Genomic DNA, 43,901 nt, shown 5'->3' on the forward strand with positions numbered 1-43,901 from the left:
CTGACACTGGCGGCCTTCGTCGCGCCGGATGCCGAAGGTCGTGAGCAGGCCAAGGCGCTGATTGGCGCTGAACGCTTGATCACCGTCTACGTGCAGGCCTCACCGCAAGTCTGCGCCGAACGTGACCCGCAGGGCCTGTATGCGGCCGGCGGCGACAATATCCCGGGCGAGTCCTTCCCTTACGACGTGCCACTGAATGCCGATCTGGTGATCGACACGCAGGCGCTGTCGGTGGAGGAGAGTGTCAAACAGGTATTGGCACTGCTGCGCGAGCGTGGCGCGATTTAAATCCGCTGCGCAATAAAAAGCCCCGCCAAGTGCGGGGCTTTTTATTGTCGGCTAAAGAACCAGAGGCGGCGGCAAGAGCAGCGCTTACTTTTTCTTTAAGCCGTAGCTCTCATCCAGCATGCCTGGCACGTCGGCGCTTTTCGGTGCGTAGTCCTTGGGCATTTCGTGGTGGGCTGGAGCTTTCAGGCGCTCACGTTTTTCACCGCTGTCTTCAGCATGCAGGGTGGCCAGCAAGCGTTGGCGAGTCAGCTCGTCCAGGGCCAGGCGGTTAGCCCCTTCGGACAGATGTTGCTGCACATCGAGCTGGGTTTGGCTGAGCTTCTTCACCAAATTGGCGGTGGTGTTGAAGTGGGTAACCACCTCGCTCTGATAGGTGTCGAAGCGTTCTTGAATTTCGTCAAGTTGGCGTTGGGTGCGGCTGGGGGCCGCATTGGGTGCCAGGCGCGCAATCAGGAAGCCAATGGCAATGCCAGCTACCAGGGTAATGGCGGGTAGCAACCAGGCGGTAAGCGTCTGTTCCACGAGTCCTTCCTCTCTAAACGGCTTTGCTTTACGTTAACGGCTCGAACCTGCGCTGTATAGCCGAATGATGTGCGGCGCAGGCTGTAGCTAGACGAGTCGACCCACTGCGAGGTCACGGAGTTCCCTGTTGCTCACCCGCGAAACCCCCATGATGATTGCCGGCCCCTGCGGCCAACTCGAAGCCCTGTGGCTGGACACCCCTGATGCCCGTGGTGTGGCGTTGATCTGTCACCCTAATCCAGTGCAAGGCGGCACCATGCTCAATAAGGTGGTTTCCACCTTGCAGCGCACCGCCCGTGACAGTGGCCTAGCCACCTTACGTTTTAATTACCGCGGCGTCGGTGCCAGCGCTGGCAGCCACGATATGGCCAGCGGCGAGGTGGATGATGCCGAGGCTGTGGCCCTGTGGCTGCGCCAGCAATATCCTGACTTGCCGCTGACCTTGCTCGGTTTCTCCTTTGGCGGCTTTGTCGCCGCCGCCTTGGGCGCGCGTTTGGAAGCTCAAGGCCTGACGGTTAATAAGCTCTTTATGGTCGCCCCAGCGGTGCACCGGCTGACCGCGGAGCATCCTCCGGCGAGCAACTGTCCACTGATCCTGATCCAGCCAGAAGACGATGAAGTGATCGACCCGCAGGTGGTTTACGCCTGGTCGGCGGCACTCGGGCGTGCCCATGAGCTGCTGAAAGTGGCAGAATGCGGGCACTTTTTTCACGGCAAGCTGACGGATCTGAAGGATCTCTTACTGCCGCGTCTCTGACCCTACAGGCCGTCTGCGCCTGAGTTGATAAGCGAACGTTATGACCACTCGTATCCTTACCGGCATCACCACCACCGGCACCCCGCATTTGGGTAACTATGCGGGGGCGATTCGTCCTGCGATCGTCGCTAGCCGCGCCGCCGATGCCGATTCGTTCTATTTTCTGGCCGACTACCATGCGCTGATCAAGTGCGACGACCCCGCGCGTATTCAGCGTTCACGCCTGGAAATCGCCGCCACCTGGCTGGCGCTGGGGCTGGATGTCGACAAGGCGACCTTCTACCGCCAGTCAGATATTCCCGAGATTCCTGAGCTGTGCTGGCTGCTCACCTGCGTGGCCGGCAAAGGGCTGCTGAATCGCGCCCACGCCTACAAAGCCTCGGTGGACAAGAACGTCGAGCAGGGCGAAGACCCGGATGCGGGCATCACCATGGGCCTGTTCAGCTACCCGGTGCTGATGGCGGCGGACATTCTGATGTTCAACGCGCACAAAGTACCGGTCGGCCGCGACCAGATTCAGCACGTGGAAATGGCCCGTGATATCGCTCAGCGCTTCAATCACCTGTTCGGTCAAGGCAAAGAGCTGTTCACCCTGCCTGAAGCGGTGATCGAAGAAGACGTGGCCACCTTGCCCGGCCTTGACGGGCGCAAAATGAGCAAAAGCTACGACAACACCATCCCGTTGTTCGGCAGCGCCAAGCAGCTCAAGGATGCCGTGGCGCGTATCGTCACCGACTCCAAACTGCCGGGCGAGGCCAAAGACCCCGACAACTCGCACCTGTTCACCCTCTACCAAGCCTTTGCCGCCCCGACTCAGCAGGCGGACTTCCGTGCTGCGCTGGAAGGCGGTATGGCCTGGGGTGAAGCCAAGCAGGCGCTGTGTAACCTGCTGGAAACCGAGTTGGGCGAAGCCCGCGAGCGTTATCACGCGCTGATCAGCAAGCCTGCCGATCTGGAAGACATCCTCCTAGCTGGTGCCGCCAAGGCGCGTAAGACCGCTACGCCGTTCCTCGGCGAGCTGCGTGAGGCCGTGGGCCTACGTTCTTTCCGCAGCCAGGCGACCAGCGGCGCCAGCGAGAAGAAAAAGGCCGGTAAAACTGCGCGCTTTGTCAGCTTCCGTGACGACGACGGCAGCTTCCGCTTCCGCCTGCTGGATGCCGCCGGCGAGCAGTTGCTGCTGTCCAAGTCCTTTGCCGACGGCAAGGCTGCCGGCATGGCTAATAAGCGCCTCCAGTCAGGCGAGGCATTGGATGTGCGCGAGCAGGACGGTGGTTTCGGTGTCTGGTTGGACGACGAGTGCGTGGCGCAGAGCCCGGCGTTTGCCGATAGCAGCGCCAGTCAGGCGGCTATCCAGCGTCTGCGTGAGGCGTTGGCGCCTCAGGATTAACGCAGAGATGGCTTTGTGGGAGGGGCTTTAGCCGCGACAGCTTTTCGGTATTGCTGTGCCGCGGCTAAAGCGGAGTGCGGCCCAGCCCTTTCTACTGGTCGCTACGCCGCCTATAAGCTGGTTGCCAAGTAACGGGGGCGTCGCTAAAGTGACGCCCCCGTTTTACTTGCCCGGCTAACGAATTTATGACGCCCTTAGAACGCTACCAGGCTGACCTCAAACGCCCCGATTTTTTCCATGATGCCGCCCAGGAAACAGCGGTGCGTCATCTGCAGCGCCTGTATGACGACCTGGTCGCCAGCGAAAGCGTATCGACAGGTTTGTTTGGCAAGCTGTTTGGCAAAAAGCCTCCGGTGCCTGTTAAGGGGCTGTATTTCTGGGGTGGCGTAGGGCGCGGCAAGACCTACCTGGTGGATACCTTCTTCGACGCGCTGCCGTTCGAGCGCAAGGTGCGCACCCACTTCCACCGCTTTATGAAGCGCGTGCACGAAGAAATGCGCACCCTTAAGGGCGAGAAGAACCCGCTGACCATCATTGGCAAGCGTTTCGCTGATGAGGCGCGGGTGATTTGCTTCGACGAGTTCTTCGTCTCCGACATTACCGATGCGATGATTCTGGCGACCCTGATGGAAGAGTTGTTCAAGAACGGCGTAAGCCTGGTGGCGACCTCCAACATCGTGCCTGACGGTCTGTACAGAGATGGCCTGCAGCGCGCGCGCTTCCTACCCGCAATTGCCCTGTTGAAGCAGCACACCGATATCGTCAACGTCGACAGCGGTATTGATTACCGCCTGCGCGCGTTGGAGCAAGCTGAGCTGTTCCACTGGCCGCTGGGTACGGCCGCTGAAGAAAGCCTGCAGAAGAGCTTTACCAGCCTGTTGCCCGAGCATTGCGTGGTGCAGGAAAACGAGCCGTTGATGATCGAGAGCCGGGCCATTACCGCGCGCAAGGTCGGTGACGACGTGGCCTGGTTTGAGTTCCGCGAACTGTGCGACGGCCCGCGTAGCCAGAATGACTACATCGAGTTAGGCAAGATCTTCCATGCGGTGATCCTGGCCAATGTCGAGCAGATGAGCGTGGCCAAGGAAGACATGGCGCGGCGTTTTATCAACTTGGTGGACGAGTTTTACGACCGCAACGTCAAGCTGATTATCTCCGCCGAGGTAGAACTGAAAGACCTCTACACCGGCGGTCGGCTGACCTTCGAATTCCAGCGCACCCTCAGCCGTCTGCTGGAAATGCAGTCGCATGAGTTTCTCGCGCGCCCGCACAAGCCCTGATCCAGCGCTCTTACGTTTGCCTACAAAGCCCGGATTAATCCGGGCTTTGTACTTGCTGGCCCGCTGAAGACAAACGGGTCGCCAGTGCCCAGGCAGGATAAACTCTGCACCATCGCCTTTTAGCTCTTTGTGGTAACCCTATGACCTTTGCCTCCCTCGGCCTGATCGAGCCTTTGCTGCGCACCCTCGACAGCCTTGATTACAAAACGCCCACTGCCGTCCAGGCGCAGGCCATTGTGCCTGTCCTGCAGGGCCGCGATCTGATGGCCGCTGCGCAGACCGGCACCGGCAAGACCGCCGGCTTTGCCTTGCCGGTGCTGCAGCGGCTGATGATGGAAGGGCCGCAGGTGGCGAGCAACTCGGTGCGCGCGCTGGTGCTGGTGCCAACGCGTGAGCTGGCCGAGCAGGTGCTGCAGAGCTTTATCACCTACGGGCAGCACCTGCCGTTGCGCAGTTATGCGGTGTATGGCGGGGTCAGTATCAACCCGCAGATGATGAAGCTGCGTAAAGGCCTCGACGTGCTGGTGGCCACTCCAGGCCGCTTGCTCGACCTCTATCGGCAGAATGCGGTGAAGTTCAACCAGGTGCAGACCCTGGTGCTGGACGAAGCCGACCGTATGCTCGACCTGGGTTTTGCCAACGAGCTGGAGAGTGTGTTCCGCGCATTGCCGAAAAAGCGCCAGACCCTGCTGTTTTCCGCGACCTTCTCCGAAGCCATCCGCAGCATGGCCGGCGAGATGCTCAATGACCCGCTGAGCATCGAGGTCAGCCCGCGCAACGCCGCCGCCAAGTCGGTTAAACAGTGGCTGATTCCTGTGGACAAGAAGCGCAAGAGCGAGCTGTTTTTGCACCTCTACCAGACTAAGCGCTGGAGCCAGGCGCTGGTCTTTGTGAAAACCCGCAAGGGCGTCGATGAGCTGGAGGGCGAGCTGCAGCGCCACGGCATCAGCGCCGACTCGATCCATGGCGATAAGCCGCAGGCCACGCGCCAGCGCGCCCTACAGCGCTTCAAGGATGGCGAGGTCAAGGTGCTGGTGGCCACCGATGTGGCGGCCCGTGGGCTGGATATCGACACCATGCCGCTGGTGGTGAATTTCGACCTGCCGATTGTGGCCGAGGATTATGTGCACCGCATCGGTCGTACCGGACGTGCGGGCTCCACTGGGCAGGCGGTGTCGCTGGTCTGCGCCGATGAGGTGCAATTGCTGTCAGCCATCGAAACCCTGACCCAGCAGGTGTTGCAGCGCATCGACGAGCCCGACTTTATCCCCGATCACCGCGTGCCGCAGACGCTGCCCGGTGGCCAGGTGGTGAAAAAGCCGAAGAAAGCCAAGAAGCCGAAAGTAGTCGGCGGCGGCAAGGGCGGTAGCCTGGGCCGCTGGATGGAAGCTGACGAACCGGTCGCGCCGGACGTTAAGGCGGTGCGCAAAGTGCCGAGCTTTGGCGGTAAAGCAGGCAAACCGGCCAAGCCCGGTAAATTCGTTAAGTAATCTCAGGCGCGGCTGGCGGCTTGGGCTGCTGCTAGCTGCTTCTTGTGGGTGGCGGCGGCGGTCATGTCGTAGATCACCACGCAGATGTGTTCGACCTCACCTGTGGCGCCTGCCAGCGGCAGCAGGGTGACATTCTGGTACATAAAGTCTTCCTGGCCGGTGATCGGCTGGTAGTTCTTGAAGTGCATCAGGTAGGGGTGTTGCTCCCACAAACTGAAGGCACGAGTGCCCAGCTGCACCACGGTGTCGACCTTACGTTTTAGCCAGGCCTCGTCGATCTCCTGAAACAGGCTAAACAGCGTTTTGCCGTGAACTTCATCTGGGCCCAGGCCCGAGTGGTTTTCCATAAAGCTGTTCCACACCTCGACCTGATACTGGCGGTCGAGGACGATGACGCCAACATCAATGCACTGCACGATGTCGAGCAGCCAGTGCACCTCTTTAATATCTATTTGTGCGGGCATTGGCGTACCGCCTAGTTCATCAGGTAGTTGATTTTGTTGGTCAGGCGCTTGATCGAGTCTTCGGTAAACAGCAGCAGGAGGTCGAAGTGGATGTTATGCGCCTCCAGGCTGTAGCTGACTTCCACTGCCAGGGTTTTCTTCCAGCGGCGCTGATTGAGCTGAATCAGTTGCTCGATGGAGGCGTGCTGGCCAAGCAGCTGCGGGTGGCCCTGGGAAAACCGTACATCGATCTGCTCGGCGATGCCTGAAAGGCAGGCGCCGATGATGATGCTGGACAGGTCCAGCAGCATCTCCGAGGTTTCCAAATCGTCTTTTGGCTGCCAGTTGAGTAGGCGCGCCATATCGGCGACTTCCGAATCATGGAACAGCAGCAGTGCTTCACCGGCAATGCCGTCACCGATAAAGCCCTGGCACACCGCGCTCATGCGCTCACCGTGCATGGCGTCGGTGAGGGTCATGTGAAGTTCGCTGACTTCGAAAATATTCACTTGCGGTACGGGCAGCCGTACGAATACCCCGAGTGCCTTGGCCAGTAACGCCGCGGCGCGGCCCATGGCGACGTTGGTGACCTCGCGCAAGGCGTCGCGGAAATTGACCTTCAGCTCATCAAGCACTGCCGCCTGGGCGATGGCGCTAGGCGTCGCCTTGGGGTCGAACAGGCCGAGTTCGAGCAAGGTGGCACGCAGTATTTCGGGTTCTGCAGGTTTCTTGATAAAAGCCAGGGCGCCGAGCGCTTTAACGCGGCGCAGCGCTTCTTCCTGCACGTCGCCGGAAACCACCAGCACCTTGCAAGCCAGGCCCTCGGCGCGAATGGCGGCGAGGGTTTCGTAGCCGTCCATAACCGGCATGGTCAGGTCCAGCAGTATGACCTGAGCCAAGCCCTGGCGCACTGCGGCAAGGGCTTCCTGGCCGTTAGTTGCTTGGCTGATGGTCACCGGCCATTCGGGCGGTAGGGCGCGGATCAATTGCTTGCGCGCCATGTTCGAGTCGTCGCAGACCACTAGTGGAATCACGTCTGGAGAGTCCCTGTGCGCGTGGAAGAACACCGCTCATGGGCGGCTGTGTGCAAGCATAGCCGCTGGCGATTGCCTGCGGCGTTGTTATTCGACAGCGGGTTGCAGCCAGTTGAGCATGCCCAGGGCGGCGCGGCGACCGCTGGCAAAGCAGGCGGTGAGTAGATAACCGCCGGTTGGCGCTTCCCAATCGAGCATTTCGCCGGCGCAGAAGGTCCCTGGTAGTTGCTTGAGCATCAGGTTTGGGTCGAGCTGTTCGAAGGGCACACCGCCGGCGCTGCTGATCGCCTCATCCAGCGGGCGTGGGTGGATCAGGGTGATGGGCAGGGCTTTGATCGCCTGGGCCAGTTGCAGTGGATCATTGAAGCATTCGGCGCTCGCCAGTTCGCGCAGCAGGGCCGCCTTAACGCCGTCGATGCCGGCCTGGCGATGCAGGTGTTTGGCCATCGAATGTGCGCCGCGCGGTTTGCTCAATGCAATCTGCAGCTTGTTGAGGGGCGTCTGTGGCAGCAAGTCGAGGTGAACGATGGCGCTGCCATGTTGGTTGATGGTTTCGCGAATATCAGCCGACAGGGCATACACCAGGCTGCCTTCGATGCCGCCGGCGGTGAGCACGAACTCGCCCAGGCGCGGTGCTGCGCCGGCTAAGCACAGGCTGACATTCTTCAGCGGCGCGCCGGCAAACTTGTCGCGCAGAAACGGGCTCCAGGCGCTGACATCGAAGCCGCAGTTACTCGCTTGCAAGGGCGCGATCTGCACGCCGCGCGCCTGCAGCAGTGGCACCCAGGCACCGTCCGAGCCCAAACGCGCCCAGCTGCCGCCACCCAAGGCCAGCAGGGTGGCGTCAGCGCTCACCGCCTGCTCACCCGCCGGCGAGCTGATACGCAGTGCGCCCTGTGCATCCCAGCCCAACCAGCGATGGCGAGTGTGGATCTGCACGCCCAACTCACGCAGGCGCTTGAGCCAGGCGCGCAGCAGCGGCGCGGCCTTCATATCGGTGGGGAAGACCCGGCCTGAGGTGCCGACAAAGGTGTCGATGCCCAGGCCGTTAATCCAGGTGCGCAGGGTGTCGGCGTCGAAGTCCTGCAGCAGGTCAGCCACTTCAGCCTGACGTTGGCCGTAGCGGCTGATAAACGCCGGCTTGGCTTCGGCGTGGGTGATGTTCATGCCGCCGACCCCGGCCAGCAAAAACTTGCGCCCCACCGAGGGCATGGCGTCATACAGCGTCACCTGCACACCGCCTTGCGCCAGCACTTCGGCGGCCATCAGCCCGGCAGGGCCGCCGCCAATAATGGTGACAGTGCAGGCGTTGTTGAGGGGCGTCTGGGTCATGGCGGTGCGGTCTGGCGAGGGTGGTCGGCATTCTAACCGAGGCGGCTGTGACCTTGTCATTTTGCCGCGCTTCGGGCACGGTCGTGGGTACGCCTTTTCTGACTGGAGCGCCTTATGTCTGACCTTTATCCCAGCATCGACCCCGACGGCCTGATCGAGTATTCGGTGGTCTACACCGATCGCTCCCTCAACCATATGTCGCAGTCGTTCCAAGGCGTGATGAAGGACATCTCCAGCACCCTGAAACAGGTTTATAACGCCCACGCCATGGCCATCGTGCCGGGTAGCGGTACTTACGGCATGGAAGCAGTGGCGCGCCAGTTGGCCACTGGGCAGAAGTGCTTGGTGATCCGCAATGGCTGGTTCAGCTACCGCTGGACGCAGATTTTCGAGATGGGCCAGATACCGTCTGAGTCGATTGTGCTTAAGGCCCGTCCGGTTACTGAGGGCCACCAGGCGGCATTCAGCCCGCCGCCGCTGACCGATGTGCTGGCGACCATCGCGGCAGAAAAGCCGCAGGTGGTGTTTGCCCCGCACGTGGAAACCTCTTCCGGAATGATTCTGCCAGACGGCTACTTGCGCGCCGTGGCGGATGCCGTGCATGCCGTGGGCGGCCTGTTTGTACTCGACTGCATCGCCTCCGGCACTCTCTGGGTGGACATGCAGGCCTGCGGCATCGATGTGCTGATCAGCGCCCCGCAAAAAGGCTGGAGCGCTTCGCCGTGCTGCGCCCTGGTGATGCTCAGCGAGGCGGCTCAAGCCCGAGTTGAAGCGACGCAAAGCACCAGCTTTGCCTGCGACCTGAAGAAATGGCTGCAGATCATGCAGGCCTATGAGCAGGGCGGTCACGCCTACCACGCGACCATGCCCAGCGATGCCCTGGCGCGCTTTCGTGATGCCATGCGCGAGGCCGAGGCCATTGGCTTTAGCACCGTGCACAACCAGCAGCAGGAACTGGGCGATCGGGTGCGCGCCCTGCTGACCCGCAAGGGCTTTAAGAGCGTTGCCGCGCCTGGCTTCGAAGCCCCAGGGGTGGTGGTGTGCTACACCGACGATGGGCAGATCAAGAACGGCAGCAAATTCGCGGCTCAGGGCCTACAGATTGCTGCCGGCGTGCCGCTGCAGTGCGATGAGCCAGCGGATTTTCAGACCTTCCGTCTTGGCCTGTTCGGGCTGGACAAACTGGGCAATATCGAACGCAGTGTGGCGACCCTGGAGCAGGCGCTGGATAAGGTGCTGGCCGGCTAGCGCCGCTGCGTGTTTAAACGCGCCGGTGCTTGGCGCTAAGCACCAAGGCAATGCCGCCGAGCACCGCCGTGGCACTGAGCAGCAGGCGCAGGCTCAGTGCTTCATCCAGCAGTAGGCTACCGGCCAGCGCGGCGATGATCGGTACGCTGAGTTGCACACAGGCGGCCTGAAAGGCTTGCAGGCCACGCAGGGCGCTGTACCAGATGGCGTAGCCGACGCCGGAGGTCAACGCGCCAGACAGCAGTGCATAAAACACCCCAGCGCTATCCCAGCGGACCTGGCCAATCAGCAGGGCGCTGAGCAGCAGCGTCAGGGGCACCGTTCGCATAAAGTTGCCGGCGGTCGCCGCCAGCGGATCATTCACGCCGCGCCCTAATAGTGAGTAAATCCCCCAGGCTATGCCCGCTACGAGCATCAGCAGCGCGGCGGCCGTTGGCGGTTTGCTGGCACCCGGCAACAGCAGAATGAGCAACCCGGCGAACGCCACAAGCAGGCCAATGGTGCCCTTTAAATTCAACCGTTCGCCGCGATACAGGCCCCAGGCGAGCATGCTCAGTTGTACGGCGCCGAACAGAATCAGGGCGCCCGCACCGGCATCCAGGTTGATATAGGCAAAGGAGAACGCCGCGGCGTAAACAAACAATGCCGCCGCCGCAGGCCAGCTGCCGACGCTCGGCGTGTTGGCGCTACGCAGGCGCAGCAGTAGCCACAATGTCAGCGCGCCCGCGAGCAGGCGCAGGCTGGTGAAGCTGGCGGCGTCGATTTCAGTCTCGCGCAGCGCCAGCCGGCACAGCAACGAGTTACCGGCAAAAGCCAGCATGGCCAGGGCGGTCAGCAGTAAGGTTCGCATGCTCATGGTGTGTACACGGGCTCGGGGCTGATTATCTAAGCACAGCCGCGTCACTGCTGCTGATCGCGGATATGGTCGCTCGGTATGCTGTGTGTCGTTTCTGACGTGGGTGGGTGTGGCTAACCCAGCCCGCGTGCCTGCCAGACCTTGCTGGCGCTGTGATGCAGAATGCCGTGGCGTTTGGCCAGGGCCATACGATCTTTGTCGTAGCCGCCACCGATTACCCCGACCACCGGGATGTCACGGCCCAGGCAGTGATTGAGCACGGCGTCGTCGCGAGCGGCGATGCCAGCATCGGTGAGGTTGAGGTAGCCGAGGGCGTCGTGCTGGTGCACATCGACGCCGGCGTCGTAGAGCACGATGTCCGGCTGGTACAGCGGCAGCAGGTAGTTGAGGGTGTCGTTGACCACCTTGAGGTAGTCGTCATCGCCCATGCCGTTGGGCAGGGGAATGTCCCAGTCGCTGGCAGCCTTGCGTGCGGGGTAGTTCTTCTCGCAGTGCAGCGACACGGTGATCGCCTCCGGGGTGTTCTCCAGCAGGCGCGCGGTGCCGTCGCCCTGGTGCACGTCGCAGTCGAATATCAGCACGCGTTGGGCTTTACCGCTTTGCAGCAGGTACTGACTGATTACCGCCAGGTCATTGAAGATGCAGAAGCCGGCCGGGTGATCGTAGTGCGCGTGGTGAGTGCCGCCGGCCAGGTGGCAGGCCAGGCCGTTCTGCAGGGCCTGCTCGGCGGCCAGCAGCGAGCCGCCTACGGCGCGAATGGTGCGCTGCGCCAGGGCGGCGCTCCAGGGCAAGCCGAGGCGGCGCTGTTCTTCATACGCCAGATCGCCGCCGGCAAAACGCTGGATATAAGCCGGGCAGTGGGCCAGGGCCAGAACCTCGGGAGCGCAGAGTTCCGGGCGCAGCAGTTCGGCATCTGTGCGCAGGCCGCTGTCTATCAAGTGGTCGCGCAGCAGGCGAAATTTTTCCATGGGGAAACGGTGCCCGGCCGGGAAGGGCGGGCTGTAGTCATCGTGGTAGATCAATGGCAGTGGCATGCAACAACTCGCGCAGGCACCGCCTGGGTGCCGGCGGTTGTGGCGTGGGACTAGTTCTTTACGGCAACGCTTAACCAGGCTTCCAGGTCGGCGGCGGACAGGGGGCGCGAGAACAGGTAACCCTGAGCCACGTGGTAACCCTGGTCCGAGAGAATACGTTGTTGGCCGGTGGATTCGATACCCTCGGCGACAACGGTCAGCTGCAGGCTTTCGCCCAGACGGATCACCGCCTCACTGAGGGCGCGGTTGGTGGCGTCGTTTTCCAGGTCATGGACGAAGCTGCGATCCAGCTTGAGCTCCTGGATGGGCAGGCGGCGCAGGTAGCTGAGGCTGGAGTAACCGGTGCCGAAGTCGTCCATGGACAGCCGAACCCCCTGAGCATGCACGTCGTCGAGGGTCTTCATGGTGAGGGGGTTGGTGTCCATCATCACGCCTTCGGTGATTTCCAGGGTCAGATCGGTGGGCTGCAGGTTGTGCTGCTGCAGGGTGTTGGCAATCATCCCGGGCAAGTCGAGGTTGTGAAAGTTGGTCGGCGAAAGATTCACCGAAATAGCCGGAATTTTCAGGCCCTGACGCCGCCAGGCCGCGAGCTGCCGACAGGCCTCGCGCACGGCCCAGAGCCCAAGTTGGTTGATCAGCCCGCACTCTTCGGCCAGCGGAATAAAGCGCGCTGGAGAGATATCGCCGAATTGCGGATGGTGCCAGCGCGCCAGGGCTTCGACGCCGTAGAGCAGGCCATCTTTCATGCGCACTTGCGGTTGGTAGTGCAGGTGCAGTTGTTGTGTTTCCAGCGCTTCGCGCAGGGCCGTTTCGAGGGTCAGGCGCTCCTGAGCGAGCTGGTTGAGCTCATGGCTGAAGAAGTTGAAGCGCCCGCGCCCCTGACTCTTGGCCTGATACATGGCCATGTCGGCGCGGTGAATCAGGGTGCCCATGTCGTGGCCGTCGCTGGGGAACAGGCTGATGCCGATACTGGCGGATGGGCAGATGGTGCTGCCAGCCAGTTGGCAAGGCTCGCTGAGGGTCTGGCGTAATTGTTCGACCACGTCGGCGACATGCGCGCTGTCGCAGTTCGGCAGCACCAGGACGAACTCATCGCCGGACAGGCGTCCGACAATATCCGAGCTACGACGGTTGGCGCTGAGTCGTTGCGCCACCACGCGCAGCAGTTCGTCACCGGCGGGGTGGCCGAGGGAATCGTTGACCTGCTTGAAGCGGTCGAGGTCGATAAACAACACGCTCAGCTGCGCTTGGCTACGCTCGGCCTCGGCCAGTGCCTGGTCGGCCCTGGCGTGCAGCAGGCTGCGGTTGGGCAGGTTGGTCAGGCTGTCGTAAAACGCCAGCTGACGGATCTTGCTGCGGCTTTCCTCGCGCTGCAAGGCCAGCGAGCACAGGTGCACGATGACGTCGATCAGGCGCCGGTGGAAGGCGCTCGGGCCGCGTGGCTCGCGGTAATAAAAGGCGAAGGTGCCGAGCACTCGGCCGGCGTTGTCCTTGATCGGTGTCGACCAGCAACTGCGCAGGCCGATGGGCAGTGCTAAGCCTTTGAAGTCGGCCCACAGCGGGTCGTTGGCAATGTCGGTGACCAGCACACTCTCGCCCAGGTACGCGGCGGTGCCACAGGAACCGACGCCAGGGCCGATGGCCACGCCTTCCAGCGCTTTGCTAAAGGCCTTGGGCAGGCTTGGGGCCGCCAGCGGGTGAAGCAGACCATTGGGGCTGACGGCGAGAATCGAGGTGGTGATTTCCGGGGCAATCCGCTCGACTTCGCGGCAGGCCTTTTCCATCAGGCTTTCCAGCGGGTCTTCGCGCACGATCGCCTCAAGCATGCGGTTGTGCAGCACCTCATGCATTTTGGTGTGCGTGATGTCGGTGAACATGGCGACGGTGTTGCTGAGTGTGCCCTGGGCATCAAAGATCGGGTTGATCGTTACGTGGCACCAGGTGCGCTGGCCATCGGCGCAGTAGAACAGGGTTTCGCTATTGTGCGGCTGCCCGCTCGCGAGCTGGGCACGGATGCTCGTGATGTCATCGGGCGGCATATAGGGCGCGAGCAGGGTCGCCGGCTTCTTGTTGATGGCCTGTTCGGCCGAGTAACCGAACAGGTAGGTGAAACCGCTGTTGGTGTAGATGATTTCGCCGCCAGCGTCGGTGATCAGGATGGCGTTGTCGGTGCGATCGACCACCAATGACAGCAGCTTTAGCTGCTCATTTTGCTGGTGTTGTGCGGTTATATCCTTGACGAAGGCGGTATAGAGCACCTCGTCATTGGTCTCGATCTTGGAGATGGACATCGACGCCCAGCGCTGCGTGCCATCGGCGCGTTCTATATGCAAGGTGCGTGAGCTGCCGACAATCTTATTGATGCCGGTGCGGCGGTTAGCCTCGACATAACCATCATGGTGCGCACGCATATCCTGCGGCACCAGCAGCTTGACGTTCTGGCCGATCACGTCGCGGCGATCCAGCCCCCAGAGTTGCTCAGCGGCGCGGTTGAACAGCAGCACATTATTGCTGCTGTCGATGACCACCACGCTGTCGGCCGCCTGTTCTAAGGTTTGGATGAAGATGTCCGAGAGGTTGCGCGCAGAAGGCATGCTGATTCGCCATTACAAAAGAGTGGGGTCGAGTCAGGGCGGTCTGGGACTGTCCTCTCGGTATGCGAAGTACGCAAAAAAATCGGCAAGGTATCGTGGCTGAACGCCACCATCAAGGGGTAGTCGGCCTAAATGCAGGTTGTCGTGATCTGGATCAACGGGGCGGGCGGCTGCCCCGGTGCGGCGCTGGCGTCCTGCAATCGGGTACCATGTTTCGCCGTCGCGCGTGGTGATGCCCTGGGTTTAGAGGAGAGCGTTAAATGAGTCTGGTGTTGAATGAGTTGGTCGCCCTGCTGAGCCTGGAAACCATTGAAGAGAATTTATTTCGCGGCGTGAGCCAAGACCTCGGTTTTCGTCAGCTATTCGGTGGCCAGGTACTCGGCCAGTGCATCTCGGCGGCCAGCCAGACGGTCGAAGCCGAGCGCCATGTGCACTCTATGCACGGCTACTTTCTGCGCCCTGGCGATGCCACGTTGCCGGTGGTCTATCAGGTCGAGCGCGTGCGTGATGGCGGCAGTTTCAGTACGCGACGGGTGACGGCGATCCAGAAGGGCAAGCCGATCTTTACCTGCAGCGCCTCCTTTCAGTTCGATGAAGAAGGCTTTCATCACCAGGATTTGATGCCCGATGTGCCGGGGCCCGAAGGGCTTAAGTCGGAAACCGAGCTGGCGCTTCTGATCGCTGATGCCTTGCCCGAGCGTATGCGTGAGCGGGCGGTGAGCGACAAACCAATCGAGATCCGCCCGGTGACGGTGGGCAACCCTTTTGCGCCGAACCCCTGTGAGCCGGTCAAGCACGTGTGGTTCCGCGCCGCCGGTGAGCTGCCCGATGACCCGCAACTGCACAAATACTTGTTGGGGTATGCCAGCGATTTCAATTTGCTGACCACCTCAATGCTGCCGCATGGCGTGTCGGTGTGGCAGAAGTTTATGCAGGTGGCCAGCCTCGACCATTCGCTGTGGTTCCACGGCAACCTGCGCATGGATGACTGGCTGCTCTACAGCATGGACAGCCCGTGGGCCGGCAATGCCCGTGGTTTTGCGCGCGGCAGCATTTTTAATCGCCAGGGCCAGCTGGTTGCCTCGGTGGCGCAGGAAGGCTTGATTCGTCTGCGGGAGGACTGGAAGTGAGCCTCGCGAGCGCCCGTCACTGGGTCTTCGACATGGACGGCACCCTGACGTTGGCCGTGCATGATTTCGAGGCGATCAAGCGCGCTCTGGATATTCCGCTGGCCGAGGACATTCTCGGCCACTTGGCCAGCCTGCCTGAGGCGCTGGCCGCCGCTAAGCATGCCTGGTTGCTGGAGCATGAGCGCGAACTGGCGTTGGCCTCCGAGCCGGCACCGGGGGCGATTGCGCTGGTGCGTGAGCTGCGCGAGCGCGGTTGCCGCCTGGGTATCCTCACCCGCAATGCCCACGAGCTGGCGCTGCTGACCCTGCGTGCGATTGGCCTGGACGACTGTTTTGCCGTGCCGGACGTGATTGGCCGCGATGAAGCGCCGCCCAAGCCTGATCCGGGCGGCCTGCTGCATTTTGCCAAAACCTGGCAGGTGGCACCCCGCGAGCTGGTGATGGTGGGCGATTACCGCTTTGACCTGGAGTGTGCCCGCGCGGCGGGTGCGCGCAGCGTGCTGGTCAACCTGGCGGAAAACCCCTGGCCAGAGCTGGTCGATCATTTCGCGGTGGATTGTGCTGCATTGCACCGGGTGATTTAGCGGGGATGTCAGTCGTTACATCCGCCGCCATATCGTCTCAGCTGTCAGTGGTACTTGAACTGGCCCACTAGGTTTTGCAGATCAATGGCCAGTCGTGCCAGTTGGCTGCTGGCCTGCGCGGTTTGCCCAGCAGACTCGGTGACCCGGTCGGCGACGTCGTTGATGTTGACCACGTTCTGGTTGATTTCATCCGACACCGCACTCTGCTCTTCGGCAGCGCTGGCAATTTGTGCATTCATGTCATTGATGCTGGTCACCGAAAGGGTGATCTGCTCTAGAGCGACGCTGGCTTGCTGGGCCTGCGCGACACTGTCGTGAGCCCTTGCCTGGCTTTGCTGCATGGCGGCCGCGGCTTCGCTGGCGGCGCTTTGCAACTGTTCAATCACTGTTTGGATCTCACCGGTGGATTGCTGAGTGCGCGAGGCGAGGGTGCGTACCTCGTCGGCCACCACCGCAAAACCACGGCCTTGCTCGCCAGCGCGTGCAGCTTCAATGGCGGCATTAAGGGCCAACAGGTTGGTTTGCTCAGCCACCCCGCGGATCACCTCCAGCACACTGCTGATGCTTTTGCTGTCATCTTGCAGGCGGGCGATCACCTGGGTGGCGCGTTCAACATCGCTGGCGACTGCACCAATCGCACTCACGGTAAGGCCCACGACCGTCTGCCCCTGCACCGCTTGTTGGTCGGTGCTCTCGGCTGAGCGCGCGGCCTGTGAGGCATGGCGGGCAACTTCCTGCACGGTGGCCGTCATTTCGTTCATGGCCGTAGCCACTTGCTCGATTTCGCCACGCTGGTTGGCCAGATCGCGGTTTAGCTCTTCGGTAATCGCTGACATTTCTTCGGCTGCCGAGGCCACTTGGGTGGTGGAACCCGCGACGTTGGCGACCAGCATGCGCACTTTTTCCGCAAAGTTGTTGAAGGCCAGCGCCAAGTCAGCCACTTCATCACTGCCATTAATCGGCAAACGTCGGGTTAGATCGCCTTCGCCAGCCGCAATATCGCGCATGGCGGCTGCTGCGGCACTTATGGGCTGAACAATGCTGCGTGCGATCAGCGTGGCCAAAATCAGGCCAACCGCCAGTGCGATAGCCGCCACGATCAGGGCGCTAGTGCGCGCACCAGAGAGCGCATTGGCGTAGTAGCTGCGGTCCATGGCAATTTCCAGCAGGCCGAGAGGCTTGCCGGAGAAGTCTTTTACTGGCGCGGCAAAGACGGCGACCGAGCGGCCGTCAAGTTCGGTCTGAATGGCCACGTTCTGGCCGCTGAAGGCTGCTTCGCGCTGGGTGTTGGACAGCAACTGCGAATTGCTGAATGTACTGGCGAATGAGCTGTATTGGCCGGATGACTCCCGCAGCATCATGGCCACATCAACGTTGTAGCGTTGCTTGAATGATTCGAAGAACGGTTGCCCGAATGACAAACCGAATTCGACTGAGCCGACATGGCGGCCATTTGCCTGGATCGGTGCTAGACCGCGAATACCCAAGCCGGCGACACCGGCTTCAATGCCGTTCAACGGGCGGTGCTGGGTATTGACCTGAACCACCGTCTGGCGAATGGACGATAAATCGTCGCCAAATTTTGCAGGTTCGTGCACGCGCAAAAATGAGGTGGCTGGCGGCTGATGAAATTGGAACTGACGCAAGTCGTAATGTTCTTTCATGTTCGCATAGCCGGGTACGAACAAGTCTGCGAGGCGTGCGCGATCACCATTGGCCATGGCCTGTTGGACATCGGGAAGGCCGGCCACTAACGCTGACAGGCGTTCGGACATCACCGCTTCCGACGCGATTGCTGTGCTGATGTTATTGAACAAACCGCGCAGTTCGCGTTGCTCGGCCTCGGCGATTACATTGTTGAAGCGGCTTAAAAAGACGCTCACTAGAACGGCGACCGTGAGGGCAAGCAGCAGCACGAGGCTGATGGCGATGCGTTGGCCAATTTTTATATTGCTGAACATGGTTGATGCCCTAGGTGATGACACCAACCGGCGTCATGGCTTGTCGAATTGAAAGTGCCAGGCACTTAGGCGCAATAGGCAAGAGATACTCGTCGACCATAGAGAGGAAAACCTTTAGCAGCGAATGCGGATATCCGACAGGCGGTCTATGAGCGGTTTGAGTCACGCTCGCAGGTGCGCCCGGCCAGATCCCTGAGGATCGGGCACTCCGGGCGGTCGTCGCCTTGGCAGTTATCCATCAACTCTTTGAGCGTGTCGCGCAGGTCGCTGAGTTCGCTGATCTTGCGTTCCAGTTCATCAATATGCGTGGCAGCCAGGGCTTTGACGTCGGCGCTGGCGCGTTGGCGGTCCTGCCATAGGGCCAGCAACTGGCTGACTTCGGCGAGGGAGAAGCCCAGATCGCGCGAGCGCTTGATAAAGGCCAGGCGGTGCAGGTCCTGTGCGCTGTACTGGCGGTAGCCGCTGTCCGTACGGGCGGCAGCGGGCAGCAGGTCGATGCTTTCGTAGTAGCGAATCATCTTGGCGCTGAGGCCGGTTTTCGTTGCCGCTTGGCCAATGTTCATGTGGACTCCTAAGGTTGTTTAGGTGGTCGAGGACGTGCTCGCGCCACACGCCACAGATGGTGCGGACACGTCTGGGCTATACAGGACCATCACTCTTCGGCTTCCAGGTTTTCAACAGCAGGGCATTGCTCACCACGCTGACGCTGGACAAGGCCATTGCGGCGCCGGCCAGCATTGGGTTGAGCAAGCCAGCGGCCGCGAGCGGTATGCCGATCAGGTTATAGGCGAAGGCCCAGAACAGGTTTTGGCGGATTTTGTTGTAGGTGCGTTTGCTGATGTCCAGAGCGTCGGCGACCAGGCGCGGGTCGCCACGCATCAAGGTGATACCGGCGGCATGCATGGCCACATCGGTGCCGCTGCCCATGGCGATACCGACATCGGCGGCGGCCAGCGCCGGCGCATCATTAATGCCGTCGCCGACCATGGCCACGACGGCGTCTTTTTTCAGCTCAGTGATGATTGCAGCCTTATTGGCTGGCAGCACTTGAGCATGTGCGGCGGTAATGCCGAGGGCTTTTGCCACGGCATCGACGCTGCCTTTGTTGTCGCCACTGATCAAGTGGCTGGCGATACCTTGTGCAGTCAGCGCGCTGATGGCGTCTGCCGCGCCCTCCTTGAGTATGTCACCGAAGGCAAACAGGCCCAGCACCTGCGGTTGTGGCGCCAGCTCCACGAGCCAGGACAGGGTGCGCCCTTCGGCCTCCCAGGCCAGCGCTTCGGCGACTAGCGTTTGATTCTGCAGCCAGTGTTCTTCCAGCAGGCGCTTGTTGCCCAGAGCCAACTCGCGCTCGCCAATCCGCCCGGCAATACCGCGCCCGGCCAAGGCTTTGCTGTCGCTAACCTCGGCCAGTGTCAGCTGTTCTGCCGCACATTGGTCGAGTACCGCCTTGGCCAGTGGGTGTTCGCTACCGCGTTGCAGCGCGCCCGCCAGTTGCAGCAGTTGCTGGGTGTCGCCGTCGACGGCCTGCAGGTGGGTGATGCGTGGTGAGCCTGAGGTCAGGGTGCCGGTCTTGTCGAATGCCACCAGGCTGACTGAGTGGGCGACGTCTAAGGCTTCGGCATCTTTGATCAAAATGCCGTGACGCGCGGCCACCCCGGTGCCCGCCATGATGGCGGTAGGCGTGGCCAGGCCGAGGGCGCAGGGGCAGGCAATCACCAGCACCGCCACGGCGTTGAGCAAGGCCGTTTCAATGCCTGCGCCGAGCGCCAGCCAGACCACCAGTGTGGCCAGGGCAATCAGTAGTACGCTGGGCACGAAGATGCGGCTGACCTTATCCACCAGCTTCTGGATGGGCGCCTTGGCGGCTTGGGCGTCTTCGACCAGACGAATGATCCGCGACAGTACGGTTTCCGCACCGAGGGCGGTGGTTTCGATCAGCAAGCGTCCTTCGCCGTTGATCGCCCCGGCGGTCACCGTGTCTCCGGGCTGTTTGGGTTGCGGCAGGCTCTCACCGCTGATGAGTGCCTCGTCGGCGTGGCTGCGGCCTTCTACGACCTGCCCATCGACAGGGAAGCGCTCGCCCGGCTTAACGACAATGCGGTCGCCCAGCTGCAGTTCGTTGAGGGCCACCCACTGTTCGCTGCCATCGCGCAGGCGCAGGGCGCGCTCCGGGCGTAACGCTTGCAGGGCACGGATGGCGCTGCTGGTTTGGCGTTTGGCGCGGCTTTCCAGGTATTTGCCCAGCAGGATCAGGGTAATGATCACGGCCGAGGCTTCGAAATACAGATGCGGCATGCCGCCGGTCGGCGTCACGGCCCATTGATAGAGGCTCAAGCCATAAGCGGCACTGGTACCAATGGCGACCAGTTGGTCCATGTTGCCGGCCTTGGCGCGCAGTGCGTTCCAGGCGGCGCGATAGAAGCGTGCGCCGAAGATGAACTGCACCGGGGTGGCGAGGGCGAACTGCGCCCAGGCGGGTAACATCCAGTGCAGCCCGAAGGGCGCGACGAGCATGGGGATGACCAGCGGTAGGGTCAGCGCGATGGCTAAAAGCAGCATCCAGCGCTCGCGCTGCAGCGGTTTGCTGGTGCCGGCGGGTGCGTTTTGTGTGGCGCTGAGCTGGCTGGCTTGGTAGCCCGCTCGGCTGACGGCCTGCAGGAGTGCATCCAGATCAGTGCCGTGGAGTACCTGCAATTGCGCGTGTTCAGTGGCCAGGTTGACGCTGACTGACATCACGCCAGGCTGCTGCGCCAGTGCGCGCTCGATGCGGCCGGCACAGCTAGCGCAGGTCATGCCGCTGATGGCCAGTTCGAGGCGTTCGCTGGGCACCTCATAGCCGGCCGCAGTGACGGCTGCAACCAGTTGCTCCAGGCTTTCGGCTGGTGCTTCGAGGCGTGCCCGTTCGCTGGCCAAGTTGACGCTGACCCCTGTGACCTCGGGCACCTTGGCTAGTGCGCGCTCAACGCGGCCGGCGCAACTGGCGCAGGTCATGCCGCGGATCGGCAGATCGAAGGTGGTGAGAGTAGACATGCGACGGTCTCCGTTAGGTTTCGTAACATAATCAACCTTGCCACCTTGGTAGGGTCAAGCGCTGTTTTGTGGGGTGCCATACCTGGCGCGCCTAAGACCCTGCTGTGCAGGGTTAAAAATGTCCGGGGCATTTTTATGGCTTGACCTGACCCCGTTGGGAGGGAGGACACTGTGCCCCTTAACAGGTGAATTCAGGTGATTAGTGATGCAAGCAACACGCGTTCATACATTTCGGGTCGAAGGCATGACCTGTGATCACTGCATTAAAGCGGTAACCGAGGCCGTGCTGGCCCGTGATGCGACCGCAGATGTGCGGGTGAAGCTGCAAGGTGGCGAGGTGACGGTGGGTAGTAGCCTGCCAAGCGATCAGCTGATTATTGCGATTGCCGAAGCTGGCTACAGCGCCGGTCTAGCCTGATCAGTATTGGGAAGTTATTGGGCTGGCCAGTCACGGACCAGCCCACGAAAGCAGGCATTGATCATGGGCGCGGTGTCCTGCAGTGGGTCGAAGAGCCCGGGGTCACGCAGCCAATCGTGAAACAGGCCGACAATTAATGCATGTACCGACCGCGCTGCCAGGCGCGGACTGAGCCCCGGGTACAGGCGCAAGCGGACCGACGGGCTGCTGAACTGCTGCTCACAGAGTTCGATAAACAGGTTGATAAAGCTTTCGTGGCGCTCTTCGGCCTCGCGTAGCTCTTCGGTAAATTCACACCTGCGCAGCAAAATGGTGAAGATCCGGCGCCTTTGTTGATCACGCGCCAGGTTCGCGATGGCCTCGATGCACAGCTCGCGCAGGGTTATTAGCGGGTCGTGAGCAGGGCAGCCGCGCATTCGCTCGGTCAACTGCTCAGGCGGTAGGCGTACTTGGCCGAGCATGGCGTTGAACAGGTCGGCCTTGTTGGCAAAGTGCCAATACACCGCGCCGCGCGTCACCCCCGCATGCCGTGCTATGTGCTCCAGGCTGGTGTGCGCCACGCCTTTTTCTAGAAACAGCGTTTCGGCGGCTTCAAGCAGAGCCATTCGGGTCTTTTCGGCATCTTCTTTGGTTCTGCGCATGGCAGCAGGCGTATTTCTGGCTAGGCTGAGCACAAAGTGTAATGAAGTTAAGGGCAATGTTCTATTTACAAGCACTTGTGTATGTAACTAGCATTGCCGGCCCACATGCTGCGCCCTGCGTCCTTTCGGAGACATCCATGCTTTTTCCCCGTCATCTGCCGGCGCTTGCCGGTTCCTTGTTGCTGGCTGTTCTGGCATCCCCGCTGTATGCCGCTGACGCCCCGCCCGCGCCTGAAGTAGTGGTGGAAACCGTAAAGGTCGAAGCATTGCCGCTGGAGTTTGAATACTCCGCCCGCACGGCCGGCTTTCGTGAAGTTCAGGTGCGCGCTCAGGTCAGTGGGATTCTGCAGGAACGCACTTACCTAGAAGGTAGCGCGGTGAAGAAGGGCCAGGTGATGTTTCGCATCGACCCGCGTACTTACCAGGCCGCACTGAGTCGGGCCAAGGGTGCACTCGCGCAGGAGCAAGCGCGCTATCGGCAAACCGAGCGTGATCTCAAGCGTATCCGTGAGCTGCAGAAGAAGGGCTTTGCCAGCGAGAGCGAGCTGGACAATGCCATCTCCAATTTCGAGCAGAGCAAGGCGAATATCCAGGCCGCCGAGGCCGAGGTGCTGTCCAAGCAGATCGACCTCGACTACACCACGGTGAAGGCGCCCATTTCTGGTATTACCAGCAAAGAAACTGTTTCCGAAGGCAGTTTGATGGTCGCTGGCGATCCGAATGCCAGCCTGCTGAGCAATATCACCCAGCTGGATCCGATTTACGTCAACTTTGCGGCGCCCGACTCCGATGTGGCCAGTGTCCGCAATGGCCTGCAGAACGGCAGCCTGATGCTGCCTGAAGACGGCAAGATGAGTGTGAAAATTACCCTGGGCGACGGTAGTGTTTATCCGCTGGAGGGCAAGGTGGACTTTACCGATAGCCTGGTGGATCGCGGTACCGGTTCGGTCAGTGCGCGCGCCGTCGTACCTAACCCTGAGCAGAAGCTGCTACCCGGTCAGTTTGTCCGTGTACAGGTTAAAGGCCTAAGCCTGCCTAACGCTATGACCCTGCCTGAGCGCGCGGTTGCCCAAGGCCCTGCCGGCACCTTTGTTTATGTGGTCGACGACGCGGGTATTGCGCGCATGCGCCAGGTCACCACGGGCCATACGGCCAAGGGGCGTTGGGTGATTGTTTCCGGGATCAGTGAAGGTGATCGGGTGATCGTCGAAGGGTTGGCCAAAGTTCGCCCGGACAGCCCGGTCAGTATTGCTGCCCCCGCAGCCAGCCAGTCTTAAGGAGCGTCCCCAGGTGATCTCACGCTTCTTTATCGACCGCCCGGTATTTGCCGCGGTTATTTCCATCCTATTGGTGCTGGCCGGCCTCATGGCCATGCGTGCATTGCCTATCGCCCAGTACCCGCAAATTCTCCCGCCGCAAGTGTCGGTAAGCGCCAGCTATGCCGGTGCGAGCGCCCAAGTAATTGCCGAGACGGTCGCCGCACCGCTGGAGCAGTCGATCAACGGCGTTGAAGGGATGATTTACCAGCAGTCCAACTCCGGCGGCAACGCCATGAGTCTGTCGGTGTATTTCGAGGTTGGCACTGATCCAGACCAGGCCACCATCGACGTCAACAACCGGGTGCAGGCCGCCTTGGCAAAGTTGCCGGAAGAAGTGCGCCGTCAGGGCGTAAAAGTGCAGAAGAAGTCTTCGGACATCCTGCAGGTCGTGACCCTGTATTCGCCGGATGGCTCGCGTGATCCGGTGTATATCAGCAACTACGCATTGATTAACGTGATCGACGAACTCAAGCGCCTGCCGGGCGTGGGCGATGTCAGCCAGTTCGGCTCGAAAGACTACTCCATGCGCATCTGGCTGCGTCCGGACAAGTTAGCCCAGTTCAACCTGACACCGACCGATGTGGTTAATGCGATTCGTGAGCAAAACTCGCAGTTCGCCGCCGGCAGCTTCGGCCAGCAACCACTCAAGCAGGAGCAGGACTTCACCTACACGGTGACCACCCAGGGCCGCTTTACGGATCCGCAAGAATTTGAAAACGTCATCCTGCGTACCGATGAAACCGGTGCCAGCCTGTTGCTCAAGGATGTCGCGCGGATCGAACTGGGGGCGCAGGACTACTCGCTGATGACCTCGCTCAACGGTCAGCAAAACGCGGCGTTTGGTGTGTACCTGCAGCCGGGCGCAAATGCCCTGGATACGGCTGAGGCGGTCAGCACAACCTTGGCGCGCCTGTCGAAGACCTTCCCCAGTGGCATGACCTACAAGGTGCCGTACGACACCACCAAATTCGTCCGGGTGTCGATTGATGAGGTGATTTACACCTTCTTCGAAGCACTGGTCCTGGTGGTCTTGGTGGTGTTCCTCTTCCTGCAGAATTGGCGCGCTACGTTGATCCCGGTACTGGCGATTCCAGTCTCGTTGATCGGCACCTTTGCCGGTATGTACATGCTCGGCTTCTCGATCAACCTGCTGACCCTGTTCGGCATGGTACTGGCCATCGGTATCGTGGTGGACGACGCCATTGTGGTGATCGAGAACGTTGAGCGGGTAATGGCCACCGACAAGGTAGGGCCGCGTGAGGCCACCATCAAAGCCATGGAGGAGGTAACCGGCCCCATCATCGCCATTGTGCTGGTGCTCTGCGCGGTATTCGTGCCGGTGGGCTTCCTCGGCGGCCTGGCCGGGGAAATGTATAAACAGTTCGCCATCACCATTGCCGTGTCGGTGGTGATCTCCGGCATTGTTGCCCTGACGCTAAGCCCGGCACTCTGTGCCTTGCTGCTCAAGCCCGGGCATCACGAACCGGCGGCACCGTTCCGTGCCTTCAACCGCGTTTTTGACAAGCTGACCAATGGTTACACCGCGGGCGTACGTTTCTTCCTCAAGCGCACGGCGGTTGGTTTGCTGCTGTTTGGGGGGATGATTGCGCTGATGGTCGTGCTGTTTAACCGGGTGCCCAGCTCCCTGGTGCCCAGTGAAGACCAAGGTTATGTGATCAATGCCTACTTCCTGCCGCCTGCTGCTTCGTTGACCCGCACCGAGAAACTCACCAGCGAGGTGACCCAGCAGTTGATGGCGCATCCGGCGGTGGAGAACGTGGTGACCTTTGCCGGCTTCGACATTCTCTCCTCCGGTACCCGCAGCAGTTCGGGGGTGTCCTTTGTGCCGCTCAAAGACTGGAGCGAACGCACCACGCCGGAACTGGATGCGCGCAACTTAACGCGTGAGTTCATGGGCATGGCATCGTCGCAAAAAGACGGCGTGATGATGAGCTTCAACCCGCCGCCGATCACTGGTATGAGTACCACCGGCGGTTTTGAAGGCTATATCCAGGACCGCAGTGGTGGCACTACCGCTGATTTGGCGAGCAAGGTGCAGGCTTTCCTGGCCGCTGCCGCCAAACGCCCTGAGTTGGCAGGTGTACAAAGCACCTTTAGCGCCAACGTGCCGCAGTACTTTATTGATCTGGATCGCACTAAAGCGCGCGCGCTTGGGGTGACTGTGAGTGACGTGTTCACCGCCATGCAGGCCACATTCGGCAGCTACTACGTCAATGACTTCAGCCTGTATGGCCGCACGTTCCAGGTCAGTCTGCAGGCTGAGGCGGAATTCCGCAGCAAGCCCGAGGATCTGTCCCAGGTCTATGTGCGTGCGGCCAGTGGTGAGTTGGTATCGTTGGCCAGTTTGGTCAAGGTCGAACGTATTCTCGGCCCGGATACCTATGCACGCTTCAACGTCTACCCCGCCGCGAAGATCCTTGGCGGGCCGGCGCCTGGTTACAGCTCGGGCCAGGCGCTGAGCGTAATCCAGGAGGTTGCGAACGAAGTGCTGGGCAGCGATTACAGCATTGGTTGGACCGGTTCGGCTTACCAGGAAGTGGCGTCTCAGGGTTCTGGCAGCAGTGCCTTTATCTTCGGCCTGATCATGGTGTTCCTGATCCTCGCGGCGCAGTACGAGCGTTGGACCTTGCCACTGGCGGTGATCACTGCAGTGCCGTTTGCGGTATTCGGTGCGATTCTCGCGGTATGGCTGCGCGGTATCGAGAACGATCTGTACTTCCAGGTCGGCCTTCTTACGCTGATCGGCCTGGCGGCGAAGAACGCCATCCTGATCGTCGAGTTCGCTGTGCTCAACCGACACAATGGCATGGGTATCTTCGAGTCGGCGCTGGAGGCCGCGCGTTTGCGTTTCCGTCCGATCATCATGACGTCGCTGGCCTTTATTCTCGGTGTTGTGCCGCTGGCAATTAGTACGGGGGCGGGCTCTGCCAGCCGTCACTCGATTGGCACTGGCGTCATCGGCGGTATGCTGGCGGCAACCTTCCTGGCAATCTTCCTGATCCCGATGTTCTACATGCTGGTGGAGTCATTAGCGGAAAAAATCGGCAAAGGCCGGAAGAAAGCCGACTCAGCAGTTTGATCTCTGCGCCCTGTCACGGGGCTAGCAGGGCGTAGCCCGGATGCACTCCGGGAGCGCTCTGTGAGGCCGTAACCCGGTGTTTTTTCCGGGTTACGGTAGCGGATAGCCCCCTATTTAATCTGGATGTACATGCCCTTACGTCTTTTGTTGATCCTCGGCTCGCTAAGCGCCTTTGGGCCGCTGGCTATCGATTTTTACCTGCCGAGCTTCCCGGCTCTGGCGCAGGCCTTCGCCACCGATGTGGAGCACGTGCAGCTGTCGTTGGCTGCGTACTTTGCAGGTCTGGCTATTGGCCAACTGGTATACGGCCCTTTGGCGGACCGCTTTGGCCGGCGCAAGCCGTTGTTGTTCGGGGTGCTGTTGTTCAGCCTGGCTTCACTGGCCTGCGCATTGGCGCCGAGTCTGGAATGGCTAATTGCTGCACGCTTTGTTCAGGCGCTGGGCGGTTGTGCCGGGATGGTGGTGTCGCGCGCGGTGGTGCGTGACCTGTGTGACCCGATCAATTCGGCCAAGGTGTTTTCCCAGTTGATGCTGGTGATGGGTGTGGCGCCGATTCTTGCGCCACTGGCCGGCGGCCTGCTGCTCAGCGCGTTTGGGTGGCCATCAATCTTTATCTGCCTGACGCTGTTCAGCCTTATGTGCCTCCTCGCGCTGGCTAAGTGGTTGCCGGAAACCCTGGCCAAGGATGTACCGCCAGCCCCTCTGCGCGGTGCGATTGGTGAGTACAAGCGGCTGTTCGCCAACCTGCCGTTTCTGGGGTATGCACTGACGGGCGGTTTTGCCGTGGCCGGGATGTTTGCCTACATCGCGGGTTCGCCGTTTGTGTTTATCGAGCTGTATGGCGTCCCCGCCGAGCACTATGGCGTGTTGTTTGGCAGTAATGCCCTGGGGTTTATTCTGGTGGCCCAATTGAACGCTTGGCTGGTCGCGCGGCATGGGCCGGCTTACTGGCTAGGCAAAACCGTTTGGTTCTACTTGGCGTGCGGCCTGGCGTTATTGTTGGTTGCGCTGGCCAAGCCGCAGGCCTTATGGCCGTTGTTGATTCCGCTGTTCGGCTGCATTGCTTGTTTAGGCATTCTGCTGCCCAACGCCTCGGCCTGTGCCATGGCCGGGCAAGGCCGGCATGCTGGCAGTGCTTCGGCGTTGCTGGGCAGCCTGCAATTTGTCATCGCCGCCAGTGCCGCCACCATGGTCGGTGTGCTGCATGACGGCAGTGCCTGGTCAGTTGCGGTGGTGATTTTTGCTTGCGGGTTATTGGCCGTGGGGTTTTCCCTGTTTACCCGCTGGGCCGAGCGCGGTACGAACCACGTGCTGGGTTAACTGGCAACGCGCTGCTGCTCTGCGGGTAAGACATGCGGTGCGTTCAGGCGGGCTTGCAGGGTGCTGACAAACTCGCGGGCTTCGGGCTCGCTGCGGAAGGTGACCGTTTGCTTACCCAGGCGCACTTGCCAGCCGCGACCTGCGGCGGTGTTTACAGGTTGGATCATGACGTTCATGGACGTATCTCCTCTGCAAGAGCACGCAGTCTAGTTGCTAGATATGAACATTCATTGACTTGAAACAAATTCGACCACGACGAACGCACCGTTGGTCTGATCAGTTTATCGTGGTCACGCTTAACTGCACCGCCAGTCCCGCCAGGCGAGTGAACTCTGTCACCAGGGCGATATCCGCCGCGCTCGGCCGTGTGGGCTGCAAATAGTAGATGCCGAAAGTGCCCAGCACCTGACCGCCATCATCCTTGAAGGGCAGTGACCAGCAGGCGTGTAAGCCTGCAGCCACTGCGACGGCCCGGTAATCGCGCCAGTAGGGGTGCTGGCTGAGGTCTTCGGCAATGACCAGTTCGCCACTCACGGCGGCGTGTCCGCATGAGCCCACTTCCAGCCCCGCCTTAATCCCTTCGATGGCCTGGCAATACGCTTTCGGCAGGCTGGGGGCTGCGCCAACATGCAGTCGCTGTTGCTCATCGAGCAGCATGATCGACACACGCATTTGTGGTTGCAGGTTTTCCAGGCGCTGGGTGATGCCCGCGAGAATACTGTGCAATGGGTGCAACCCCAGCAGCTCATCGAGTACTGCATTGCGCGCCTGTTGCAGTTGCTGAGTCTGATGGCGCTCATGTACGTCACGCAGGCTTCCGTGCAGGTCTTGCTCCAACTCACTGAAATTGAACTGCAACTCAACCCGACGAGCCGGGCCGCTGCGGGTCAGTAGCTGACATTCCAAACGTAGATTATCCAGTTTGCCGCCGAGTAACTCATGCAGCCTATGGCTGAGCGGGGGCTGACCCAACTCGGGCATAAAGTGCTGCAACGGGCTGCCAAGGCTTTCGTGAATGGCGAAGCCGCTGATTTGCTCCCAAGCGGGGTTGAGAAAAGTCAGTTGAGCGGCGGCATCAGTGATGAAAATCGCATCGCCAAGGTGCTCGACCAGCGAGCGGTAGCGGTGGTCGCTGGCTTGCAGCTCGCTGTCGGTCTTCTTATGTTCAGTGAGGTCGATGTCAACGCAGTACAGCTCGAGTTGATCAAGGCTGTTGCGCAGCATTAAGTGGCTGGAATAGACCCATACCGGGCTGCCGTCTTTGCGTTGTAACTGCACCTCTGCCGCAGGAATCGGCGGGCCGCCGAGCTGCCATCGGTTAATCGCAGTGGCCACCTTACTACGCGCTGGTGGCGGCACGATCAGCTCTTCCAAACGACGGCCCATTACCTCATGTACGGCATAGCCGTAGAGCTGGCTACTAGCTTGGTTCCAGTAAATCACGCGGCGTTCACGGTCGTAGCCTTGCACCGCAATGCGAGGCGTTTGCTCGAACAATTGGCGAAAGCGTTGCTCGCTTTCTCGCAGGGCGCTTTCGTCGCGTTTCTGCAGGCTGATGTCCTGAAGGGTGCCCAAGATTCGGCTGTGTTCGTCGACCTCCCCGCGCAGCATCAGCCACGTGGTTTGCGACTGTTGTGGTTTTAACAGCCGGGCGCTGACGAGCATCGGGCTGTGGTCATCGATCAAGGCCTGCAAGGCGCGTTTTGCGTGAGTGCGTTCGGCTGGGTGCAGGCAGTTGAGTAGTTGTTCAAGGCTGCATGTGTGGCTGTCATGGTCACGACCGAGCAGGTTCCGCGCCTCTTCACTGAGCTTGAAGTCATGGCTGTATTCCCAGCTGCCGAGTGAGGCACTGCGTTGAGTCCGTTTTAGCAGATGGCTGCTCTGGGTGAGGGCATCAAGCAGAAGACGCTGCGCGCGCCGATCACGGTAGCTGACAAAAAAGATCAGGCTCGTGCTGAGCATGACAAACAACACGCTTTTAACAATGTTCAGGCTGCCCAATAGCTCGCTGCTGCTAATAAATTTTGGCAGCAGATAATTGCTGCCGAAAATCCACAGGGAGCTGAACAATAAATAAAGGCCGGCGAGGCGTAGGGGGCCTTTCAGATCGGGTCGCATCCTTACCGCCCACTCAGTTGGATTGGTCGAACGTCTAGCCGCTAGCCATACAGGCTGCAATGCCAGCGCGGCTGCTGAAGAAAGTTTAGTTGGCAGTGCTGAGCCTGCACGCTACAGCAGCGCTATTCACATACTGTTTGGGTTCGCCCTGCTAATTAGCGGCAGGGCGAGCGCGCCGAATTTAATTCGCCGGTACAGGCTCTGGTTGCAAGGCTTTCTCAGCGCCGCTATGCAGCGGTACCCCAAGGTCGAGCAAGGCGTTCTTGGGGGACAGCTGTGCGCCCTGGATACTGCCGTACTGCAACCATTGGTTGTCCTGGGAGAACAACAGGCGCACCAAGTTCTCCACTTCGCGCACGGTCAGTTGATCATCAGTAAGCAGCATGCTGCTTACTGCCAGCGTTGCTACTGGGTCTTTCTGCTGTGGGTAGGTGCCCTGGGGAAGGTTGAAAGCGAAGCTGCCAGGGTGCTGCTGTTGTAGTCTGCTGATTGCGGCTTCCGTCAGTGGTAGCAGGCGCAGGTCAACGGTTTCGCTGGCCGCGCGGATGCTGTCGGCTGGTGCGCCAATGACCTGAATCAGCGCATCCAGTTGGTTATCACGTAAGGCACTTAGGGCCTGCTGTAGGTCAAGCTCGGCGGCCGCCGCTAGATCCTTCGGTTGCAGCCCGTGGGCAGTTAGCACTGCCAACGCGGTGAGGCGCGAGGCCGAGCCAGGCTGGCCGATATTGACTCGTTTGCCGCGCAGATCGGCGATGTCTTGCAGCTCGCTCTTGGCATTGACCAGTACATGTACCGGCTCGGGGTAAAGGTTAGCAATGACGCGTAACCTGAGGTCTGGACCATCATTCTGGAACGGGCCGATGCCGTGGACGGCAGCATAGGCGGCATCGCTTTGCGACAAGGCCGCCACCACCTCACCACGGCGTAGCATGCGCAAGTTGTCCAGGCCGCCTTCGGTGTTCAGCGCGCGCACACTTACCCCCTGTTTTTTTAGCAGTTCAGTAAGCGCTTGCGCAAAACGTGCGTATTGTCCGGCTGGCGGCCCACCTGCCAGCGGATAACCGCTCTCCAAGCGGGAAAGGCGGCTGCGGATATTACTCAGGGCGCGCTCCAGTTCGTCGTCAATGGCTTTGCGCTCCTGTGGGCTGGTGCCGCCAGGGCCAAGATTCAACGCGGTGCTGATCGCGTTAACCAGCGTTTCCCGTTTGCTGTTACCGCCTTCCCCCGACTGAGCTGCGCGGGGTGCGGTAAAGCCTTGGGGCACGACTGCCTGCCAGCTGCCTTGCTGTTCGCGGTAGATCAGGCTGCCATGCACTTTGAGCAGATCACCCGCGCGATTGCCGCCGCTCTGGATCCCGGATAAGCCGCGTGGTCCAGCACCCAAGGCCGTGACCAGGCTGGCCACACCGGGTGAGTCCCAAGCACCGAAGTCTTGATCCTGTTCAACCTTGAGCGTGGCATCGAAGTAGACCACTAAGCGTTTTTCCCCGTCCGGCGCGTTGGCGTCATTGGCCGACCCGCGGCGCTGCAGTTGGTCAAGGCTTAGCAGGCTCGCTGGAAAGACCTGCTGCAGGCGTTGTTGCAGATCACTCTGCAAGGTTTCTGGCGTCGGCCCGCGTGAGCAGGCCGCGAGTAATGTGGCGCAGAGCAGCAAAATAAGCAGGCGCATGCTCAACCTCCAACCCAGGGCAGTGACAGGTAGCCGGTAAGAACCAGGGCGTTGAGCAAGTCGATGAGAAACGCACCGACCAGAGGCACCACCAAAAATGCCTGGGGAGCGGGGCCGTATTTCTGGGTAATCGCTTGCATGTTGGCAATAGCGGTGGCGGTGGCGCCCATCGCGAAGCCGCAGAAGGCGGCGGACATCACCGCACTTTCATAGTCACGCCCCACCGCGCGATAGACCAGCAGGCCGCCATAGATCAACACGACTAGCAGTTGCCCCAGCAGGATCAGTAGCAGTGGCCCGGCCAGGCTGGCAACACTGGCCAAGTTCAGCGCCATCATGGTGATTGCCAGAAACAGCGCCAGGGTCAGGCTGGAGAGCATATCGATGGCCGCATCGTTAAAGCGTAAACCGATCAGGTGGCCGCCATTACGGATCGCTACGCCCAGCAGCAGGCACCAAAGAAAGCTCGGCAGGGTAACTGGCCCGCCGCTGACCAGATTGGCCAGCCAGCTGCCGGCGAGTACCGCAATCAACACCGCCGCCAGTACGGGAATCAGGTTGCCTGCTTTAATGGGCGCAGCCTCGGTGGCGTCGCTGCTTATGTAGGTGGCGGCCGCTTGGCCATCGCTGCCCGCCAGTTGGTGACGCTTGATTAGCCACTGCGCCAGTGGCCCGCCGCAGATGCCGCCCAATACCAGGCCGAGGGTGGCTCCGGTCATCGCCAGTTCCATGATTGACTGGATGTTGTTTACCTCGGCGAAGCGTTCGGCATACGCCGCGCCCGTGCCGTGGCCGCCGACCAAGGTGATGCTGCCGCCGATCAACCCCATTAGCGGATGCATATCCAGCCCCCAGGCGATTAATAGCCCTGTGAGGTTTTGTAGAAGCAGGAAGGGGATCAGTACGAGTACGAACATCAGCAGGCGTTTGCCGCCTTGCTTGAGCAGGCTGAGATTGGCCGACAGGCCCACGGCAGCGAAAAACGCCAACAGCAACACCGGCTTGAGCGTGGAATCGAACTCGAGGCTGAAGCTACTGAGTTCGCCGCTGATCAGCATGCCGACGGCAAACAGCAGGCCGCCGGTGATGGGGTCGGGAATGTTGTAGTGCGACAACAGTGGTATTTGGCGGTTAACCCAGCGTCCGAGCAGCAGCACCAGGGTGGCGACTAGCAGGGTTTCCAGGGGGAGTAAGGTCACTGCGGAACTCCTTGCGATGGACGTCCGCAGTTGAAGCCGCCGTATCGTCGCGGCAGCGGGATTATGCGTGCGGTTAGTAGAGTTCTAGCTAAGGAATGCTGTGCTGTCGAATCGCCTGGCGGCGCTGTGCAACCTATGGGCCAAGGGCCGCGCTAGAGGCGCGGCGTTGGCTCGATTTGGCGCGTGGCCTAGAAGCCTTCGAGAACGATCTTGCCGCGTGCCGTGCCGCTTTCCAGCAGCGCATGGGCGCGGCGCAGATTGGCCGCGTTGATGCTGCCGAAGTGTTCGCCGAGCGTGGTTTTCAGGGTGCCGGCATCGACCAGTTCTGCAACCCGTTGCAGCAGGCGATGCTGCTCGATCATGTCGGCGGTCTCGAACAGCGAGCGGGTAAACATCAGCTCCCAGTGCAGCGACAGGCTTTTGCGCTTGAGTTGCATGATGTCCAGCGGCTGCTCCGGATCGTCAATCAGCGCCAGACGGCCTTGCGGCGCGAGGGCTTCGACCAGTTGCGCATAGTGCTGATCGGTCTGGTTCAGGCTGGCCACATGGGTGACCTGATTGATACCGATGCGTTTCAGCTCTTCACTCAACGGTTGGCGATGGTCGATCACATGGTGGGCGCCCAGCTGGCGAACCCAGGCTTGGGTCTCGGGGCGGGATGCGGTGCCGATCACCGTCAGGCCAGTGAGTTGACGTGCCAGCTGCACCAGGATGGAACCCACGCCGCCGGCTGCACCGACGATCAGCAGGCTCTGGCCCAGGTCTGCGCTGCCTTGGCTGACTTGCAGTCGCTCAAACAACAACTCCCAGGCGGTGATTGCGGTCAGCGGCAGGGCGGCAGCTTCGGCAAACGCCAGCTTTGCTGGCATACGCCCGACGATGCGCTCATCCACCACATGTAGCTCGCTGTTGGCCCCGGCGCGGTTGATCGCCCCGGCGTAATACACCCGGTCACCAGGCTGGAACAGGCTGACATCGCTGCCCACGGCCTTGACGATACCGCTGGCGTCCCAGCCCAGTACCTTGGCTGCGCCGTCTTCAGGGGCGACATTGCGACGGATCTTGGTGTCTACCGGGTTGACCGAAATGGCCTTGACCTCGACCAGCAGGTCGCGCGGGCCGGGCGTCGGCGCAGGCAGTTCGACATCCAGCAGGGCGTCGACGTGGTCGATGGGCAGAGACTGGTAATAGGCGACAGCTTTCATAGAGTGCTCCTTAGAGAATGCGTTGCATCAGTTGATGATCGACCTGTTCCAGCAGGCTGCCGCAGGTTTCGCCGAAGTGCAGAAAGTGTGTGGTCTGCTGGTGCGCGCGGAGTGCGGCGGCGTCCTGCCACTGCTCAACCATGATGAAGCGGTTGGGCAGCTCCTGATGGCGGTGCAGGTTGTATTGCAGGCAACCGGCTTCGGCTTGGCTGGGCGGCACCAATTGGCGCAAGCCTGCTTCAACAGCCTCGGCCTGGCCGGGGAGGGCAGTGATGGTGGCAATCAGGGTCAGTGGCGTGGTCATGGTGGACTCCGGTTAAGTGCTGGCAATGCTCGGTTATTTGATTGACGAGAAAAACAGTCTGCTACTAGAGTCTCTTTCAATATTTTTTTGATAATGAGCTGCCATGCTGCGTTTTGATGATCTGCAGTTGTTTGTCACCACCGCTGACCTGGGCAACCTCTCGGCGGCCGCGCGGCGCCTGGATATTTCCCCGGCGGTGGCCAGTGCCGCGCTCAAACGTCTGGAGCAGCAACTGGAGGCGCGCCTGTTCAGCCGCTCCACCCGCAGCCTGCGGCTGACACCCGAGGGTGAGTTGTTTCTCGGCCATGCACGGTTGGCCTTGCAGAGCCTGGATGACGGCCGTCAGCAGTTGGCTGGCAGCAAGGTCGGCATCAGTGGGCCGTTGCAGCTGTCTGCGCCATCAGACTTCGGCCGCAATACGCTGTTGCCCTGGCTGGATGAGTTTCAGCTGGCGCATCCTCAGGTGCTACTTCGCCTGCTGCTGGGGGATCGTGTGGCGGATCTGTTTCGCGAGCCGGTGGACATTGCCCTGCGCTACGGCGCCCCAGAGGATTCCAGCCTGGTCGCCTTACCCGTTGCCGCCGCGAACCGCCGTGTACTCTGTGCAGCACCGCAGTATCTGCAGCGGCATGGCGCGCCGCAATCGGTGGATGAACTGGCCGGGCACAACTGCCTGCTCTATATGCTCGGCGGGCGGCTACATGACCGCTGGCGCTTCAGTGATGGCAAGCGCGAGCAAGGCATTAGCGTAAGAGGCGACCGAGTCAGTGATGATGCCGATGTAGTGCGGCGTTGGGCGGTCAGTGGTGCCGGGCTGGTGTACAAATCCTGGCTGGATGTGGCCGGCGACGTGCGTGCCGGCCGGCTCCAGGTACTGCTGCCCGAACTGCGCGGCGAGCCGACACCGCTCAACCTGATCTGCGCGCACCGTGCGCAACTGAGCAAGCCGGTGCTCTTGCTGCGTGAGTTCGTGCAAGCGCGCTGCGCCGAGTTGTTGGCAGATGCGCCGTGGCCGAACTAAGATTGCCGCCAGTGCACTGCGGCAATCCATCGCAGTGCGGCTGTGTCACATGCGCCCCAGAGCAATGCTAGAGTCGCGCCCCATGAACATGACCCGTACTGACCGTCGCCTGCTGGCCTGGATGCTGTATTTCAGCGTTCTGTTCAGTGCGTTCGCCTGCAGTATTGGTCACGGGCAGATGGCCGGCCTGCAGCTCAGCGGATTGAGCAGCCAGTACTGCTCCTTTGAGGGCAACTTCGGTGCCGGTGCCGATCTGCAAGGCTCCGGTGTGGTGGCGCCCAATTCTGCCACCGGCTCCGGCTGCTCCCTGAGTTCCACCTTCAGTGCGATCATCCTGGCGGCGTTCTTCGGTTTGCTAGGTTTGCTGGCACCCAGCCGCGCACCCCTGCTGACGTTCTTCTTTACCCCGCGACCTGTTCGCTATCTTTGGCCTTCGGCCAACCCCCGCGCTTCTCCGTCAACTCTGTAGCGACCGGGCATCACGTCCCGGCTGTCGTCGTTGTGCTGCATGTTGTCTCGTGCAGCCACGCTACTGATGAGCTATCGGAGTTGATCCATGAGCCAACGTGCTCCCCGCGTTGATAACCGCTCTGGTGCTGGCACTTGTATGCCGAGCTGGCGGTTGTCGCGTTGCTGATCGTGCTCTTAGCTGATCACCAGCATCACCTGTTACTGGGTAATGGCAGCAGCATCGTCGCAGCACAGACCTGACGTCCCTGCGCTTAGATTTACCCTGCCAGCACCTATGCACCGCCCGTTCATAAATGGAGACACATCATGCGAGTGAAAAAGACCTTACTGATTGCTGCCCTGCTCAGCCCGAGCCTGTTTGCCAGTGCCCACGAATACACGGTCGGTGAGTTGCACATCGCCCACCCCTGGTCGCGGGAAATGCCGCCTGTAGCCCCTACGGCGGCAGCTTATTTTGTGGTGCACAACAAGGGCGCCGAGGCGGATCGTCTGCTCAGTGTTAGCACCCCGCACGCGGGTAAGGCTGAGTTACATGAGCACGTGCATGCCGACGGTGTGATGAAAATGCAGCAGGTGCAAAACGTAACCATCCCCGCCGGTGGCGAAGTGAAGTTCGAACCCATGGGCTACCACGTGATGATGTTCAACCTGCAGCAGCAGGCCAAGGACGGCGAGCGTTTCCCGCTGACCCTGACCTTCGAGAAGGCCGGCCAGTTAGACGTAGACGTGGCGGTGCACAAGGATGCTCCAGCCAGTGAGCAGGCCCCCGCTGAAGGGCACGCGCATTAAACGCCGCCACTTGCTGAGCGGCACGGCTGTGTGCATGCCACGGCGTTCCCAGTGCAGCGTTGCAGCCGTGCAGCAGGGCGGTTGTGTGCCGGCCTTGAGTGGTCGTGATGCCCGGTAGTCGCGCCCACTCAGGCCAATACCGCGCCGCGTGCCTGGCCTTGTTCGCCATGCTGTTGCTGAGTGTCGGGCCGTTGTGGTCACAGCTCAGTCAGCCTGCCGAACCAGCTTGGCTGACTGAGCTGGCCTGTGGCGAGCACAGCGGCAGCGCTGAGCACTCGCTGAGTCATGAGGCCGCGTGGGCCAAGTGCGGCTATTGCACCTTGCTGCTGCACAGTCCAGCCACCGGTTGCGTCAGTCCATCGCTGGCGTTGGTCGGAATCACCCCAGAGGCCTCATCTATTGCGCCGGTACGCAGCGGGATTGCCGGCTCGGCCATCTTCCCGGGCTCGCGCAGCCGCGCCCCGCCTATTAATTCCTGATCGTCATTGCCCTTGTTATGTCTGTCATCGCTGTTGAGCGGCGGTGAGCAAACCCTGGTTTTGTCTCGATTTTGGAATAAACATGTCGACTCGTTCGCTGTTGATCACTGCTGCACCGTTTCGTTTGGCGCCGCTGTGTGCCGGTTTACTGCTGGCCGCCCAGGCGCATGCCGCGCAAACCACCGAGCCATCATTGCTGCACTTGCCGCCGTTGGTGGTCACCGGTGTGGCCCAGCAGTCGCCGGTCACCGTGGTTACCGACCCCAAGCAACCGCGTCAGCCGGTGCCCGCTGCCGATGGTGCGGATTACCTGAAAACCATCCCCGGCTTCAACGCCATCCGCAGTGGCGGCGCCAATGGCGACCCGTTGTTTCGCGGCATGTTCGGCTCGCGCTTGAACATCCTCAGTGATGGCGGCGTGCTACTCGGTGCCTGTCCCAATCGCATGGATGCGCCAACCTCCTACCTGTCGCCGGAGAACTTCGACCGTCTGACGGTGATCAAGGGCCCACAATCGGTGCTCTGGGGCCCGGGTGCCTCGGCGGCGACGATTCTCTTTGAGCGTGACACGCCGCGCTTTGAAACCCTCGGCGGACGTGTGGATGGCAGCGTATTAGCTGGCTCCAATGGCCGTTTTGATCGTCGTCTGGATGCCACGGCGGGCGGCAGTCAGGGCTATGTCCGCGTGCTCGGCAACAGCGCCCAGGCCGATGATTATGAGGACGGTAATGGCGACACCGTGCCCTCGCGTTGGCAGAAATGGAACAGTGACGTGCTACTCGGCTGGACGCCAAATGACGACACCTTGATCGAACTCAGTGCCGGTCGTGGCGATGGTGAGGCGCGTTATGCCGGGCGTGGCATGGATGGCAGCCAGTTCTTGCGTGAGAGTCTCGGCCTGCGTGTGCGCCTGGAGAATCTCGGCGAGGTGTTCCAAGGCCTGGAAGGGCAGGTGTATTACAACTACGCCGACCACGTGATGGACAACTTCAGCCTGCGCAGCCCCAACCCGCAAGATGCCATGGCGATGATGCGCAACCCCATGGCCAGTAATGTTGACCGCCGCACCTTGGGCGGTCGCTTGGTGGGCACCTGGAACTGGCACACCGTCGAACTCAAGGCCGGCGTCGATGCTCAGCGCAACGAGCATCGCAAACGCGCCTCCAGCTTCAACATGATGACCCAGACGTACACCGACTACGACCAATTCAACTGGGATAAAGATGCCGAGTTCCACAACTACGGCTTGTTCGGTGAATTGACCTGGCAGGTCAGCGAGCGCGAGCGCTGGGTGACCGGCGCACGCCTGGACCGCGCCTCGGTCAAGGATTACCGGCAAACGCTCGGCAGCGGCATGACCTTGCGTGCTAACCCCACGGCCGATGAAACCCGCAGTGACACGCTGCCCAGTGGCTTTGTGCGTTACGAGCAGGACCTGCAACGCCTGCCGGCTACCTGGTATGCCGGCCTCGGTCACACCCAGCGCTTCCCCGACTACTGGGAGTTGTTCTCCGCCAGCCCCGGCCCCATTGGTTTTGTGCCACCGATGGAAAGCCTGGAGCCGGAGAAAACCACCCAGCTGGATATCGGCATCAACTACCGCGGTGCCAAACTCGAAGCCTGGGCGTCCGCCTACGCCGGTCAGGTGCGTGATTACATTCTGTTCAGCTACGGCCCAGGGATGATGCCGGGGCATGTGCGTTCGCAAGCCAGCAACATCGACGCGCGGATCATGGGTGGCGAGTTGGGCATGAGTTATCGCCTGAACAGCAACTGGAAAACCGATGCTAGCCTGGCCTATGCCTGGGGCAAGAACAGCTCCGATGATCGCCCGCTGGGGCAAACGCCGCCGCTGGAAGCACGTTTTGGTTTGGCTTATGAGCGCAGCGACTGGAGCGCAGGGGCGCTATGGCGTGTGGTCGCGGCGCAGAACCGGGTGGATGAGGGCAAGGGCAACGTGGTCGGCAAAGATTTCGATAAAAGCAGTGGTTTTGCCGTGTTTTCGCTCAATGCCGCTTACCGCCTGACGCCCGAGGCCAAGCTCAGCGCCGGCGTGGATAACCTGTTCGACAAGGCCTACAGCGAGCACCTGAACCTAGCCGGTAATGCCGGGTTCGGTTTTTCTGCGGACGACCCGCAAGCCTTCAACGAACCAGGCCGCACGCTGTGGACCAAGGTGGACTTCAGTTTCTGATCTTGATGTGCGCGCCGCCTGGCAACAGGCGGCGCCGCTCGTTGTGCGAACCGCACGGCCGTTCTGTCTTTTACAGCCCGGCCCGTGCGGTTTTTTCTGCGCCAGGGAAAAGATTTGCAGGGCTTAAGCAGGTTTTAAGCTTCGCCGAGCAGTGTATGCACGCAGACCTTAATCCACTCTCTCGAAAGGAACATCTCATGCGCAAATTACTCCTGCTGTCCCTGGTGCTTGCTAGCCCGCTGACCTTCGCTGCGACCCAGTGCACCACCGCTGATAAAGCGCAGTGGCAGGATCAGGACGCGTTCCAGGCAGACCTCAAAGGCCAGGGTTACGAGATCAAGAAATTCAAAGTGACCAGCGGCAATTGCTACGAAATCTACGGCTTTAACAAAGACGGCGAAAAGGTCGAAATCTACTTTGATCCGGTCACCGGCAAGGTCATCAAAGGTGGCGTTGAAGGCTGATGAACACACCGCCCCTACGCCTGTGGGATCCCGTGGTCAGGCTGTTTCATTGGTCCTTGGCGGGCGCTTTTCTGGCGAATTACTTCTTCACCGAAGAGGGCGAAAACTGGCACCGCTGGTTGGGTTATTACGCGGTAGCCTGGCTGGCGATTCGTTTGCTGTGGGGGTTTGTGGGCTCGCCGGCGGCGCGTTGGGCAGACTTTTGGCCGACCCGTGCACGGCTGGCTGAGCACATACGGGCACTCGTGAGTGGCCGTGATTACCACCGCATGGGGCATTCCCCGCTGGGCGGCTTGGTGATGATCGGCATGATGCTGTTGATGCTCGGCCTGGGCGTGACCGGCTTTCTGATGGAGGAGGTCGATTACTTCTGGGGTGCCGATCTACCGCTGCAAATTCATGAATTCTGTGCCAATGCGCTGATGGCCCTGGTGGGCCTGCACATCGCGGCGGCGCTGTTTGAAAGCTATCGACTGCAGGAAAACCTGCCGCTGTCGATGGTCACCGGCAAGCGGCGCAAGCTGGAAGAATACTGAGTTTTTATCTGTCGCGGCTAAAGCCCCTCCTACAGTTCATATGCTCTGTGGGAGGGGCTTTAGCCGCGATGATGTTGCTTAAACCAATCTTGCATCCAGGCTGTTCTGCGCCAGGCGCTTGGCCTGCTCCTGGGTCATGCCCAGGCTGTCGTGCAGGGCGGCAAAGTTCTCGGTGACATAGCCGCCGAAGTAGGCCGGGTCGTCCGAGTTCACTGTAACCTTCACCCCGCGCTCAAGCATTTGCAGGATGTTGTGCTTGCGCATGTCGTCGAACACGCAGAGCTTGGTATTGGACAGCGGGCAGACGGTCAGTGGGATCTGCTCATCAATGATGCGCTGCATCAGCCGCTCGTCTTCGATGGCGCGTACGCCGTGGTCGATGCGCTGAATTTTCAGCAGGTCCAGAGCCTCCCAGATGTACTCGGGCGGGCCTTCTTCGCCGGCGTGGGCCACGGTCAGGCACCCCTCGCTGCGCGCTTTGTCGAACACCCGCTGGAACTTACTCGGCGGATGGCCCATTTCCGAGCTGTCCAGGCCGACGGCGATAAAGGCATCGCGGAACGGCATGGCTTGTTCCAGGGTTTTGAAGGCTTCTTCTTCGGGCAGGTGACGCAGAAAGCTCAGGATCAAACCATGGCTGATGCCCAGTTGCTTCTCGCCATCCACCAGCGCCTGCTTGATCCCGCGCAGCACCACCTCGAAGGGAATACCCCGGTCGGTGTGGGTCTGCGGGTCGAAGAACGGCTCGGTGTGGATGACGTTTTGTTCCTTGCACTTGAGCAGGTAAGCCCAGGTCAGGTCGTAGAAGTCCTGCTCGTGACGCAATACGTTGGCGCCCGCGTAGTAAAGGTCGAGAAACTCCTGCAGGTTGTTGAAGGCGTACGCACTGCGCAGCGCTTCGACGTCATTCCACGGCAGGGCGATCTTGTTGCGCTCGGCCAGGGCAAACAGCAACTCGGGCTCCAGCGAGCCTTCGATGTGCAGGTGCAATTCGGCCTTGGGCAGGGCATTGAGCCAGTCGTACATGGTCGGATCTCGTTATCAGGCGTGGTTGCCGCCTAGTTTAACCGGTGGGACAGGATTTCGCCGAATCGGCCAGGCTGTGCGCTATTTGTGGGAGGGGCTTTAGCCGCGACGGCTCTGGCAATGTCGCGGCTAAAGCCCCTCCCACGGTAAGTCGTTGCTATCAACCCTGCTGTTCTTCCCGTCGATACGCATAGGTATCAGCAAAGCGCGACAGCAGGTATTCGGCGCTGGTCACGCTTGGGTACTTGGGCGGATTGGCGGCGTCTGAGCAGTTGGGCAGGCAGCTGATCTCGGTGTCCGGGTGCGGTTCGGCGAAGAACGGCATGGAGTAGCGATCCACCCCCAATGGGCTGACCACCCGGTGCGGCGTTGAGGTGTAACGGTCGTTGCTCCAGCGCGCGAGCATGTCGCCGATGTTGACCACAAAACTGCCGGCAATCGGCGGTGCGTCGATCCATTCGCCGTCGCGGGCACGCACTTGCAGGCCGCCTGCGTCGTCTTGGTAAAGCAGAGTGATGCAGCCGTAATCGGTGTGCGCGCCAGCGCCTTGTTGCTCGGCGCTACTGGCGGTCTGACGCGGCGGGTAGTGGATCATGCGCAGCACGCTGATCGGCTCATGAAAACGCGTATCGAAAAAGTCGCGGTCGATATCCAGGGCAATGGTCATTGCGCGCAGCAGGGTTTGCGCCAGTGCCTGCATATCGACGTAGTGCTGCTCCATCAGTGTGGCCCAGCCAGGTAGATCGGGATGGCGATTGGCGCCGCGCAGCGGTTTGCCAGCCAGCACTTCTGGGTGGTTGAGGTCCATATGGAAGCCCATGTCGAAGGTTTCCTTGAGGTCGCTCGGTTTGCTCGGGTCCAACTGCTCGGTGGCAATCGCGCCGTAACCACGGTGGTGGGCGGTCTGGGTGATGTCGATCTTGAGTTTTTCCTCGGCCGGCAGGGCGAAGAAGGTCTTGGCGGCGCTCAGCAGGTCGGCGATGCGCGCCGGGCTGATCGGGTGGCCGGTGATATAGAAAAAGCCCCACTCGCGGCAAGCGCGGTCAATCTGCTGGGCCACGTCCGGCCAGGAGGTTTGGTCGTCACTGTAGAGCGGGGCGATATCGATAATCGGTAGGGTGTGCATAGAGGCTCCGGGTGGGGCGGTGCTGCGAGTCTTCTCGTACCCAGGGCAGCGAAAAAGGACGCCTCGGTTATGGGGCGCCCTTGTGATGCGGTTCTGCTGTCGGCCAGCAGGGACGGCATCGGTGATGTTCCGTAGGAGGGGCTACAGCCGCGATTCTTTCAAACATTAAGAACAGTCGCGGCTAAAGCCCCTCCCACAGCCGAGGTTTACTTCGGCAGTTCAGCCTTTACGTTTTCCACGTAATAGTTCATCGAGGCCAGTTCGGCGTTGGTCGCCGCGACGCCGGCCGGGATTTTTTCTACGCCGCTCTGGTCCTTGATCGGGCCGGTGAACGGATGGAAAGCGCCGCTCTTGATGTCGGCGATGATCTGCTCGGCTTCGGCTTTGACATCGGCCGGCACCAGGTCGCTGATGGGCAGGCGGATGGTGTCTTCAGCCAGACCGCCCCAGAAATCCTGAGACTTCCAGGTGCCGTCGATCACCGCCTGGGTGGATTTGACGTAGTGCGGGCCCCAGTCGTTGACGATCGAGGTGAGCACGGCCTTAGGCCCGAAGTGCGCCATGTCCGAGGCATAGCCCACGGAGTAAACGCCACGACGTTCAGCGGTCTGGATCGGAGCCGGGCTGTCGGTGTGCTGGAATACTACGTCGACGCCTTGGTCGATCAGCGCGTTGGCGGCGTCGGATTCCTTGCCCGGATCGAACCAGGAGTTGACCCAAACCACTTTGATTTCGCTGCCGGGGTTGTACTTGTCCAGCGCCAGTTGGATGGCGTTGATATCGCGGATGACTTCCGGGATCGGGAAGGAGGCGACGTAGCCGATCTTCTTGGTCTTGGTCATTTTCGCCGCGAGGAAACCGCCGACATAACGGCCTTCATAGGAGCGCGACAGGTAGGTGCCGAGGTTCTTGTCCTGCTTGTAGCCTGTGGCGTGCTCGAAGGTGACCTTGGGGAATTGCTTGGCCACTTTCAGCGTCGGGTTCATATAGCCGAAGGAGGTGGTGAAGATCAGGTCATAGCCGCCCTTGGCCATGTTGCGGATCACCCGCTCGGCGTCGGCACCTTCCGGCACGTTTTCCACATAGCTGGTCTCAACCTTGTCGCCCAGCTCCTTGATCACCGCTTGGCGACCCTGCTCATGCTGGTAGGTCCAGCCATGGTCGCCAATCGGGCCAATGTAGACAAAGCCGACCTTCAACGGATCGGCGGCAACAGCACTGAGGGTGGCGCTAAAGCCAAGGGCGGCAACAAGGGCGCGCAGCAGGGGTTTTTTACTCTTCTCGAACATGGCTGATGGAACTCCGATGTGTGTGGGTACGTTGTTGTTAAGCAGCTATGAGTTGAATTGCAAAAAGCTGACCAACTGGACAATTAGCGCGTAATGCCGCGCTATTACGCAGAACCCCGCCGGAGCGGGGTTCTGAGGTGGTGCTGTGCTGGTGCGTAAGGTGCAGGTCGTGCTGCCTGCTGGTGCGGTGTTGCTTTGAGGGCGTCGCGGCTAAAGCCCCTCCCACAGGTATGTGTGATC

The 43,901-nt window shown here is 60.9% G+C and carries 39 protein-coding genes (1 of these 39 running past the window's edge); 19 read left to right on the forward strand and 20 right to left on the reverse strand.

Annotated elements, in window-relative coordinates; genetic code table 11:
• Nucleotides 1–288 carry the 3' end of a sulfate adenylyltransferase subunit CysN gene (gene cysN / locus SOP97_RS18810; RefSeq protein WP_322950452.1) on the forward strand. It extends 1,608 nt beyond the left edge of the window, so 288 of the gene's 1,896 nt are visible here — the last part of the coding sequence; its start codon lies beyond the left edge, outside the window; its stop codon occupies nucleotides 286–288.
• Nucleotides 289–372: 84 nt separating this feature from the next.
• Here the strand turns inward: cysN and SOP97_RS18815 are convergent, their stop codons facing one another.
• Nucleotides 373–810, reverse strand: coding sequence for a Z-ring associated ZapG family protein (locus SOP97_RS18815; RefSeq protein WP_274086363.1), 438 nt, complete (start codon nucleotides 808–810; stop codon nucleotides 373–375).
• 127 nt (nucleotides 811–937) lie between these two features.
• Between SOP97_RS18815 and SOP97_RS18820 the strand changes: the two genes are divergently transcribed.
• From SOP97_RS18820 to SOP97_RS18835, 4 genes are all read left to right on the forward strand, one after another.
• Nucleotides 938–1,567, forward strand: coding sequence for an alpha/beta hydrolase (locus tag SOP97_RS18820; RefSeq protein WP_322950453.1), 630 nt, complete (start codon nucleotides 938–940; stop codon nucleotides 1,565–1,567).
• 40 nt (nucleotides 1,568–1,607) lie between these two features.
• Entirely contained in the window at nucleotides 1,608–2,954 is a 1,347-nt protein-coding gene (locus SOP97_RS18825) for a tryptophan--tRNA ligase (RefSeq protein WP_322950454.1), read from the forward strand.
• Between the two features lie 185 nt (nucleotides 2,955–3,139).
• Nucleotides 3,140–4,234 (forward strand): cell division protein ZapE, encoded by a 1,095-nt coding sequence (zapE, locus tag SOP97_RS18830; protein WP_274086360.1) that lies wholly within the window; start codon nucleotides 3,140–3,142, stop codon nucleotides 4,232–4,234.
• Between the two features lie 140 nt (nucleotides 4,235–4,374).
• On the forward strand, nucleotides 4,375–5,724 hold the full coding sequence (locus SOP97_RS18835; protein ID WP_322950455.1) for a DEAD/DEAH box helicase: 1,350 nt from the start codon (nucleotides 4,375–4,377) through the stop codon (nucleotides 5,722–5,724).
• A 2-nt stretch (nucleotides 5,725–5,726) separates the two neighbouring features.
• Here SOP97_RS18835 and SOP97_RS18840 read toward each other — a convergent pair whose 3' ends face one another.
• The 3 genes from SOP97_RS18840 to SOP97_RS18850 all read right to left on the reverse strand — a co-directional run bounded on the left by SOP97_RS18840 (nucleotide 5,727) and on the right by SOP97_RS18850 (nucleotide 8,533).
• On the reverse strand, nucleotides 5,727–6,188 hold the full coding sequence (locus SOP97_RS18840; RefSeq protein WP_274086358.1) for a PAS domain-containing protein: 462 nt from the start codon (nucleotides 6,186–6,188) through the stop codon (nucleotides 5,727–5,729).
• 11 nt (nucleotides 6,189–6,199) lie between these two features.
• A complete protein-coding gene (locus SOP97_RS18845) occupies nucleotides 6,200–7,201 on the reverse strand; it encodes a response regulator (protein WP_322950456.1) in 1,002 nt (333 codons plus the stop codon).
• 87 nt (nucleotides 7,202–7,288) lie between these two features.
• Nucleotides 7,289–8,533 carry a TIGR03862 family flavoprotein gene (locus SOP97_RS18850; protein WP_322950457.1) on the reverse strand — a complete coding sequence of 415 codons (1,245 nt, stop codon included), beginning with the start codon at nucleotides 8,531–8,533 and terminating at the stop codon, nucleotides 7,289–7,291.
• A gap of 114 nt (nucleotides 8,534–8,647) precedes the next feature.
• On the opposite strand from SOP97_RS18850, the gene SOP97_RS18855 reads away from it, so the two are divergent.
• Nucleotides 8,648–9,781, forward strand: coding sequence for an aminotransferase class V-fold PLP-dependent enzyme (locus SOP97_RS18855; RefSeq protein ID WP_322950458.1), 1,134 nt, complete (start codon nucleotides 8,648–8,650; stop codon nucleotides 9,779–9,781).
• Between the two features lie 13 nt (nucleotides 9,782–9,794).
• On the opposite strand, the gene SOP97_RS18860 is transcribed toward SOP97_RS18855, so the two are convergent.
• The 3 genes from SOP97_RS18860 to SOP97_RS18870 all read right to left on the reverse strand — a co-directional run bounded on the left by SOP97_RS18860 (nucleotide 9,795) and on the right by SOP97_RS18870 (nucleotide 14,265).
• Entirely contained in the window at nucleotides 9,795–10,637 is an 843-nt protein-coding gene (locus tag SOP97_RS18860) for a DMT family transporter (protein ID WP_322950459.1), read from the reverse strand.
• A 113-nt stretch (nucleotides 10,638–10,750) separates the two neighbouring features.
• Complete coding sequence (locus SOP97_RS18865) at nucleotides 10,751–11,671, reverse strand: histone deacetylase family protein (protein ID WP_322950460.1); 921 nt, start codon at nucleotides 11,669–11,671, stop codon at nucleotides 10,751–10,753.
• A gap of 50 nt (nucleotides 11,672–11,721) precedes the next feature.
• Entirely contained in the window at nucleotides 11,722–14,265 is a 2,544-nt protein-coding gene (locus SOP97_RS18870; RefSeq protein WP_322950461.1) for an EAL domain-containing protein, read from the reverse strand.
• Between the two features lie 260 nt (nucleotides 14,266–14,525).
• Between SOP97_RS18870 and tesB the strand changes: the two genes are divergently transcribed.
• A complete protein-coding gene (gene tesB, locus SOP97_RS18875) occupies nucleotides 14,526–15,395 on the forward strand; it encodes an acyl-CoA thioesterase II (RefSeq protein ID WP_274086351.1) in 870 nt (289 codons plus the stop codon).
• Nucleotides 15,392–15,979: an HAD family hydrolase gene (locus SOP97_RS18880; protein ID WP_274086350.1), complete on the forward strand. Its 588-nt coding sequence runs from the start codon at nucleotides 15,392–15,394 to the stop codon at nucleotides 15,977–15,979. The genes tesB and SOP97_RS18880 overlap by 4 nt, the downstream gene beginning before the upstream one ends.
• 44 nt (nucleotides 15,980–16,023) lie before the next feature.
• Here SOP97_RS18880 and SOP97_RS18885 read toward each other — a convergent pair whose 3' ends face one another.
• The 3 genes from SOP97_RS18885 to SOP97_RS18895 form a co-directional block, all read right to left on the reverse strand.
• Nucleotides 16,024–17,940, reverse strand: coding sequence for a methyl-accepting chemotaxis protein (locus tag SOP97_RS18885; RefSeq protein WP_274086349.1), 1,917 nt, complete (start codon nucleotides 17,938–17,940; stop codon nucleotides 16,024–16,026).
• A 146-nt stretch (nucleotides 17,941–18,086) separates the two neighbouring features.
• Complete coding sequence (cueR, locus tag SOP97_RS18890) at nucleotides 18,087–18,503, reverse strand: Cu(I)-responsive transcriptional regulator (RefSeq protein WP_322950462.1); 417 nt, start codon at nucleotides 18,501–18,503, stop codon at nucleotides 18,087–18,089.
• Nucleotides 18,504–18,579: 76 nt separating this feature from the next.
• Entirely contained in the window at nucleotides 18,580–20,973 is a 2,394-nt protein-coding gene (locus SOP97_RS18895; protein ID WP_322950463.1) for a heavy metal translocating P-type ATPase, read from the reverse strand.
• 205 nt (nucleotides 20,974–21,178) lie between these two features.
• Here SOP97_RS18895 and SOP97_RS18900 point away from each other — a divergent pair, with 205 nt between their 5' ends.
• Entirely contained in the window at nucleotides 21,179–21,391 is a 213-nt protein-coding gene (locus SOP97_RS18900) for a heavy-metal-associated domain-containing protein (RefSeq protein ID WP_274086346.1), read from the forward strand.
• A gap of 14 nt (nucleotides 21,392–21,405) precedes the next feature.
• Here the strand turns inward: SOP97_RS18900 and SOP97_RS18905 are convergent, their stop codons facing one another.
• Nucleotides 21,406–22,032 (reverse strand): TetR family transcriptional regulator, encoded by a 627-nt coding sequence (locus SOP97_RS18905; RefSeq protein ID WP_274086345.1) that lies wholly within the window; start codon nucleotides 22,030–22,032, stop codon nucleotides 21,406–21,408.
• Between the two features lie 137 nt (nucleotides 22,033–22,169).
• On the opposite strand from SOP97_RS18905, the gene SOP97_RS18910 reads away from it, so the two are divergent.
• The 3 genes from SOP97_RS18910 to SOP97_RS18920 all read left to right on the forward strand — a co-directional run bounded on the left by SOP97_RS18910 (nucleotide 22,170) and on the right by SOP97_RS18920 (nucleotide 27,771).
• Nucleotides 22,170–23,309 (forward strand): efflux RND transporter periplasmic adaptor subunit, encoded by a 1,140-nt coding sequence (locus SOP97_RS18910; RefSeq protein ID WP_274086344.1) that lies wholly within the window; start codon nucleotides 22,170–22,172, stop codon nucleotides 23,307–23,309.
• Between the two features lie 13 nt (nucleotides 23,310–23,322).
• Complete coding sequence (locus SOP97_RS18915; RefSeq protein ID WP_322950464.1) at nucleotides 23,323–26,451, forward strand: efflux RND transporter permease subunit; 3,129 nt, start codon at nucleotides 23,323–23,325, stop codon at nucleotides 26,449–26,451.
• Between the two features lie 129 nt (nucleotides 26,452–26,580).
• Nucleotides 26,581–27,771, forward strand: coding sequence for a multidrug effflux MFS transporter (locus tag SOP97_RS18920; protein WP_274086342.1), 1,191 nt, complete (start codon nucleotides 26,581–26,583; stop codon nucleotides 27,769–27,771).
• Here the strand turns inward: SOP97_RS18920 and SOP97_RS18925 are convergent.
• From SOP97_RS18925 to SOP97_RS18950, 6 genes are all read right to left on the reverse strand, one after another.
• Nucleotides 27,768–27,947, reverse strand: a complete 180-nt coding sequence (locus SOP97_RS18925; RefSeq protein WP_322950465.1) for a hypothetical protein — start codon at nucleotides 27,945–27,947, stop codon at nucleotides 27,768–27,770. The two genes, SOP97_RS18920 and SOP97_RS18925, sit on opposite strands and share 4 nt — an antisense overlap.
• 100 nt (nucleotides 27,948–28,047) lie before the next feature.
• Nucleotides 28,048–29,889, reverse strand: coding sequence for a PAS domain S-box protein (locus SOP97_RS18930; RefSeq protein ID WP_322950466.1), 1,842 nt, complete (start codon nucleotides 29,887–29,889; stop codon nucleotides 28,048–28,050).
• Nucleotides 29,890–30,070: 181 nt separating this feature from the next.
• Nucleotides 30,071–31,558 carry a TAXI family TRAP transporter solute-binding subunit gene (locus tag SOP97_RS18935; RefSeq protein ID WP_322950467.1) on the reverse strand — a complete coding sequence of 496 codons (1,488 nt, stop codon included), beginning with the start codon at nucleotides 31,556–31,558 and terminating at the stop codon, nucleotides 30,071–30,073.
• 2 nt (nucleotides 31,559–31,560) lie between these two features.
• Entirely contained in the window at nucleotides 31,561–32,757 is a 1,197-nt protein-coding gene (gltS, locus tag SOP97_RS18940; RefSeq protein ID WP_322950468.1) for a sodium/glutamate symporter, read from the reverse strand.
• Nucleotides 32,758–32,945: 188 nt separating this feature from the next.
• Entirely contained in the window at nucleotides 32,946–33,962 is a 1,017-nt protein-coding gene (locus tag SOP97_RS18945) for a zinc-binding alcohol dehydrogenase family protein (RefSeq protein ID WP_322950469.1), read from the reverse strand.
• 10 nt (nucleotides 33,963–33,972) lie between these two features.
• On the reverse strand, nucleotides 33,973–34,266 hold the full coding sequence (locus SOP97_RS18950; RefSeq protein WP_322950470.1) for a putative quinol monooxygenase: 294 nt from the start codon (nucleotides 34,264–34,266) through the stop codon (nucleotides 33,973–33,975).
• A gap of 103 nt (nucleotides 34,267–34,369) precedes the next feature.
• Here SOP97_RS18950 and SOP97_RS18955 point away from each other — a divergent pair, with 103 nt between their 5' ends.
• The 7 genes from SOP97_RS18955 to SOP97_RS18985 all read left to right on the forward strand — a co-directional run bounded on the left by SOP97_RS18955 (nucleotide 34,370) and on the right by SOP97_RS18985 (nucleotide 40,220).
• Entirely contained in the window at nucleotides 34,370–35,287 is a 918-nt protein-coding gene (locus SOP97_RS18955) for a LysR family transcriptional regulator (RefSeq protein ID WP_322950471.1), read from the forward strand.
• A gap of 82 nt (nucleotides 35,288–35,369) precedes the next feature.
• Nucleotides 35,370–35,756, forward strand: a complete 387-nt coding sequence (locus SOP97_RS18960) for a DUF2946 domain-containing protein (protein WP_322950472.1) — start codon at nucleotides 35,370–35,372, stop codon at nucleotides 35,754–35,756.
• A 308-nt stretch (nucleotides 35,757–36,064) separates the two neighbouring features.
• Entirely contained in the window at nucleotides 36,065–36,547 is a 483-nt protein-coding gene (locus SOP97_RS18965) for a copper chaperone PCu(A)C (RefSeq protein WP_322950473.1), read from the forward strand.
• A 107-nt stretch (nucleotides 36,548–36,654) separates the two neighbouring features.
• On the forward strand, nucleotides 36,655–37,026 hold the full coding sequence (locus SOP97_RS18970) for a DUF2946 domain-containing protein (protein ID WP_322950474.1): 372 nt from the start codon (nucleotides 36,655–36,657) through the stop codon (nucleotides 37,024–37,026).
• 82 nt (nucleotides 37,027–37,108) lie between these two features.
• Nucleotides 37,109–39,220 carry a TonB-dependent copper receptor gene (locus SOP97_RS18975; protein ID WP_322950475.1) on the forward strand — a complete coding sequence of 704 codons (2,112 nt, stop codon included), beginning with the start codon at nucleotides 37,109–37,111 and terminating at the stop codon, nucleotides 39,218–39,220.
• A gap of 197 nt (nucleotides 39,221–39,417) precedes the next feature.
• On the forward strand, nucleotides 39,418–39,684 hold the full coding sequence (locus SOP97_RS18980; protein WP_274086329.1) for a PepSY domain-containing protein: 267 nt from the start codon (nucleotides 39,418–39,420) through the stop codon (nucleotides 39,682–39,684).
• Nucleotides 39,684–40,220, forward strand: a complete 537-nt coding sequence (locus SOP97_RS18985; protein WP_322950476.1) for a cytochrome b/b6 domain-containing protein — start codon at nucleotides 39,684–39,686, stop codon at nucleotides 40,218–40,220. Before SOP97_RS18980 ends, SOP97_RS18985 begins: the two co-directional genes overlap by 1 nt.
• A 78-nt stretch (nucleotides 40,221–40,298) precedes the next feature.
• Here SOP97_RS18985 and SOP97_RS18990 read toward each other — a convergent pair whose 3' ends face one another.
• The 3 genes from SOP97_RS18990 to SOP97_RS19000 all read right to left on the reverse strand — a co-directional run bounded on the left by SOP97_RS18990 (nucleotide 40,299) and on the right by SOP97_RS19000 (nucleotide 43,661).
• The gene (locus tag SOP97_RS18990; RefSeq protein ID WP_322950477.1) at nucleotides 40,299–41,246 is read right to left on the reverse strand and encodes an adenosine deaminase; all 948 of its coding nucleotides are present in this window, start codon (nucleotides 41,244–41,246) and stop codon (nucleotides 40,299–40,301) included.
• 160 nt (nucleotides 41,247–41,406) lie between these two features.
• Nucleotides 41,407–42,372 (reverse strand): 2-oxoglutarate and iron-dependent oxygenase domain-containing protein, encoded by a 966-nt coding sequence (locus tag SOP97_RS18995; RefSeq protein ID WP_322950478.1) that lies wholly within the window; start codon nucleotides 42,370–42,372, stop codon nucleotides 41,407–41,409.
• 206 nt (nucleotides 42,373–42,578) lie between these two features.
• Nucleotides 42,579–43,661: a BMP family ABC transporter substrate-binding protein gene (locus SOP97_RS19000; protein WP_322950479.1), complete on the reverse strand. Its 1,083-nt coding sequence runs from the start codon at nucleotides 43,659–43,661 to the stop codon at nucleotides 42,579–42,581.
• Between the last annotated feature and the right edge of the window lie 240 nt (nucleotides 43,662–43,901).

Source organism: Pseudomonas spirodelae (assembly GCF_034653255.1).
In the GTDB taxonomy this organism is placed as follows: Bacteria; Pseudomonadota; Gammaproteobacteria; order Pseudomonadales; family Pseudomonadaceae; genus Aquipseudomonas; species Aquipseudomonas spirodelae.

Excerpts from the sequence above, each read along its gene's own strand:
- SOP97_RS18825 (WP_322950454.1), top strand. The coding sequence starts at position 1,608 with ATGACCACTCGTATCCTTACCGGCATCACCACCACCGGCACCCCGCAT.
- zapE (WP_274086360.1), top strand. The coding sequence starts at position 3,140 with ATGACGCCCTTAGAACGCTACCAGGCTGACCTCAAACGCCCCGATTTT.
- SOP97_RS18835 (WP_322950455.1), top strand. The coding sequence starts at position 4,375 with ATGACCTTTGCCTCCCTCGGCCTGATCGAGCCTTTGCTGCGCACCCTC.
- SOP97_RS18840 (WP_274086358.1), bottom strand. The coding sequence starts at position 6,188 with ATGCCCGCACAAATAGATATTAAAGAGGTGCACTGGCTGCTCGACATC.
- SOP97_RS18850 (WP_322950457.1), bottom strand. The coding sequence starts at position 8,533 with ATGACCCAGACGCCCCTCAACAACGCCTGCACTGTCACCATTATTGGC.
- SOP97_RS18855 (WP_322950458.1), top strand. The coding sequence starts at position 8,648 with ATGTCTGACCTTTATCCCAGCATCGACCCCGACGGCCTGATCGAGTAT.
- SOP97_RS18860 (WP_322950459.1), bottom strand. The coding sequence starts at position 10,637 with ATGAGCATGCGAACCTTACTGCTGACCGCCCTGGCCATGCTGGCTTTT.
- SOP97_RS18865 (WP_322950460.1), bottom strand. The coding sequence starts at position 11,671 with ATGCCACTGCCATTGATCTACCACGATGACTACAGCCCGCCCTTCCCG.
- SOP97_RS18870 (WP_322950461.1), bottom strand. The coding sequence starts at position 14,265 with ATGCCTTCTGCGCGCAACCTCTCGGACATCTTCATCCAAACCTTAGAA.
- tesB (WP_274086351.1), top strand. The coding sequence starts at position 14,526 with ATGAGTCTGGTGTTGAATGAGTTGGTCGCCCTGCTGAGCCTGGAAACC.
- SOP97_RS18885 (WP_274086349.1), bottom strand. The coding sequence starts at position 17,940 with ATGTTCAGCAATATAAAAATTGGCCAACGCATCGCCATCAGCCTCGTG.
- cueR (WP_322950462.1), bottom strand. The coding sequence starts at position 18,503 with ATGAACATTGGCCAAGCGGCAACGAAAACCGGCCTCAGCGCCAAGATG.
- SOP97_RS18895 (WP_322950463.1), bottom strand. The coding sequence starts at position 20,973 with ATGTCTACTCTCACCACCTTCGATCTGCCGATCCGCGGCATGACCTGC.
- SOP97_RS18900 (WP_274086346.1), top strand. The coding sequence starts at position 21,179 with ATGCAAGCAACACGCGTTCATACATTTCGGGTCGAAGGCATGACCTGT.
- SOP97_RS18905 (WP_274086345.1), bottom strand. The coding sequence starts at position 22,032 with ATGCGCAGAACCAAAGAAGATGCCGAAAAGACCCGAATGGCTCTGCTT.
- SOP97_RS18910 (WP_274086344.1), top strand. The coding sequence starts at position 22,170 with ATGCTTTTTCCCCGTCATCTGCCGGCGCTTGCCGGTTCCTTGTTGCTG.
- SOP97_RS18920 (WP_274086342.1), top strand. The coding sequence starts at position 26,581 with ATGCCCTTACGTCTTTTGTTGATCCTCGGCTCGCTAAGCGCCTTTGGG.
- SOP97_RS18925 (WP_322950465.1), bottom strand. The coding sequence starts at position 27,947 with ATGAACGTCATGATCCAACCTGTAAACACCGCCGCAGGTCGCGGCTGG.
- SOP97_RS18930 (WP_322950466.1), bottom strand. The coding sequence starts at position 29,889 with ATGCGACCCGATCTGAAAGGCCCCCTACGCCTCGCCGGCCTTTATTTA.
- SOP97_RS18935 (WP_322950467.1), bottom strand. The coding sequence starts at position 31,558 with ATGCGCCTGCTTATTTTGCTGCTCTGCGCCACATTACTCGCGGCCTGC.
- SOP97_RS18945 (WP_322950469.1), bottom strand. The coding sequence starts at position 33,962 with ATGAAAGCTGTCGCCTATTACCAGTCTCTGCCCATCGACCACGTCGAC.
- SOP97_RS18950 (WP_322950470.1), bottom strand. The coding sequence starts at position 34,266 with ATGACCACGCCACTGACCCTGATTGCCACCATCACTGCCCTCCCCGGC.
- SOP97_RS18955 (WP_322950471.1), top strand. The coding sequence starts at position 34,370 with ATGCTGCGTTTTGATGATCTGCAGTTGTTTGTCACCACCGCTGACCTG.
- SOP97_RS18960 (WP_322950472.1), top strand. The coding sequence starts at position 35,370 with ATGAACATGACCCGTACTGACCGTCGCCTGCTGGCCTGGATGCTGTAT.
- SOP97_RS18965 (WP_322950473.1), top strand. The coding sequence starts at position 36,065 with ATGCGAGTGAAAAAGACCTTACTGATTGCTGCCCTGCTCAGCCCGAGC.
- SOP97_RS18970 (WP_322950474.1), top strand. The coding sequence starts at position 36,655 with ATGCCCGGTAGTCGCGCCCACTCAGGCCAATACCGCGCCGCGTGCCTG.
- SOP97_RS18975 (WP_322950475.1), top strand. The coding sequence starts at position 37,109 with ATGTCGACTCGTTCGCTGTTGATCACTGCTGCACCGTTTCGTTTGGCG.
- SOP97_RS18980 (WP_274086329.1), top strand. The coding sequence starts at position 39,418 with ATGCGCAAATTACTCCTGCTGTCCCTGGTGCTTGCTAGCCCGCTGACC.
- SOP97_RS18985 (WP_322950476.1), top strand. The coding sequence starts at position 39,684 with ATGAACACACCGCCCCTACGCCTGTGGGATCCCGTGGTCAGGCTGTTT.
- SOP97_RS18990 (WP_322950477.1), bottom strand. The coding sequence starts at position 41,246 with ATGTACGACTGGCTCAATGCCCTGCCCAAGGCCGAATTGCACCTGCAC.
- SOP97_RS18995 (WP_322950478.1), bottom strand. The coding sequence starts at position 42,372 with ATGCACACCCTACCGATTATCGATATCGCCCCGCTCTACAGTGACGAC.
- SOP97_RS19000 (WP_322950479.1), bottom strand. The coding sequence starts at position 43,661 with ATGTTCGAGAAGAGTAAAAAACCCCTGCTGCGCGCCCTTGTTGCCGCC.